The following is a 56,064-nucleotide window of genomic DNA, read 5'->3' as shown; positions in this document are numbered from 1 at the left end:
CCAGCACGCGGCGTTCGAGGAGCTCGCCCGCACCGCCCGTGACTCGTCGCGCTACTACGCGCTGCGGGACCGGCTTGTGCGCGAGTACCTGCCGCTCGCCCGGCACATCGCTCGCCGCTTCAGCGAACGCGGCGAGCCGATGGAGGACCTCGCCCAGGTGGCGGCGGTCGGGCTGATCAACGCCATCGACCGGTTCGACGTGGGCCGGCAGACGGACTTCCTGTCCTACGCCGTGCCCACGATCACCGGCGAGGTCCGCCGCCACTTCCGCGACCAGTGCTGGGCCGTCCGCGTGCCCCGGCGCCTGAAGGAGCTGTGCGACTCGATCGACGGGGCCACCGCCGAGCTGTCGCACCGTTCCGGGCGGTCTCCCACCCCCTCGGAGATCGCCCGGCACCTCGGCGTCGGGCTCGCGGACGTCTACGAGGGGTTGCGCGTCGAGAAGAACGTCGCGGTCGCCCCGCTGGAGGCGCTGCAGGACAACTCGGCGGACGACCCGGCACTGGAAGGCGTGGAGATCCACGAGGCCCTGCAGCCCATGCTGCGGGGCCTTCCCCGTCGGGAACGCACGATCGTGGTGCTGCGGTTCTTCGGCCGGCTCACCCAGACGGAGATCGCCCGCAGGGTCGGCATCTCCCAGATGCACGTCTCGCGGCTGCTGACGAAGTCGCTGGAACAGCTGCGCAACGACCTGCTGGCAGACGAGTGACGTGGGCGAGCGGGAACGCCCGTCCCTGGTGATACTGACGGGATGACCCGGTTGCGGTGGCCCCAGAAGCTGGCGATCGGCACCGGCGCCCTGCTCGCGCTGTGGGCCGTCGCCGGCTTCTTCGTGACCGGTTTCTCGCCGTTCGCCACCGAGACCGGCACGTGGGTGCTCGGCCTGCGGGTCAACCCGCTGCAGAACGCGCTGCACCTCGTGTTCGGCGTCGCGCTGCTGCTGTCGTTCCGCAACCTCAGGGCGCTGAGCGGCACGGCGTTGCTGGTGGCAGCGGCACTCCTGGTCACGTTCGGCCTGGGCACGGCCCGCTACGACGAGCAGGTCGTGAACGTGCTGAACGTCAACCCCGGCAGCAACGTGCTGCACCTCCTCGCCGGGTTCGCCGCACTGGCGGTGGCGCAGGGCGCGGTCTGGTGCCGCCGGTGCGACCGCGCCCCGCGGCTCAGGAGGTCCTGAGCCGGGGCCCGCGGTTCAGGGCGTCCTGAGCAACCGCAGCACCGCCCGTTCCGGGTCGCCGCCACCGATCACCGTGCCGCTCTCGAACGCCTCGACCAGGCGCGGGTCCACGTAGGACTTCCGCGCGACGGCCGGGGTGTTGCCCAGGTGCTCGGCCACGTCCTTCATCACCGCGCTGATGGCCCGCTTGGTGGGCTTGCCGCGCTCGCGCAGCGCCTCGGCGAACGCCTTGGCCGCGGCCACCGTGGCGTGCCAGGTCCGCAGGTCCTTGACCGTGAACTCGTCGCCGACCAGCTCGCGGAACCGCTCGTTCACGTCGTAGGCGGTCATGTCGAACACACGGCAGTCCGGGGTCCGGTCCCTGAGCAGCGTCCGGACGGCGCGGGCCAGCTGCGGGTCGGTGATCTCCTCGTCGACCTGCACGCCGTGCTTGGCCGGGAAGCGGAACCTGACCCGGTCGCCGCGCACCTGGAGGTGCTCGCAGAGCAGCGTGGCCACGCCGTGGCTGCCGTTCTCCTCCGCGTACTCCTCGTGGCCGACGCGGAAGACGCCGAGGTCGAGCATGCGCAGCGCGATGGCGAGCAGGCGGGTGCGGCCGCGCTTCCTCATGTCGGCGACGATCTGCGCGCGGAACTTCGGCAGCTTCGGGGCCAGCTTCAGGACGCGGTCGAACTTCTCCGCGTCCCGGTTCGTGCGCCACTGCTCGTGGTAGAGGTACTGGCGCCGGCCGGCGTCGTCCACACCGATCGCCTGGATGTGCCCGTTCGGGTGCGGGCTGATCCACACGTCCCGCCACGCCGGCGGGATGACCAGGGCCTTCACCCGCGCGACCTCGTCGGGGCCGAGGGGCTCGCCCGCGGTGGTCGCATAGCGGAAACCCTTGCCGTGACGACGGCGGGTCCAGCCAGGACCTGCGGTGTTGCTGCGGCGGAGTCTCACCTGGACACCTCGTGGTTGATCAGCATGGGTGCCGGGTACCCGCTCGCCGATGAAAGATGACTGCGCCGTCGGTGTGGAACGGGGGTTCCTCCTCGTCGACCCCTGGTCACGGCGGCCGGTGGCACTCGCACCGCGGGCTGCACGCGCACGTGGGGGTGCCTTCGACGGCGGCGGCGCCGGAGGCGTCGAACGCGCTGCGGCCCTGGTCGCCGGCGCTGCTGGTGCACTCGTCGCACCCGCGCTGCGCGAACGCGGCGCGCTGTCTACTGTGGAGCGCCAGATCGACTGGCTGCGGCACAACGGCTGCGGAGCCGCATGCCGTCGCTCCGACCCCGAGTCCCCCGTGGACATGCTGATCGCCCGAACGCGTGAGGAAACCTGATGCGCCTCCCTGCTCCCCGCGGCCACATGAGCGCCGCGCTGGTCGCCGCACTCCGCTCGGCACCGGGGCCGCGACCGGCCCTGCTCGTCAGCGGCGGCACCAGGGAGCCCGCGGCGGACGACGACCTGCAGCTGTCGCTGTGGATCTGCTACGAGCTGCGCACCCGGAACTTCGACGACGTGCACCCGGCCTGGGACGACCACCCGGCGGCGGCCCAGTTCCTCGCCGTCCTGGAGGCCCGCTGGGAACAGGGCCTGCGCGCGCTGGAGGAGACGACCCCGGCGGTGCCGCTCGACCCCGCCGCACGGGCCGAGCTGCGCAAGCACCACGCGTTCTGGCACCCGCGCCGCGAGATGCGCTCGGCCCTGCGCGACCTCCACGGCGACGCCTACGGCTCCCGCGACGAACGCACGCACTCGGTGCTGTTCACCGTGACGCTGCGGGACCTCGACTGCGGCACCGGCGTCGACGACATGCCCGTCGCCACCCTGGCGCTGGCCAACGCGCTGAGCCTGTTCGGCCTCCACCGGCGCCTCGTCGGCGCACTCGTGGGCTTCCTGACGGCGGTCGACACGATCGGCGGCGACCCGTTCGCCCAGCTGCTGCCCGTCCAGTGCCCGCCGGACGACGTCCGGCTCGGCTTCACGGCGTGCCACGAGCTGCACGCCCGGCTCGTCCAGCACGTCCACACCGCCTGTGAGGCAGGCCGCTCTTCCCTGCGGGGCCGCTGGCTGCTCACCAGGGGCCGCGTTAACGTGGGATGCTGAACGCCGCGAAAGGAGCAAGCGTGCCCGACCCCACCACACTGGCCACCGTGGTAGTCGACCGGATCGCATCCGACGTCGTAGTGCTGCACGTGGCCGGGGAGCTCGACACCACCAGCTCGAGCGAGCTCATCGCTCCGCTCGACACGCACGTGGTGGACGCGAACCGGGCGGTGGTCGTCGACCTCGGCGGCGTCCGCTTCCTCGGCTCCGCCGGCCTCGAGGCCCTCGTGCTCGGCCAGCAGCGCGCCGGCCGCACCGGCGTCGAGTTCGTGCTGGTCGCGTCCACCCGTGCAGCACTGCGGCCGATCGAGGCGACCGGGCTGGACACGGTCTTCACGATCCTGCGGTCCGTGGACGAGGCGGTGGAGCGCTACTCGGCCTGAACCTCGCACCCGGCCACCGCGTCCGGGAAACGCCTTCGCGCGCTGGACCGCCGGCACGTGCCCCCGGGTGGTCGTGCTGCTGTGTTCCCGGGGGTGGTGAGCGTGCTCACCGGACCGTTCCACCAGGTCAGTCCTGGCCGATGTCCTCGAACCACAGCTCCGGCTGCTCGGCGATGAACCTCGTCATCATCTCGACGCACGCCGGGTCCTCGACCACCGTGATCCCGACCCCGTGCTCCGCCAGCCAGTCGTGCCCGCCGGAGAACGTCGTGGCCTCCCCGATCAGCACGTTCGAGATGCCGAACTGCCGCACCAGCCCGCTGCAGTACCAGCACGGCGACAGCGTCGTGACCATGGTCGTCCCGCGGTAGCCGCGCTGGCGGCCGGCGTTGCGGAAGGCGGAGGTCTCGGCGTGCATCGAGGCGTCGCCGTCCTGGACGCGGCGGTTGCGGCCCCGGCCGAGCAGGCGGCCGTCGCCGTCGAAGAGCGCGGCGCCGATGGGTATCCCGCCCTCGGCGAGTCCCGTGCGCGCCTCTTCGACGGCGACGGCCAGCATGTCGGAAGCAGCGGTCATGCCGTTCAAGCTACTTCGTCTTGAACAGTTTCACCGTCATCGACGTGCCCGACTGCTTGGTCACCCGCAGGCCGACGCCGACGGCGGGCAGCTTCACGCCCGCGTTGGGCTGCTCGGCGAACCAGTACTGCCTGGTGTCGTCGAACACCGGCTGGGCTGCGGCACCGCGGACGTAGGACGCCTTGCCGTTGACGTGCAGCGTGAAGGAGTCCGACTTCTGCAGCGAGAACGGCGCGTCGTAGCCGCCGATGGTGGGCGACCAGCGCTGGCCTTCGAGGTTGTAGAGCGGCGCCGGGTTGGCGTCGATCGGCAGGACCAGGCCCTCACCGGGGTGCTCGCTCACGTTGTTGTCGAGGTAGTACGTGTTCCACAGCGAGACGAGCAGGCCGTCCTGGTACGGGAAGTGCTCCACGAGGTCGGGCCTGTCCGGGAAGCTGTACCGGTACGGGCCGGTGCGGTTGTACTGGCCGTAGGACTCGTAGGTGCGGTTCGACGCGATGTAGAACTGGTCGAACGCCTTCGTCTCCTTGCCCTCGGTGGTGCGGAAACCGCGCGTGGTCCACACCCCGGCCGTCTCGCCGCCGTCGGTCAGCACCGGGGTGCCGTCCGCGACGACCGTGATCTGGTCGGCGAAGAAGCCCTGCGGTGCCAGCGCTCCGTCGGTGCGGTAGGCCAGGCGCAGCTTGGTGTTCTTGCCGGCGTAGGCGTCGAGGGGGACGGTGATGTCCACCCACTGGCCGCCGGACGAGCCGCTGACCGCGGGGGCGTTGCCGGAGTCGCGCGCGAACGGCTGACCGCCGGCGGTGCCGTCGAGCTGGGTCCAGCTGCCGTCCGCGTTGGACGCTTCGACGTAGAGGTAGTCGTAGTCCGCCTCGATGTCGTAGCGGGCCTTCAGCGACAGCGACGCCGTGGTCTTGCCGCGCAGGTCCACGGGCGCGGTCATCGAGTGGTCGAGGTCGTTGCCCTTCTCGCTCCACCACATCTTCGTGCCCGCGAACGGGGCGCCGTAGTCGAACGACCTGGAGATGTCCGGCAGCACGACCACCAGCCCCTGGGCCTTGGCGGTGTTGTACTCGTGCGGGCCGAGCTGGAACGTGCGCTCCTGGCCCGCGACGGCGATCTCGTAGTCGAGCCAGCCCAGCTGCAGCTTGTCCCACGCGGAGAACTCGTTGGCGCGCTCACCGGTCGCCTCGCCGGGAGCGTTGACCCGGTTCTGGCCCATGATCGACCACCAGTTGACGCCGTTCGTGCCGCCGTTGGTGTCGTAGTGGTCGGGCAGACCGAGGTCGTGGCCGTACTCGTGCGCGAACACGCCGACGCCGCCGTTCTCGGGCTGCACGGTGTAGTCGCCGACCCACAGGCCGGTGTCACCGATGGGCGCGCCGCCGAGCTTGTTGGTGCCGGGGCCGGAGTTGTAGTTCTTGAACGCGTAGCCGCGGTGGCTCCACAGCGCGTCCTCGCCCTGCCACGGGTCACCGTCGGCCTGGTCACCACCGGCGTGCACGATCTGGAAGTGGTCGATGTAGCCGTCGGGCTCGTTGAAGTCGCCGTCGGAGTCGTAGTCGTAGCGGTCCCACACGTCGTACTCGCGCAGCGCCGCCGTGATCTGCTCGGTGGTCTCCCCTGCGGCCTTGCGGTCGGCGACCCACTGGGTGACGGCGTCCTTGATCAGCTCGCGGGAGTTGTTGCAGATGTTGTCGCCGCACGGGTAGCCGTTGCTGCGGCCGTAGCGCGCCTCGTTGTAGCGGACCTTCACCCAGTCCGTGACGAGCCCGTCGACCGTGTAGCGGCCGGAGGACTGCCGGTCGTAGAAGTTCGCGACCGAGTTGGCGTCCTTCGCCCGCGAGAAGTACAGGTCCTGGAAGTACTGCCGGCTGAAGTCGGGCCGCCAGATCGTGGTGTTGTCCACGGCCCTGTCCGGCTCGGGGATCTGGTTGCGCAGCGGCCCGTCGAACCGCACCGGGCCCGGGGTGTTCGGGTTCGTGTCGCGGTCGGGGTAGTCGGGGTGCCGCTCGTCGCCGAACTCCGCCAGAACGACGAAGACCTTGTCGGTCTTCTCCCGCTTGAGCTCGACGTACTGGTCCTTCGCCTGCTTCTTGCCGACCTTCGCCACGGTGCTGGCACCGCGCTTCTCCGCGGTCACCTCCCCGGTCAGCACCTCGGCCAGCGCCTGCTGCTTCAGCGCACGCCGCTTGAGCTCCAGCTCGTGCGGCTGCTCGTCGCTCTGCTGCCGCACCTGCGCCTCGGGCCGCTCGACCGGCGTCGCGACGGCCGGGACGGCCAGGCCGGTCGTCAGCACCGCGAGCGCCGCTGCTCCCGCCAGTGTTCTTCGCACGTAGGTCCCCTCCTCGGAATCCGGAGGGCGACGCTACGTAGTTGGCCTGCCGCCCGGCACGTCCGAAAGTCGGTTGTCGGACCCGGGACCACATGCTGAACGTCGTCTCAGCGAGTTGCCAGGCGCCTCTCAGCTTCCTGTGGCTTGATGGACGTACCGGAAGTGGAGGGGCCCATCGTGATCGGCTTCGTGCTCGGCTGGCTGCTGACGCTGTTCATCCTCGTGATGATCGCCAGGATGGTCGTCGACTGGGCGGTGGCGCTGCGGGCGCGCGGCGCCTGGGTGCCCAAGGTGCAGCGGGTGGCGTACGCGGTGACCGAACCGGTGCTGTCGCCGGTGCGCAAGGTGCTGCCCCCGGTGCGGTTCGGCGGCTTCGGGTTGGACCTGGCGTTCACGGTGGTGTTCATCGCGGCGCTGGTCCTGCGCTCGATCGTGTGGTGAGGACGCCGGGGTTGAGCACCCCGGCGGGGTCGAGGGCGGCCTTGGCGGCGGCCAGCGCCGTCCCGAACACGTCCGGCCGCTGACGGGTGTACCAGGGCATGTGGTCGCGCCCGACGGCGTGGTGGTGGGTGATGGTGCCCCCGGCGCCGCTGAGCGCCTCGGACACGGCGGCCTTGATCTCGTCCCACTGCTGCCGCAGGCTGCCCCACCGCCCTGGCGCGTAGATGCCGTAGTAGGGCGCGGGCCCGTCCGGGTGGACGTGGGTGAAGCGGCACGTCACGATCCCGGCCCCGCACACCTGCCTGAGCACGGCCGTCGCCGCTTCCGTGACGGCCGCGTGCAGGTCGGCGAACCGGTCCCACGTGCAGGCCGTCTCGAACGTCTCGGTGATCATCGCGTGCTGCGCCATCGCATCGCGCTGGTAGGGCATGCGCAGGAACGACGCCCGCCACCTCCGCGCCGTCCCCTCGACCACCTCCCCGCCCGCGCAGAGCTCCAGCGCCCTGGCGAGCTGCGCGTCCACGGGGTGGTCGGCCGACTCGAACGCCAGCACGAGCACAGACCTGCTCGACCCGGCGTTGAGGAACGCCTCCGCCGGGTCGAGCAGCCGGCAGTTCGCCGGCCGCAGCCCGGACTGCACGACCGCCCGCACCGCCTCGACCGCCTGCCCCCAGTCCGCGAACCGCACCGACGCGCCGGCCCGGTGGACCGGCGGGGCCTGCAACCGCAGCCACGCCTCGGTGATCACGCCGAGGGTTCCTTCCGAGCCGAGGAACATCCGGTCCGGCGACGGCCCGGCCCCACTGGCCGGCACCCTGAGCGACTCGCTCGTTCCCACCGGGGTCACGACCCGCAGCGACTCGGTGAAGTCGTCGATGTGCGTGGTCGCCGTCGCGTAGTGCCCACCCGCGCGCGTCGCGAGCCACCCGCCCAGCGTCGAGAACTCGAAGGACTGCGGGAAGTGCCGCAGCGTGAGCCCGTGCGGCTTGAGCTGCGCCTCCAGCTCCGGCCCGAGCACCCCGGCCTGGACCCGCGCGGCCCGGCTCGTCGGGTCGACCTCCAAGACGCGGTCCAGGTTCCGCAGGTCGAGCGTCACCACGGGCGCGTCGATGTCCCGCGGTTCCACGCCACCGACGACCGACGTGCCGCCGCCGAACGGGATCACGGCGATGCCGTTGCTGCCGCAGTGGTCCAGCACGTCCACGACGTCCTGCTCGGTGCGCGGCCTTGCGACGGCGTCGGGAATCGGGCCGATGTCGCCGGCCAGGTTGCGGACGACGTCGCGGTAGGCCTGGCCGCGGGCGTGGGTGAGGCGGTCGACCGGGTCGGTGGAGCACAGGTCCGACGGCGGGACGCGGGACGGCGGGAGGTCGAGGTCCGCGGGGTCCGGTGGTTCGTGGAACGTCAGGTCCGCGTCCGGGAGCACGGCGCGGACCCGGTCGACCAGCTGCTGCCGTTCGGCTGGGGTGACGGAGTCTTCGACATTGCCCCAGCCCCACCACGACCTCGTTGCCATGGCGAGCAACGGTAAGCAAGACGCAGAAGTTTCGTAAGAGCTATCCGGCGCCGAAGCACACGAAACCTACCGCCGCCGCGTACGAACCGTCGTCGGAAGCCGCCCGCTGCACCTCCGCCAGCGCCTCCGCCGGCGACAGCCCGTCGGCCAGCTTCCGGTGCAGCTCCACCATCACCGGTGCGGTCCCGTCGGTCGGCACCGGCACCACGGGCGCGATCAGCGTCCGCGTCCCCAGCCCCAGCAGCGCCGCCGTGAACCCCATCAGCTCATCGCCGGGACGCACGGCGGACTGCCCGGTGTCACACGCGGACAGCACCACGCGCGTAGGCGGTGTGCGCAGCCGTTCGATGTCGTAGACCGTCAGAGGTCCATCGGCCAGTTCCAACGCGCTGAACAACGGGTTGTCGACGCGGAACGAGCCGTGTGCCGCGATGTGCGCGAGAGCGGCACCGTCCATTGCGGACGCCACGGCCGAAACGGTTGCGTCGTCATCAATGAGCACACGGCCGGGCACGTGCGCGGAGACGGCCTTGATCTCGTCGGGTGCGGCGGCCATCCGCGGGCCGGCGGCCAGGACGGCTTCTCCGGACGCGTCAGGCGCAGCGGCAGCACGCAGCCACACGGACGCTGACGGCGCCACGGTCACCTGACGGCCGAGCACGCCCCACGGCAGGCTGTTCAGCGCACCGGTCGGTACCACCACCAGTGGACGGCCGTCGATGCGTGGCGCCAAAGGTGACAACAGCCGCGCAGACAGCAGAGAAGCGGCATGGGCGGCGGAGGAGCGGACCACCGCCAGGTTCGGCAGCCCCGGCGGCAGGGTCACGAGGCGGTGCAACGCGAAGCGCAGCAGGCGGATCTCGCGGACCACGCCCTCAAGGGCACCCAGCACGTGCAGGGACGTCCGGCCGTCGGCCAGGACCACGGCCAGCAGGGAGCCGTCGTACTCGACGAACTCGACCAAGGCGGACGAGCCCAGGGCCGCCGCCAGCGAGGACACCGGCGGCGGCTTGAACACCGCTCCCCCGCCCGACATCTGCCGGGTCAGGTCGCGGACGCGTTGTTCGGCGCGGACCAGCTGCGCGCGCAGCGCCCCGGCGGGTTTGCCGGCCAGCACGGCCGACTCGACGTCGGAGGTGACGGCGCGCAGGGTGGCCAGCGCGTCCTCCAGGCGGGGGTCGTCGGGGGGTGACACCGACTTCATCCGCAGGGCGCCGGCGCGCCAGCTCTCGGTCCACGACAGCACGCGGGCCGCGTTGCCGGAGGCCACGGCCAGGCGCAGGCCCTCCTCGGCCAGGGCCTGGCCCTGCGCGCCGGTCAACGCGCGCAGCTCGGCGGCGCCCAGGGACACGCGGTACTCGTCGAGCAGGGCGATGCCGCGGCGCAGCGCGGAGGAGGTGCCGCGGACGTCACCGGAGAGCTTGCGCCGCAACGCCTCCGCGTACCAGCCGCGGACCCGCAGACCGGCCGGGCCGCGGGAACGCGACGCGGCGGCCCTGGAGAGCTCGGCCACCGCCCGCACGCGATGACCGAGGTCGGCGGCCACCAGACCGGCGTCGATGCGGGCCTCCAACGCCGGCAGCCGCCAGTCCATCGCGTCGAGCTCGTCGGCCACCCGCGACAACGCCACCCGCAGCGAACGGGTGCGGTCGCCGCGCAGGACCGCCGCGTGCAGTTCGAGGTAACGCGCTCCGGCCGCCCACAGCAGGCGCTGCTCGCGGCGGAACCGGCGCCGGGCCTCCGCGGCGAAGGCGTTGGCGGCGTCCAGGTCGTCGTCAAGCAGGGCGATGCGGGCGCGGAAGAACAACGCCTCGGAGGTCGCGAAGGGGTTGCGAAGGGCCTTCAGCTCGGTGATGGCGCGGTCCGCGGCCACTCGCGCCTCGTCCACCAGGGGCACCGACACCAGCAGCTCCAGCCGGTTCACCAGCAGGGCGGGACGGGGCACGTCCAGGCTGCGGTAGACCTCGTCGGCCTTGTCGAACAACGTCAGGGCCGCGGGCACGTCGCCCGAGCGGGTGGCCATGATGCCGGCGTTCCAGTGCACGTCCGCGACACCGAGCTCCTGGCCCAGCGAGCCGAGCAGCGCGGCGGCCACGTCGAAGTCGGCGGAGGCCTCACGCATGTTGCCGACGTACGCGCGCACGAGACCGCGGTTGTTGTGAGCGCGCGCCTCGACCAGTTTGTCGTCCACGCGCCGTGCGCCGGCGATGGCGGCCGTGTAGTCGCGCTGCGCTTCGTCGTATCGGGTCAGGTAGTGGAAGACGACACCGCGTTGCATGAGAGCAGCGACCGCGTCCGCACCCGACAACGACGGCATGGCCACGTCCAGCGCGCGCAGTGCGGCGCGGTGGCGGCCGGTGTAGGCGAGCACCCACGCCAGCGACATCTGCGCCAAAGCCGACAAACGGGGCAGTCCCGCGTCCGTCGCGATGCGGATCGAGCGGCGCAGGTGGCGGATCGAGCCGCTGTAGTCGTGCAGCTCGCGCAACGCGAGACCGATCGCGCGTTCGGCGATCGCCCATTCGGAACGGTCTTCCGTCGCGCGGAGGACGGCGCGGGCCATCTCGACGGCCGCACGCGGGTTGCGCTGCCTGGCTGCCAGCGCGTCCTCCGCACAAAAGTCGGTCACGGCGTCACTTTATCCGCTGTGGTAGCTTGATCAAGCTCGGTCGGGGCCCCCGTCAAACGCTGCTTTGTGAGGCCGTGGTGTCGAAATCGCCGGAACGTGCTGAGCTGTACGAAAGAGCTTTTCAGCAGCTCATCGCCGAGGACAAGAACATCAGCTTCCACGCCGAACGCGGGCGTGAATTCCTTTATCGCCCAGGTCAGCTGCTCGTCGCGCCGGCCGACCTCGACCGGGTGATCGCGAAACTGCGGCAAAACAATGTCGACGCGCGTCCCGCGGCCGGATTCGGTGGAATGGCCCGGTTGATCCTGCCGAACAACCCCGAAGACATTCCGCAGATCGTCCGGTTGTTGAGGGATCAACGGAACTGGCCGAACGAACGCGTACCGCTCGTCCAGCCGCACCACGTCGTCGTGGGACACGGCGGAAACGTCATGGGCAACCCCGGCGACCGGCCGCGGCCGACCGACCCGCTCACCCCGCCGAAGGCCGACGACCGGCTCTCCGGCATCCGCGTCGGCATCCTCGACACCGGCATCTCCTCCGGCGCGCAGCTGGAGCACGCGGACTGGTTCAAGAACCGGTTCGTCAAGGAGCCCGACGACGTCGACCCCGCCTACACCAGCGGCGCGCTCTTCGGGCTGCAGGGCGGCCACGGCACGTTCGTCGCGGGCGTCGTGCAGAGCGCGGCGTGCGGTGTCGCGCTCGACCCCGAGATCGCCCTCGACCTGAACGGCTTCGGCGACGAGGAGCGGCTGGTCGCCAAGATCGCCGAGATGGGCCGCAAGAAGGTCGACCTGCTCAACCTGTCCCTCGGCTGCTACACCGCCGACGACGTCGCGTCCGAGCCGCTGCGCGTCGCGATCACCGCGCTGCCGCAGGAGACGGTCGTGGTCGCCTCCGCGGGCAACCGCGGCGACCAGCGCCCGAGCTGGCCCGCCGCGTTCTCCCGGGTCACCGCCGTCGCCGCGCTCGCGCTGAACGGGGACGGCTCGATCGTGCCCGCCTGCTACTCGAGCTTCGGGCACTGGGTCGACGCGTGCGCGATCGGCAACCGCTCCTCGACCTACCTCAAGGGCGAGTGGAAACTGCCCGGCGAGGGCGACGCGACGCCGTTCGCGCTGTGGGCGAACTGGGCCGGCACGTCGTTCGCCGCGCCCTGGGTCACCGGGCGGATCGCGGCCACGATGGTGAAAGACGGCCTCACCGCAGCTCAGGCCCGTGACAAACTGCTGGTGGACCCGGAGTTCCACGCCGGTTACGGGACCTTCGTCAAATAACCGGCGAGGAGGTTGTATCTGGGGAGCAACCCCGGCCTCCGCAGGTCGTGACCGCAAGGAGTCGACGTGACCTCAGCATCCCCGATCGCCGCGCTCGTCAGCGCGGCGGCCGAGGGCGACCAGGGTGCGTGGAACGAGATCGTGGACCGCTACACGCCGCTGGTCGTGTCGGTGATCTACAAGCACCGGCTGCGCCCCGCGGACGCGGCCGACGTGAACCAGACGCTGTGGCTTCGGCTCGTGGAGCAGATCGGCCGGCTCCGCGAGCCCGAGGCGCTGCCCGGCTGGATCATGACGACCACCCGCAACGAGTGCCTGCGCGTGTTGCGCGTGCAGCAGCGGACGCACCTGTACGACCCGCTGTCGGAGTCCGACGCGCTGGAGTCGGAGCAGGACGCGGACGTGGAGGCGGACCTGCTGGCGGTGGAACGGCGGCAGGCGCTGCGCGACGGGTTCGCCGAGCTCACCGAGCAGTGCAAGCGGTTGCTGACCAAGCTGATGACCGACCCGCCGCCGAGCTACCAGGTCGTGAGCGAAGAGCTGGCGATGCCGGTCGGCAGCATCGGGCCGACCCGCATCCGCTGCCTGGAGAAGCTGCGCAAGACGACGGCGATCTCGACGTTCCTGGGATCGCCAGCCAAGAAGGCCACGCAGGTGAGAGGAGGTGTGTTGGGTGCGGCACGACTGGGACAGTGACGAGGTGTTGCTCGACGCCTTGCGCGACGCGGTGAGCACACCGCCCGCCGATGCGGTTCCACCGGAGTTCCTCGAAGCCGCCAAGGCGGCCTTCACCTGGCGCACCGTCGACGCGGAGCTGCTGCTGATCACCTCGTACGACTCGGTGCTGGACGACACGCTCTTCGCCCGCGCCCGCTCGACGTCCACGGCGCGGCAGCTGGTGTTCGACGCGGACGGCGTCACGCTGCAGGTCGAGGTGTCGGCGGCCGGCGTGACCGGGCAGCTGGTGCCCGCGGACGGCGACGTGACGCTGGTGTCGCCCGCCGGCGACGTGGAGACGGCGCCGGCCGACGAGCTGGGCATGTTCGTGATGGGACCCGGCCCGCGCGGCCCGGTGCGGTTCCGGTTCGCCGGAGGCTGCACCGACTGGTTCATCCTCTGACCAGACCTCGCGAGAGGCGCGCTGTCGTGGTGCACGTACCGCTGCACGAGTCCGGCGTGCACGTCACCGGCGCCCCGACCGAGCCGCGGACGCCGGCAGCACACCCGATCGGGTGCTTCTTGCTGTCACGCGGGGGCCCCGCGTTCCCCTCAGGGTCACGCAGGGCCCCCGCGTGCACTTCACATCAGGCGGCGTCCACGAACGTGGACGGGCCGACGGTCACCGCGGCGGAACGGAAGTTCGCCTCCACCTCGGCCTTCTCCTTGGCGTTCGGGTTGGGGTTCTTGCACGACGTGCCGGCGCTCGCACCGGACATCAGGTCGGTGCACAGCCCCGTCCTGCGGTCGGGCATGCCCAGCAGGTGCCCGAACTCGTGGGACGAGATGCGCACCGTGTCGTGGCCCTCGTTGACCGCCTGACGACCCATGACCCACCGGCCGCGGCCGAGGCTCGTGACGTAGGCGCGGGGCCACTGGTTGTCCACGGTGACGGTGATGTTCGCGGCGCCGGTCACCTTGACCAGCCGCACGTTCACCACGCTGTTGTTCCACACCTGGGCGCCCTGGTCGACGGCCGCCTGGAACTCACCGGCACCGCTCGAGTTGTACGTGAGGGTGCGGGGCGCAGCTTCCGCGGTTCCGACGAGGCCGACTGACAGGGCGGCAGCGCTGGCAACCACGGCAATTGTTTTGCGCAGGAACACAGGAATCTCCTCGCAATGCAGGGTAATTGCTCCCCGACTGTATCGAAGCAGCGTTGCCGCACAAGAAGAGTCAAGTGTCAATCAGCGCCGGAACGGTCCAGACACTTCGTAGGTGATCCCGCCGCTGCTGCTGCCGGACGTGCCGCGCTGCGAGGAGAAGTACAGCCTGCTGCCGTCGGGCGAGAACGCGGGACCGGTGATCTCGCTGCTGCTCTGGCCGGGAACCCGCAGGAAGGGGGCCACGACACCGGCCGGCGTGATGATGCAGATCTCCATGTTCCCGCCGTCCTCGGCGACGAACAGGTCGCCGCCCGACGACCGGGTCACGTTGTCGACACCGGTGAGCGGAGCCGTTCCGCTCGTCACGAGCGAGTCGTCATAAGTGAGGCTGATGGTGCTTTGTGATGCGTTGTAAGCCCACACCCGGCCGTCACCTTTGGTGGTGAACCAACAGGTGTCGTCGGCGTAATAGCAGCCTTCGCCGCCGTTGAACCGCTTGGCGCCGCTCACCTGGTTGCGCGTGGCCGTCGGGCTGCCGTCCGGGTCGGGCACCCGCGCCCAGCCGACGCTGCCGGACGTGCCGCTGCCGCCGGTCATGACCTCCAGCGTGCCGGAGCTCAGGTCGCCCCACGTGGTGGGCGTGAAGCGGTACAGGCACCCGTCCGGCACGTCCTCGGTCAGGTAGACGACCTTGCGCACCGGGTCGGCCGCGCACGCCTCGTGCTTGAACCGGCCCATCGCCGGGCGCTGGACGGCCGCCTTGACGCCCCACGGGTCGGTCTCGTAGACGTAGCCGCGGTCGACCTCCTCGCATGACAGCCACGTGTTCCACGGCGTGGCACCGCCGGCGCAGTTCACGTTGGTGCCGCTGAGGGTCCGGTAGGCACCGGTGATGGTGCCCGACTGGTCGAACCTCACGGCGCCCACGCCACCGGTGGAGGACACCTCGCTGTTGGACACGTAGATCCAGCCGGTGCCGTCGGCGAAGCACGCGCCGCCGTCCGGTGCGGGGTGCCAGGTGTAGCCCGTGCCCGCGACGCGCTGGCCGGAGCGCGCGATCACGCGGCTGGAGAAGCCCTGGGGCAGCATGAGCCCGCTGCTGTTGACCGGTTGCAGGGAACCGTAGGGGCTGGGACCGGGCTGGGCCCCGGCGGCGAAGGCCTCACGCCAGTTGGCGCCACCGAACGCCGCCGCTGCGGTCCCGACGACTGCGACACGAAGAAAGTTCCGACGCTCCATGCCTTGGAGCGTGCCGCAGATGGGGGCCGCCCGGGATGAAGGTCAGGCGAATGACCGTTGACGCGCCGGGGTGAACCCGCGGCGGACGCGGGACGGGGGCGGCGGGTCCGCCGCCCCCGTTCGCGTTCAGGCGAACGACGGTTGCCGCAGCGCGTGCTCCACCAGGGTGATGAGGATCTGCTTGGTGGACTGCCGGTTGCGGGCGTCGCACGGGATTATCGGCACCGACGAGGCGATCGTCAGCGCGTCCCGCACCTCCTCCGCGCGGTGGTGCATCAACCCGTCGAAGCAGTTCACCGCGACCACGTACGGCAGGTCGCGGTCCTCGAAGAAGTCGATGGGCGCGAACGCGTCGTCGATGCGGCGGGTGTCGACCATGACCACGGCGCCGATGGCGCCGCGGACCAGGTCGTCCCACATGAACCAGAACCGGTGCTGTCCCGGCGTGCCGAACAGGTACAGGATCAGGTCCTTGTCCAGCGACACCCGGCCGAAGTCCATGGCCACCGTGGTGGTGACCTTGCCCGGTACCGCGGACAGGTCGTCGACCCCTACCGAGGCCTGGGTCATGACGGCCTCGGTGGTCAGCGGGGTGATCTCCGAGACCGAGCCGACGAACGTCGTCTTGCCGACGCCGAACCCGCCCGCGACGACGATCTTCGCCGATGTCGTGGTCAGGTCGGCCCCAGGTGACCCCGGACGACCCGGAGCACCGTTGCTCATGGGAACTTCTCTCTACTCAGGACAGAACTGCTCAGGCTCGCATCGAGACGTGCAGCTGGGCGCGGATCTCCGGCGTGAGCTGGAGACCGACCCGCTCCACCAGGCGGGTCATCGCGTAGCCGATGAGCCCGATGTCGCAGTTGGGTGCGGCGAGCACGGCGAGGCAGGACCCGTCGCTGATGGACATCAGGAAGAGGTAGCCGCGTTCCATCTCGACGACGGTCTGCTTGACGTCGCCGGCCTCGAAGCAGCGCGCCGCGCCGAGGTTGAGCGAGACGAGACCGGACGAGACGGCGGCGAGCTGCTCCGCCCGGTCGTGCGGCAGTCGCTCCGACGTGGCGAGCAGCAGCCCGTCCGCCGAGACGACGATCGCGTGAGCGACACCGGCGACCCTGCTGACGAAGTCCTCGACCAGCCAGCTGAAGTTGTCCAGTTCCTCAGTCGCGGTGGTCACTGGTGTTCCCTTTCTGCGATCACGGGGATGTCCCCGACGGCCGAGTCGAAGAGCGAGTCGCGGCCCATCTGGACACCCTTCTGGTACGTGGCGAACCGCTGGCGCAACCGTTCAGCGGAACGACCGCTCGCGGCGACGGTCGCCAGCTGCGGCACCGGTGAGGACGGCTTCGGGGTCGAGCCGGGCACCAGGCGCGCCTTGGGGACGCGCTTGGGCAGCCCGTTCTCCGTCGTCTGCGCGGGGGTGCCGGACTCCAGCGCACCGGCGGCACGCCAGCCCTCGTCGGCCGAGCCCCAGTCGGACGCGAAGTCGGCGACGGCACGCGGCACGGCCGTCGGGGCCTCGGTCTTCACGGACTCCGGCGAACGCTGCCGCTTGGGCAGGCCGTTCACCGTGCTCGGTTCTTCCTCTTCCTCGTCGGACGTGTGCTCCACCGCCGGGACCCCTGCCGGTGCGGGCACCGACGGGGACGCGGACTCGGGAGCGGCCGGCGTCTGGAACCACCGCGACAACGCGTCCGCGGAGATCTCCTCGTCGTCGTCGCTCACCGCGGGGAAGATCTCGGTGGCGGCCTCGACGGGTCGTTCGACCGGCGGCTCGTAGGAGTACCGGTCCTCGACGGCGGTCTCCTCCGCCTCGATCCGCGCGGTGAACAGGCCGTCCGCGGACGTCTGCTCGATGCGGTGGCGCCCGCTGGGCTCCTCCTCCGCCGTCTCCGCCGACGACACCACGACCGGGTACTCCGGCGTCCACTTCGGAACACCGGAGAGGCCCTCGCCGGTGCTCTCGACGGCGGGTGCCGGCGAGGGCGCGACGGCCGGGAGCGGCAGCGCGGGCGGCGGGCCCTTGTGCAGCAACGAGGCCGGCAGCACGACCTGGGCGGTGACACCACCCTCTATGTCGTCGTTGTTCGCCAGCGTCACGCGGATGTCGTGCCGCTTGGCGAGCTGGCCGACCACGTACAGGCCCATCTCGCGGGCCACGGAGACGTCGACCTCCGGCGGCTCGGCGAGCTTCGCGTTGAACTCGACGACGTCCTGCTCCTGCATGCCGACACCGCGGTCGTGGATGCGGATCGCGACCTCGCCCTTGCGGGTCTCTATCGTCCGCACCGTCACCTTGCTGGTGGGCTTGGAGAAGGCCGTGGCGTTGTCGAGCAGCTCGGCCACGAGGTGCGCGAGGTCGTTGACCACGCGGCCCTGCACCATGAGCTCCGGCGTCGGCGCGATCTGCACGCGCGCGTACTTCTCGACCTCGGAGACCGCGGCGCCGAGGACCTCGGCGATCGCGACGGGCCGGGTGACGCGGCGGTTGACCGTCGTGCCGGAGAGCACGAGCAGGTTCTCGCTGTTGCGGCGCATCTGCGTCGCGAGGTGGTCGAGCTCGAACAGCGACGCCAGGTGGTCGGGGTCCTGCTCGTCCTGCTCGAGCCGGTCGATCACGCTGATCTGCCGCTCCACCAACGCCTGCGAGCGCCGCGACAGGTTGATGAACATGTCGTTGACGTTCGCGCGCAGGGCCACCTGCTCGACGGCGAGGCGGACTGCTTCGCGCTGCACCAGGTCGAACGCCCGCGCGACCTGGCCGACCTCCTCGGTCGTGTTGAGCGGCACCGGGACGATCGCCTCCTCGGCGGCGCGTTCCGGGTCGCGGTGCGACCGGATTCGCTTGATCGCCTCCGGCAGCTGGTTGCGCGCCACGTCGAGCGCGCTGCGGCGCAGGATGCGCAGCGGCCGCAGCATGGACTGCGCGACCATCGCCATGAGACCGAACGCGAGCAGCAGCGAGATCGCGACCAGTGCCGCGTCCCGCCAGGCGTCCGAACGCGCCGTGTCGGCGAGACGCGTGGTCGTCGCGTCGGCCTGGCCCTCCAGGTCGCCCGCGACCTGGGCGACCAGGTTCGCGGTGTCCTGGCCGATCTTCAGCACCTCGGCGTCGGTGATGGTGATCGTCTCGCGCTCGAAGTCCTGCGCGAGCGCGAGCCGCACCAGCCGGTTGCGACCGTCCACGGCGGAACCGGACACGACGTCCTGGAACCGCTGCCGGTTCTCCGCCGACGCCAGGTCGTTGAACTCCGTGAACGCGGCGTCCAGACGGGACTGCGCGGCACGCAGCTCGTCGGCGGCACCGGGCGCGAAGCCCCTGCGCAGCGCGGTGGACGTCAGGATCGCGTTCTGCTGGCCGAGCTGCTCCTGGGCGCTGTAGAGCGCCTGCGCGGCCGTGACCAGCGGCACGATCTCCGGCTCGCTCAGGCTCGACACCACGGCACGGTGCACCTGGCTGAGCGAGGCGCTGATCTGGTTGTACGCGCTGATGACAGCGACGTCCGGGTACTTCGTGCTCAGGATGGTCACCCGCAGGCTCGCCAGTCCGTCGAGGGACTGCAGCGACTTGGTGAACGACTCCTGGAGGGGCGCGCTCAGGCCGGAGGCCGTCGCGCCCGAGTTCCGGTACTTGTCCAACTCCGTGTCGGTAAGACCGGTCTTCGCCGCGTGCTCGGGGCACGCGTTCTGCCTGCCGGCGGCCACACACTGGACCGCCCAGTCGCGCTCGACCTGCAGAGCGCTCTCCACCTTCGCCGCCTGGTGGCTGACAGCGAGCTCGCGCTGGACTTTGCCGAAGAGTTCGACGTCGTCGAGCTGGGTGTTCAGCCGCAGGCCCGCGAGAGTCGCGGTGCTCAGGGCCGGAACCAACAACACCACTGCGAGCTTGCTCCGCAACCGCCAGTTGCGTAGGCGGAACCGGTCGATGCCTCGCTGGTCCTCACGACCGCGCACCGTCAACACTCCCCGCCCCGTTTAATAGCTGCAAACCTGGTGGATCTTGGAGTAAAACGCACCGTTCTCATACCGCCGTTCGGACGACAAAACAGCTGGTTCGAGAATCAACAACTGTGCAGGGGCGGCTAAACGGCCCCTTGCCGATAATTCTTGCGGCGCAGACGACCGCCGCGGGGGGCTTTCGATCACGGCGCGATCACAGCCCCCCGCGCTGTTCGTCAACTACCGGAGGGCTGGATGAGCATCGGCTTCACGTCGAGCTCCTTGTCCAGCATCCCGTAGCGCACCATCAGCTGGACCACGCGCTGCAGCCGGGTCGCGTCGAGCGTCGTCGGGAACGCGCCGAAGTGGACAAGACCTGCGGTTTCCTTGTCGACCTTGGCGTACTCGACCAGCAGCGGCTCCACCGTGGGGCGGTCGGTGGCGTCGGCCTGGCCCTTGGCCATCGCGCGCTGGAACGCGGCGACGGTCTTCGGGTTCTCCTTGGCGAACGCGCCGGTGGTGGCGTAGCCCGCGATCGGGATGTTGTCCGTCGGGCCGGTCGCGGCGTCCAGGACCTTGATCTGGCCGGCGGCGCGCTGGGCGCGGGTGATGAACGGCTCGACCATGAAGGCCGCGTCGACGGTCTTGTTCTGGACCGCCGCCTGCATGTCCGGGAACGGCATCTCCTTGAACTTCACCGAGTTCACGTCGACGTTCGCGGCTTCGAGGGTGGCCTTCGCGGTGAGCTCCGCGATGTTCCTGAAGGTGTTGATCCCGATGGTCTTGCCGGCGAGGTCGGCAGGACTCTTGATGGCCGAGTCACCGTTGGCCAGGATCAGGAACATGTCCGGCTTGGCCTGGTAGCCGTCGGAGATCAGCTTGAGGCCGTCGACCGCCTTCGCGGTGTCCTTCGCCTCCGCGGCGAAGAACGAGACCCAGTTGCCGAACGTGAAGTCCAGGTCCTTGCTGATCAGGCCGGGGATCGCCTTCGCGCCACCGTCGATGACCTTGAGGTTGACCTCAAGGCCCTCCTGGGCGAAGTAGCCCTTCTTCATCGCGACGTGGACCGAGGCCACGTCGAGGATCGGCAGCACCCCCAGGGTGATCTTGGCCTTCTCGACCTTGCCGCCGCTGTTCTGGTCGGCCGGGGGTGACTGCTCTTCGCCGCCGAGCAGTCCACAGCTCGCCACGGTGGCGAGCAGCGTGGCGAGGGCGATGCCACGGACGGCGGTGCGGCGGACTCTTCGAGTCATCGGGAGCACTCTCCTGTCGGAGCGGTGTCGTCGTTGCGGGGATTTTGTCGCGACGGTCAACCACTCAGAGTAATGACGCTGCTCCAAAAGACCCCAGTTGACCGACACGAGCAGGTTCCAGTCCACTACCTGCGGTGAGCATCTAAGCACAGCAGGTCTAGGGCTAGGAGAACCCCAGTTGAAGCGCGCTGTAGCCGTCGTCGGCGCCGGGCCGGCCGGTCTGACCTTGGCAAACTTGATCCAGCAGTCAGGCATCGACTGCGTGGTGCTGGAAAGGGCCAGTCGTACCCACGTGGAAACCCGGCCACGGGCGGGAGTCCTCGAACACCGCTCCGTGACGATGCTGGAGTCGCTCGGACTCGCCGATCGTTTGCTGATGGAAGCAGACCGTCACGGAACGTGCGAATTCCGGGTGAGTGGACAGGTGTTCCAGGTCGCGTACTCCGACTTGTACGGCGGCCGGGAGCACTACGTCTACCCCCAGCAGGAAGTGGTCAAAGACCTGATCGGAGCATTCCTGGCCGCCGGTGGTGACATCCGGTTCGAGGTCAGTGACGTCGAGTTGCGGGATCTGACCAGCTCTCACCCGTCCGTGGCCTGGACCAGCGCAGACGGGGTACGCGAAGAAGTTTCATGTGACTTCGTGGCGGGCTGCGACGGATTCCACGGGGTGTCCCGCCCGAGCATTCCTGAGGGAGTGCTGAGGGAGTTCACCCACCAGCACGGGATCGAGTGGCTCACCATTCTCGCGGAGGCCCCTCCGTCGACTAAAGCCGTGATTTACGCGCTGCACGCCGACGGTTTCGCCGGACACATGCTGCGCAGCCCCTCGGTATCGCGTTTCTACCTCCAGGTGCCGGTCGGGACAAAAGCTGAAGATTGGTCGGACGAACAGGTCTGGGAGGCGTTGCACAAACGCTTCGCGCTGCGCGACTCGTCGTGGGAGCTGAACGAGGGCAAGATCATCGAAAAGCGCGTCCTCGACATGCGCAGCCATGTGGTCGAGCCGATGTCCTACGGGCGGCTGTACCTGCTGGGTGACGCAGCCCACATCATCACCCCGGTCGGCGCCAAGGGCATGAACCTCGCCATGAACGACGCCGCAACCTTCGGACGTGCACTGATCGCCTACTACGACACCGGTTCCGAGGACGGGCTGAAGACCTACTCAGACGACTGTCTCAAAAGGGTCTGGCGGGCCCAGGAGTTCTCGCAGTGGATGGTCAACATGATCCACACCGATGTGAGCTCCCCCTTCTTCGGACGGTTGGCGCAGGCCAGGTTGGAACACCTGGCCGAGTCCCCTGCCTACCGGGCGACCTTCGCCGAGAACTATGTGGGGCCCTAACGGGTGAAATCCCGGGTCCCCTAACGAGTGATCTCGATCCCCTAGGGACCTCGTTTCGTCACGATCTGGGGCCAACTCCCGATGCCGGGGGATGTCGGTCATCCATACGGTTCAACCCGACATCCCCCGATCACCACATCAGGAGCCTGGTTCCATGAGCACCCTGCACGACTTCACCCTCTCCCTGCTGAGCGACCTCGACGCCCGCGAGGCGTTCCAGCTGGACCCGCAGGGCGTGCTCGAGTCCGCCGGGCTGGGCGACATCACCCCCGGTGAGATCCAGGAGATCCTGCCGCTGGTGCTCGACACCGCCTCCGTGGCCAAGGTCGACGCCCTCGACGACGTGCTCGCGAACGCCGGCGACATCGCCGCCGCGGACCAGCTGAAGCTCGTCACCGGCAACCTCGACGGCCTCACCTCGATCGCCGACGTCGCAAACCTGGGCGCTCCGTCCGCCGTGACCGCGCTGGTCACCGACTTCGGCAACGTCGGCGACGTCGCCGGCACCCTCGACGTCGTCTCGGACGTCACGACCGTCGTGCAGGACAACTCGGTCGTCAGCACGGTCACCCACGTCGCGGACGTGCAGGACGTCGTGAACACCGACGTGCTGGTCAAGGACCTCGACACCGACGTGCTCGTCAAGGACGTCGCGAACACCGACGTGCTGCTCAAGGACACCGACGTGCTGGTGAAGGACGTCGCGAACCTCGACCTGGACGTCGAGAACGTCGTGGACGTGAGCGACAACGTCGTGCAGGACGTGGCGCAGGTCGGCGACGTCCACAACTCCGTCGGCCAGGTCGTGGGCGACCTCAACGTCGGCGACCTCGACCTGCTCGACGGCGGCCTGGGCAACGGCAACGACCTGAACATCCACTTCTGAGCCACCGGCAGCGCACGGGCGCTTGCCGCCACCTGTGAGCGCCCGGACCACCCTCCCGCACACCTCGCACGGTGACGGCCTCCTCGTCGGCTGACAGGCGTTCTGACAGCCCCGTCCGTGCGACGCGGAACGGCTCCGGACCACCGCGGTCCGGAGCCGTTCTGCGCGTGGATTTCCCGTCGTCCGCACCGGGTATGCGGCAGCTTGGTCTTTTTCCCAGGTTTTCCCAGTAGGGCTCTGCACTCACGCCCGGTGGTACAAAGTGTCCACTCCGCGCTCCAGCACCCGGCGGACACCGCGGAGGTCCACCCGCGACCCCCGCTCGCCGCCCGTGTCCGCCAGACGCCACACGTCGGCGGGCTCCACACCGGCCGGCAGGTCCAGGTACCACGAGAACCCGGCCGGTCGCGGCGGAGCGCCCGCCTCGACGAGGTAGGAGTTGACGAACGCGTTGACGACGTCCTGGTCGGGGAGCAGCGGAGCCGGGGTGCGCACGACCCGGCGCGGGCCGGCGACCCACGCCAGCAGCAGCGAGAACCCGTTGTCGGACAACGGGAGCAGCCTTCTGCCCTGCAACGCCACCACGCGGCCGGGTGGCGCGGCCGAGATCTCCTCCGGCTCCGCGTCGACGATGAGGAACAGGTTCCAGTCGCTCACGCGGCAGAGTGTGTCAGGAGCTGACGGTCTCGCTGAGCGACTCCCGCTCGGCCTCCGCCCACTTCTCCACGTCGAGCGAGGGCTTGCCGACGTTGAGCAGCCGGGCGACGCGCGAACGCAGTGCCACGAAGGCCTCGTCCGTGCGCGTGGTCACCTGGTCGCGCTCGGCGGGCAGCGGCACCTCCAGGTCGGCCACGAGACGCGCGGGAGAGCCGGACAGGACCAGGATGCGGTCACCCAGGTACACCGACTCGTCGATGTCGTGCGTGACGACCAGGACGGTCGTGTCGTGCTCGCGGCGGACCCGCAGCAGCAGGTCCTCCAGCTCGAAGCGGGTCTGCGCGTCGACGGAGGCGAACGGTTCGTCCATCAGCAACAGGGCCGGCCGGTACGCCAGCGCCCGCGCGATGGCCACGCGCTGCTGCATGCCGCCGGAGAGCTGCCACGGCCGCTTCTTCGCCGCCTTGCCGAGCCCGACCCACTCCAGCGCCTCGGCCGCGCGGGCCTTGCGCTCGGCGCGCGGCAGGCCGCGCAGCGGGAACTCCACGTTGCCCTGCACGGTGAGCCACGGGAACAGCGACCGCTGGTAGTCCTGGAAGACGACGGCGAGGTGCGAGCCCTTGAGGGACACGTCCCCGCGCGACGGCTCGATGAGCCCGGAGATGGTGCGCAGCAAGGTGGACTTGCCGCAGCCAGAGGGGCCGACCACGCAGACGAGCTCGCCGGCTCGCACGGTGAACGACAGCCCCCCAATGGCTTCGTAGTCGCCGTAGGTGTGGCCCAGGTCGGCCACCTCAAGCATGTTGCTCATCACGACTCCTCGGTTGCCAAGCCAAAGCCCTGCGTTCCACCGCGAGCAACGCGGTGTTGAGTCCGTAGCCGAGGACGCCCAGCAGGACGATCCCGGCCCACATGCGCGTGTAGTCGAACTCGCGCTGCGCCTGCATCAGCTGCGAGCCGATGCCGTTGTCGGTGGCCACCAGCTCGGAGATCACCATCAGCACGAGCGACAGGGAGAGCGAGACCCGCAGTCCCGCGAAGATCTTCGGGGAGGCCGCGGGCAGCACGACGCCGAGCACCCACTGCCAGCGCGGGATGCCGAACACCGCGGAGGTGTCCACTTTGGTCACGTCGACCGAGCGGGCGCCGTCGACGCTGTTGAGCAGCACCGGCCACACGACGCCGAACACGATCGTCGCGAGCTGCATCGACGTGCCGCCTTTGAACAGCAACAGGAACACCGGCACCAGCGCGGGCGGCGGGATCGAGCGCAGGAACACCAGCAGCGGCCCCGCGTACTCCATCGCCCGGTCGGACCGGCCGAGCAGCAGACCCAGCGACACGCCGATCACGCAGGCGATCGCCCAGCCCGACAGCAGCCGGCCCACCGACGGCAGGATGTGCTCGGTGACGTTCTGCGGCTCCAGCACCCACCACTCGTAGGCGGCGGTGACGATCTGCGACGGCGGCGGGAAGAACGGGTCGTCCGCGAGCCAGCCGAGGACCTGCCACACCACGATCAGCACGGCGAACACGGTCCACCGTTGAACGAATCGGTTCACCAGGCCACCCACCGGCGCCGCACGCGCTCGAGACCGTTGTTGAGCAGGACACCGATCACGCCCGCGACCACCGTGCCGGCCAGGACCTGGTCCATCCGCCCGGCGCCGCTGCGGGCCTCCATGATGAAGTAGCCGAGCCCGATGTCGGCGCCGGCCATCAGCTCCACGCTGACCATCACGATGAGCGCGGTGGTGGCCGCGAGCCGGATTCCGGTGAGGACGAACGGCAGCGCGCTGGGCAGTGCCACCCGGAACAGCACGCCGACGCGGCCGGTGCCGAAGACCCTGGCCGTCTCGACCTGCAACGGGTCCAGTTCGTCCAGTGCGTAGATGGTGTTGAACAGGATCGGCCACACCGCCGCGTACACCGCGAGCGTGATCTTCGTTTCCGGTCCGAAACCGAGGATCACCAGCGCGAGCGGAATCAGTGCGACGGAAGGGATCGGGCGCAGGAACTCGACGACCGCGCGGGTCGCGTGGCGCACGGCGGGAACGCTGCCGAGCACGAGTCCACTCGGTACCGCGACGGCGATGGCGACCACGATGGCGATCAGCAGTGCCAGCACGGTGGCCACGACGTGGCGGAGGAAGACCGGGTCGACCAGCTGCGCGGCCAGCTCTCCGAACACGACGGACGGTGGGACGAGGGCTTCCGCGGGGACGAGGGTGGAGCGTCCTAAGAGCTCCCAGAGCGCGAGGAACCCGGCGATGCCGAGGAGTCCCCTTGTGAACGCACGCACTCGGTCACCCTAGAGAGTTGATCACTCAACCACAATGCGTGTCGAGGCAACTCCGGGGTGTTTCCTGCACATCAGCGGCAGTCAGCAGACCTCGACGCGCTCCGCTTCGCCGAAGCTCTTAACCCATTCGGAGTCCGTGAGCCGCGCACGCCCCTCCGCGCACATCTCGCGGCGGATGCGCCCGGCGTCGAGCTCGTAGGTCAGCAACTGCGGGTCGGTGCCGCCGCTGCGGACGAGGAAGTCGTCGTGCGCGGGCCGGTAGGTCGCGTACACCGAGCCGCCGTGGCCGGTGACCGAGGCGAGCCGGTCGGGCTGCCTGCCGCCGGGGTAGAGCCGGTACACCTCGAACGTCTGCGCGCGCACCACGGCGATGCGGTCGTCGGTGCCGAACGTGACCCAGGCGCCGCTGGGCACCGTGGTCGACAGGGTGGCGGTGGGCACCGGGGTGCCGCCCGGCACCAGCTGCCACACCTCGACGGTCGACTCGGGGGTGTGCTCGCCCGCGAGCCAGCGGCCGTCCGGGCTGTAGGTGAGCCGGTTGACCAGGCCGGGGCGGACCAGCGACTGGGCGGCCGGTTCCAGGGTCGCGCCGATCCGCCACTGGCTGATCGTGGTGGTGCCGCCGGCCCGGTCGTGCAGCGCGGTGGCGAGCTCGCGGCCGTCGCGGCTCAGCCCGACGCCGTCCGGGCTGCGCACCGGCATCTGGATCTCCTCCGGCGCCCGGCCGTCGGCGAGGTCGAGCAGGATGGCGCGGCCGCGGGTGTTCGGGTTGAGCAGGCCGGGGTCGGAGTCGTCGTGGTAGCCGACGACCCGTGAGCCGTCCGCGCTGAGGTCCTGTGCGCGGAACCCGGCGGGCAGCCGGTAGAGCAGCGACATCCGGGTGTGGTCGGTGACCGACCACAGGTACTGCCGGCCGCCGGGGTCCTGGGTGATGGCGCGGCGCTCGGCGAGGTGGGTGACCTGGTGGCCGGCCGGGAACCGCTCACCGGGCACGGGGTCGGTCTCGTCGATGCGCCACATCCGGTCGGTGCCGTCGCCGTCGCGCACCGCGGCGAGCTCGCCGCGCGGCCCGGTGAGCACCTTGGCGTTCTCCGCCGGGGTGCCGGTGAACCCGATCCGCCGGGTCCAGGCGTTGGCCAGGCGCAGGATGCGTTCCGCGTCCTGCGAGGGCGCCACCCGGTAGCCGACGAGGGCGAACTTGTCCGCGAACGGCTTGCCCTGCTCCATCAGCGACGTCGACTCGGCCATCGCCTGCCGCCCGAACGCCTCGTCGGTGAGCTGGGTGATGCGCTGCTCGTTGGTGAGCGCGTAGATCACGCTGCCCGGCACGAGCGCTGCGAGCACCGCCGCGACGGAGATCAGCGCCACCGAGCGGCGGGTCTCGCGCCGGGCGCTCAGCTCGACGAACCGGCGTTCTGGCGCGGTGAGGAAGTCGCCCAGGCCGCGGGCCTTGCGCAGCCGGGCACCGCGGTAGAGCGCGCCGGGGTCGCGGTCGCTCGACTCCCACAGCTCGATCGCGGTGACGAGCTGCTGGTGCGTGCGGAGGTTCTCGTGCTCCTCGTCGATCCACCCGCGCAGCCGCGGCCAGCGCAGCACCGCGTCGTGGGCGAGTCCTGCGCCGTCCTCGCCGAGGACGACGAGCCGGGTGCGGACGAGCAGGTCGAGCAGCCGCGGCTCGACGTCGGGCTTGCTGGTCTTGCGCTGCAGGACCCCGTTGCGCTGCATCGAGACCAACCGGAGGAACACGGTGCGGACGGCGCGCTGGTCGGCCTCGTCGAGGGCGGAGAAGAACGTCTCGGCCGCCTGCGCCATGACGTGCTCGATGCCGCCGGACTCCTCGTACCCGGCGAGCGACAGCGTCATGCCGCGCTTGCGCCGCCACGTCTCGATCAACGCCTGCGACACGAACGGCAACGCCGGCTGGGCCGCCACGTCCGCCACCAGCCGCGCCACGAGCGCGGTCTCGACCGACACGCCGAGCTGGCCGGCGGGCTCGGTGACCGCGCGGCGCAGCTCCTCCGCGGTCATCGGCTCGATCAGGACCTCGTTGCCGGGCAGGACCCGCGCGAGCCCGGGGTGCGCGTGGCAGCGCCGCCGGAAGTCGGAGCGGACCGCGACCACGACCCGCGGGCAGCGCAGCAGCGCGGTGACGAAGCCGGTGGCCTCGAAGGCCTTCTCGAAGTCGTCGACCAGCAGGACGAGACCGGGGCAGTGCTGCCGGACGCGCAGCCGCAGGTGGTCGGGGTCGGCCGCGAGCTCGGCGGCCAGCTGCTCCGCGGTGGTGCCGAAGAGGCCGGCGAGGGCGGCGGCCAGCGCGTCGAGCGGGCGGTCGGAGGGGGTGACGACGACGGCGTGGTCGAACGCGGGCAGCAGACCGGCTTCGAGCAGGGAGGTGCGCCCTGACCCGGACGGCCCGACCACGGCGGTGAACGACCCGCTGCGCGCGAGCACCCGCTCGACCAGCGCCTCACGGCCGAAGTACCTCTTGGCGTCCTTCTCGTGGAACGGTGCCGCGCCGACGTAGGGGGCGCTCGGCTGCAACGGCGAGACCTGCTCGGCGGCGAGCTCCCGCCACCGCGCCGTCCACTCCTTCGGATCGCCCTCGCAGGCGCGCACGAAGGCCAGTGTCAGCGCGAGCGACGGCAGCTTGCGCCCACCGGCCGCGTCCGACAGCGCCGTGGGCGAGTAGTTCGCCCTGCCCGCGAGCTCGCGGTAGCTCGGTTTGCCCGCCTGGTCGCGCAGTCTGCGCAGGTCACCGGCGAACCGGAGCAGCGCGGTGTCCTCCGGCCCCAGCGGTCGTTCCCCTCGTGGCATGCCGCCTCCCGGCCGGATTGTCCACCAGAGGTTCGCCTGGCGTCTAACACCACGCTAACCGCTTGCGACCGGGATGTTCGCCGCCACGCGAACGTCACACGAACGAGACCCTCGCACCGTCACCCTCGGCCACTCTCCCTCGTGTCACGCGGGGCCCCCGCGTTCCCCTGAGGTGCACGCGGGGACCCCGCGTACCCCCGAAAGGCACGCGGGGACCCCGCGTACCCTCCGGGAGCGGTCAGTCGTGGCACGGTGGTGTGAAGGCGAGGCCGGCGAAGTAGCGGTCCCACTCGGCCCCGGTCATCCGCGGGACCGCCTGCTCGCAGATCCGCACCGCCGGGTCGCGCAGGTCGACGTTCCACAGCCGCACCGCCCGGTCCGCCCCTCCGGTCACCACCTCGTCGCCCCTCGGCGTGAGCCCGACGGCGGTGACCGCTCCGGCGTGCCCGCGCAGCAGCGCCAGCTCGACCGGCTCCCCCGCGCCGAGCCGCCACAACCGCACCAGGCCGTCGTCGGTCGCGACCGCGAGGCTGTCCGCGCTCAGCCACGTGCCGGTCACCTCCCCACCGCCGGAGGGGAGCTCCGCCCGCAGGGCCGGCGCGCGCGGGTCGCGGGCGTCCCAGAGGTGCACGGCGGTGCGGCCGGCGGTCAGCAGCAGGTCGCCGGCGAACTGGGCGTGGCCCGCGAACTCCGTGGTGAGCGACAACGGCGTGAGCCGGCGCGGGTCCGCGGCGTCGAGCAGGTGGACGGCACGGCCGGTGGTGACAGCGGCGAGCACGCGGCCGTCGGCGCGGAAGGCGAGGCCGGCGAGCGGGCCCAGGCCGGGCTGGGCGGTGGCGAGCAGCCGGGGGCGGCCGCCGCGCAGGTCGGTCCAGGAGCCGACCGCGCCGTCGGGGCCGGTCGTGACGAGGGTGCTGCCGCGCCAGGCGACCGCGGTGGCGCGGGCGGGCAGCACGCCGAGGTCGCGCGGCTTGCCCAGGGAGATGTCGACGAGGTGGACGGTGCCGTCCTCCCCCACCGACGCGAGCAGGCCGCCCGCCGGGTCCACCGCCAGCGCGACGACGGGGCCGGTGTGCCGGGTGGCCTCGTAGGACGTGCGCGGCGCGGGCAGGTCGTCGAGGGTCGTCAGCACGACCAGCCCGTCGCGGTGACCGGTGACGACCTGCTGCTGCGTCGGGCCGACGACGAGCGCGGTGACCTCGGCGTCCGCCGCGCGCAGCGTCTGCACCGGCACCTCCTCCTGGCGCAGCGCGTTGCGGGCCTGCGGGAGCGGCACGAGCCGGTAGGCGGCGAGCGCGACCTGCTGGGCCAGCGCGGGGTTGCCCGACCGCAGCGCACCGGCCTCGGCGACGGCCTTCAGCACGGCGGTCGTGGTGCGCTGCTCCTCGGCGGTCTTGGTGGCCCGCAACGCGAACACCGTCGAGCTGGCGGCGACCACCAGCAGCGCGACCAGTGCGGCGAGCAGCTGGCGCTGGCGGCGGGTGCGGCGCCGCGCGCTCGTCGTGACTTCCTCCTCCGCGGCGCGGCTCGCGGCCAGGAACGCGCGTTCGCGGGAGGTGAGCGCGAGCCCCGCGGGCACGTTGGCGAGCCGCCGGCCGCGGAACAGCGCCCCGGCGTCGCGGTCGAGCGCCTCCCACGTCCGGGTGGCGTCGGTGAGCTCCCGCTGCGCCCTGACGTTCTCCCGGTTCTCCTCGACCCAGCGGTGCAGCGCCGGCCAGCTGCGGATCAACGCCTCGTGCGCGAGCTCGACGCCGTCGCGGTCGACGACCACCAGCCGGGCGGCGGCCAGCGCGGCGAGCACGGTCTCGCCGGCCTCCAGCTCGTCGCGGTGCGCGCGGCGCTTGGTGCCCTCGGCGGTGACGAGCCGCAGCAGCACCCGTTTCACCTGCTCGGCGGGCAGCCCGGCGAGCAGGTCTTGCGCTGTGCGGGCCACGGCGTGCTCGACGCCGCCGACCTCCTCGTAGGCCGCGAGCGTCAGCGTCATCCCCCGCCGGTGCTGCCAGGTCTCCGCGAGCGCGTGCGACAGCAGCGGGAGCACGGCTGCCTGCCCGACCGCGTCGGCCATCAGCCTGGCCAGCAGCGCGGTCTCCACCTTGGCGCCGGCGTGGGCGGCGGGTTCGGTGATCGCGAGCCGCAGCTCGTCCGGTGTCATCGCGCCGACCATGACCTGGCTGCCGCGCAACGCCTCCACCAGCTCCGGGTACTGCGCGCAGTGCCCGTAGTAGTCGGCCCGCGTGCCGATGACGACCTTGGCGCACCCGGTGAGCGCCTCGATGAGCCACGTCCGGCGCGCCTCGCTGCGGCACACCGTGAACAGCTCCTCGAACTGGTCGACGACGACGAGCCCGGTGTGCCTGCGGCCGAGCTGTTCGGGCCGCGCGAGCTCGCCGGCCAGCTCCACCGCGTCCTGCCCGGTGAGCCGGGCGAGGGCGAGCGCGCACTCCTCCACCGGGTCGGCGCCGGGCGTGAACAGCAGCACCGGGCCGTCCGTGCGCGCCACCAGACCGGCCTTCAGCAACGACGACTTGCCCACCCCCGACGGCCCGAACACGCCGGTGAAGCGGTGCCGCGTCGTCAGCAGCTCGACCGTGAGCCGCTCCCGGCCGAAGAACTTCGGTGCGTCATCGGGTTCGAACGCCTTGAGGCCGACGTACGGGCTGTCGGCGCCGGCCCGCGGCTGCGTCTCGGCGACCGCGCGCCACCGCAGCTCCCACTCGTCCGGGTCCGCCGCGCACGCCTTCGCGTACGCCCTCGTCACCGCGAGGCTCGGCAGCTTGCGCCCGCCCGCCGCCTCCGACAGCGCCGCCGCCGAGTAGTGCGCCCGTCGGCCGAGCTCGCGGTAGGTGGGGCTGCCCGCCCGTTCCCGCAGCCGGCGGAGGTCCGCGGCGAACTGCAGGAGACCGCTCTCGCCCTCGTCGAGAGGGCGTTCCCGTCTCGGCACCCCGTCATTGTTCAGAGAACTCCGTTCAGCGGCCAACGCCTGACCGTGAACAACCCGTTCGCCCTAACGTCGCCGAACCGGCACCGCGGTGTGCCGTGGGCAACACCGAAATGCCGCCCACGGCTACACCCTTGTTAACAGCGCGTTGTCCACTCGCGTGGAACGAAGCTGGACAACGGGATCGTCCGTAGGTTCGACGGTGCCGGTCACGGGGCGCCGGCGCTGACGAGGGAGATCCTGACGTGACCATTGAGGCGACGACGACGGCACCGCAGGCACCGGTGAGGATGGTCTGCGAGATCGCGCGGGGCGTGCACGTGACCTGGCCGGGTGAGCCGCTGCGCTTCATCCCGGAGGGCACCCGGTTCTTCGTCGAGGCGTGGGTCGGCGACGGCTGGTACCGCGGCCGGCTGCGCGACGACCCGCGGCCGATGCACGTCAACGCGAGCTGCCTCGGCCTGCCCTGCGGCGACTGACCCCCGCCGGGTTCACAGGCCCACGAGCTTGTACAGCCCGCCGACCTCCTGCCGGTTCAGCACGCGCATCGAGCCGGGCCGCTGGTTGCCGAGCAGCACGTCGCCGACCGCGGTGCGCACCAGCGACTCCACCGGGTAGCCGACGTGCTCCATCAGCCGGCGCACGATGTGCTTGCGGCCCTCGTGCACGACGATCTCGACGAGTGCCTTGCCCGGCACCGCCGTGACCAGCTTGAACGAGTCGACCTTGACCGGGCCGTCCTCCAGTTCGACGCCCGCCTTGAGCTTCTTGCCCAGGCCGCGCTCGACCGGGCCGGGCACCTCGGCGAGGTAGGTCTTCTTGACGTTGTAGCTCGGGTGCATCAACCGGTGCGCCAGCTCACCGTCGTTCGTGAGCAGCAGCAACCCCTCGGTCTCCGCGTCGAGCCTGCCGACGTGGAAGAGCCGCTCCTTGCGGTTGCGCACCAGGTCGCCGACGCACGGCCGGCCCAGGTCGTCCTCCATGGTGGACAGGATCCCGAACGGCTTGTTCAGCGCGATCGTGACGACGTCCTCGCGGATCTGCACCCGCACGCCGTCGACGTGCACGACCGCGGTCTCGGGGTCGATCCGGCGGCCCTGCTCGCGCACCACCTTGCCGTCGACCTGCACCCGCCCCTGGTCGATCAGCTCCTCCGAAGCACGGCGTGAGGCGACACCGGCCTGCGCGAGCACCTTCTGCAGGCGCACGCCCTCGTTCTCAGACATCGTCGATCGCATCCACTTCGGGCAGCAGCGGAGCGATCGGCGGCAGGTCGTTCAACGACGACAGCCCCAACCGCTCCAGGAACAGTTCGGTCGTGCGGTACAGGATCCCACCCGTGTCGCTGTCGGTGCCCGTCTCCTCGATGAGCCCCCGTGCGACCAGGGTCCGGATCACACCGTCGACGTTGACGCCGCGAACCGCCGCGATCCGCGCCCTCGTGACGGGCTGCCGGTAGGCGATCACCGCGAGCGTCTCCAGGGCAGCGCGGGTGAGTTTCGCGCGCTGGCCGTCGAGCAGCAGCTTCTCCACGAACGGGGCGAACCGGTCTCGCGTGTAGAACCGCCAGCCGTCCCCCGCCCTGCGCAGGTCGATGCCGCTGCCGGACTCGGTGTACCGGGTGGAGAGTCTACGGAGTGCCTGCTTGATTCGCTTAACCGGCTGCTCAAGGGCACTGCTCAGCTGGTCTTCCGCGATGGGGCTGTCCACGACGAGCAGCACCGACTCCAGCGCGCCGTCGAGCTCGGCGTCGTCGGTGAGGTCGGGCAGGCCGGAGTCCTCGATCTGCTCCTCGGGTGCGGCGGCGAGGAGCTGCGCTTCGAGCTGGGCGGCGTCCTCGGCCCCGGTCCCGGCCCCGGTCTCCGTCCCGGCGGGCTCGGTGACCGGGAGCTCCAGCTGGGGCTCGGCGGGCCGGGACTTGGGCCGGCGCTTCGCGGGCTTCGTCTCCGCGGCACCCGCCCCGAACTTCGCGGCCAGCGCCGCGGCCGCCGCGTCGTACTCCGCCGCGCCCGTGCCACCGTCGAACGCCGGCCCCGGCCGCTCCACCTGTGCCGCGTCCGGCCCGACGACCGGCTCCGGCCCGACCTCTGGGTCGCTCATTCGTAGTCCTCGTCCTCGTCGCCGGCCGGTGCCGCGGCCTGCGCCTGTTCCAACGTCCCGCCGACCCACGTCACCTGCAGCGGCCCGAGCGGGTCCTCCTGCTCGAAGGCGAGCGACTTCTCCCGGTACAGCTCCAGCAGCGCCAGGAAGCGTGCGACGACCTGCATCGTCTCGGTGCAGTCGGCGACGATCTCCGTGAACGACGCCGTGCCGCGCTCCACCAGGAACGTCCGCAGCTCGTCGGCGGTCGCGCGGATCGACACGCGGTGCTGGTGGACGTGGGCGGTGGACAGGGTGCGCTTGGGCTTCGGCCGGAACGCGGCGGCGGCGATCAACGCGAACTTGTCGGGGGTGACGCCGAGCATCACCTCGGGCAGCAGGCCCTCGAAGCGCGGTTCCAGCGCCACCGAGCGCGGGTAGCGGCGGTAGGCGCCCTGTTCGAGCTCGGCGAACAGGGCCGCGACCTGCTTGTAGGCGCGGTACTGCAGCAGGCGGGCGAACAGCAGGTCGCGCGCCTCCAGCAGGGCCAGGTCGTCCTCGTCCTCGACGTCGCCCGCGGGCAGCAGCCGGGCCGCCTTCAGGTCCAGCAGGGTCGCGGCGATCACCAGGAACTCGGTGGTCTCGTCGAGGTCCCAGGCGGAGCCGAGCGCGCGGATGTGGGCGATGAAGTCGTCGGTGACCCGGTGCAGGGCCACCTCGGTCACGTCGAGGGTGTGCTGGGAGATGAGCTGCAGCAGCAGGTCGAACGGGCCCTCGAAGTTCGTGAGCCGGACCTTGAACCTGCCGTCGTCGACCACCTCGGGAGCAGCAGCGGGTGTTTCCTCGGTCACTGCTCGCGCAACCTGCGCACCAGCAACGACGCGTCCCCGTGCGCCTCCAGGTCGTCCAGCACGATCGCGATCGCCTCGCGCACCACCCGGCCGCGGTCGACCCCGAGGCCGTGCGACGCGCGCAACGCGAGCCGCGCGGTCTCCAGCGCCAGCAGCTCCTCGTCGGACACGTAGACGGTGATCTTCGTGGTGTGCCCGGTCCGCCCGGACCCGCGGCGCTGCTGCGCGGCCGTGCCGCCGGACGGCACCTCTGCCGGGGTGGCGGCGGGTGCCGAGGTCAGGCGGAACAGCTCGGCCGCGCCCGGCAGTGAGGGGCGACGGGTCACCGGGCGATCACCTCGCGGGCCAGCGCGCGGTAGGCGTTGGCACCGGAGGAGCGCGGGGCCCACCGGGTGATCGGCTCACCGGCCACGGTGGTCTCCGGGAAGCGCACCGTGCGGTTGATGACCGAGTCGAACACGATCTCGCCGAACGCCTCCACGACCCGCGCCATGACCTCGCGCGAGTGCAGCGTGCGGGGGTCGTACATCGTGGCGAGGATGCCGGTGATGGTGAGCTTGGGGTTCAACCGTTCCTTGACCTTCTCGATGGTGTCGATGAGCAGTGCCACCCCGCGCAGCGAGAAGAACTCGCACTCCAGCGGGATCAGCACGCCGTCCGCGGCCGCGAGGGCGTTCACCGTGAGCAGGCCGAGCGAGGGCTGGCAGTCGACCAGCACGTAGTCGTAGTGGTCGATGACGGGGCGGAGGGTGCGCACGAGGGTGTGCTCGCGGCCCACCTCGGACACCAGCTGGATCTCCGCGGCCGAGAGGTCGATGTTGCTCGGCAGCAGGTCCATGTCGTCGACCATGGTCTTGCGGATGACGTCGGGAACGGCGGTGTCGTTCTCCATGATGACGTTGTAGATCGTGGTTTCCAGCTGGTGCGGGTGCACGCCGAGGCCCACGGACAGCGCGCCCTGCGGGTCGAAGTCGACGAGCAGCACCCGTCTGCCGTACTCGGCCAGCGCGGCGCCCAGGTTGATGGTCGTCGTCGTCTTGCCGACGCCGCCCTTCTGGTTGCACACCGCGAGGATCTTCGCCGGGCCGTGGTGCAGCAACGGCGGCGGGGCCGGGAGCGCGCGGCGGGCGCGACCGGTCGGGCCGATGCCGTCGACCTGCTCGTGGGCGACGTCGTCCACCGGCGCGGCGTGCGGGGCCAGGCTCAGGTCGGCACGGGGCGCGAAAGCGTGCTCCGGTGTCGACATGGCTGGCGTTCCCTCACTGGTCGTAGTCGTCTCTCGGGGCGCAGCCTAGGCCGCACCCGTGCGAGCGGCAACGCGCCTCGCCGTGTCCTGGAGGGGGCGGGAGAATGTTTCGGGGGTCGGCATGTCACTGTCAAGACTCAGTCAGGCCGGAACATCCGAACGTGTGCGCCGGTCCGCGGCCGTCAGCACCACGTCGAGCAGGCCGGGGAACAGGAGGTCCAGGTCATCGCGGCGCAGTGACACCCAGCGCTGGTTGCCGCGGCACCGGGTCCGGGTGAGGCCCGCTTCCCGCAGCACGCGCAGGTGCTGGGACAGCGTCGACTTCGCCACGTCGACCTCGAAGGCCCCGCACAGCCTCTCTCCGCTGGACTGGATCTGGCGAACGACCGCGAGCCTCGTCGGGTCGCTCAGCGCGTGCAGCACGGAGGCAAGATCGATGGCCTGGGGGGACGGCTCGTCCAAGTTCGGCACCTGTCCACCGTACCCGTGGAAGCCTCATGTTCCAGTGGCCCGAGGGTGTGCAGTTGCGTAGACCTCCCTCAAAGTCGTAACGGTTACCAGTGTGTACACCTGAGTGGTCGTAACCGATGCGTGCCCGAGAAGTTCCTGCACCACCCGAACGTCGGCACCCCCTTCGAGCAGATGGGTGGCGAACGAATGCCGCAACGTGTGGGGGGAGACCGCGGCGGTGATGCCGGCTTCCTCCGCCGCGGTCTTCAGCACGGTCCACGCGCTCTGCCGGGAAAGCCGTCCGCCGCGCGCGTTCAGGAACAACGCGGGCGTGCCACGGCCCTTGGCTGCCAGTGCGGGGCGCGCTCTCACGAGGTAGGCGTCCACCGCCGCCAGCGCCGGGCGCCCCACCGGGACGAGCCGTTGCTTGCCGCCCTTGCCGTCGAGCAGCACGGTGCGTTCGGCGGCGTCGACGTCGTCCACGTCGAGCCCGACGACCTCGGAGATTCGCGCTCCCGTGGAGTACAGCAACTCCAGCAGCGCCTTGTCCCTGAGGTTCCCCACGGTGTCGAGCAGGGTCAGCACATCGTTGACGGGCAAGGCTTTCGGCAGTCTCTTGGGCGGTGATGGCGGGTGCACTGCGCGTGCGGCGTCATGGGGCACCACGCCTTCACGGTGCGCGAAGCGGTGAAGTCCCCGCACAGCAACCAATGTGCGCGCTGCGGACGAAGCGGCCAAACCGCTTTCGCGCAACGCCGCCAGGAACTCGCTCACGTGGGACTCGGTCACCGCCGCCAGGTCGGTGATGCCGAGCGACTCCAGGTGCTCGGTGTACCGGCGCAGGTCGCGGGTGTAGGAGTCGAGGGTGTTGCGCGCGGTGCCGCGTTCGACGGCGAGGTGGTCGAGGTAGCTCGCCACCAGGTCTGCTACCACGCCAGTCCTTCCAGCACGATCTCTCCCTCACGCGCGTTGACGCCCTTGGCCAGCGCCGGGTCCTCTGCGACAGCGCGGTCGAAACCCTTGTCCGCCAACGCGAGGACGTACGGCAGTGTCACGTTCGTCAACGCGTAGGTCGACGTGTTCGGCACGGCACCGGGCATGTTCGCGACGCAGTAGAACACCGAGTCGTGCACACGGTAGGTGGGATCGTCGTGCGTCGTCGGCCGCGAGTCCTCGAAACAGCCGCCCTGGTCGATCGCGATGTCCACGAGCACGCTCCCGGGCCGCATCCGCGACACCAGGTCGTTGCCGACGAGCTTCGGCGCGCGGGCACCGGGCACGAGCACCGCGCCGATCACGAGGTCCGCCCAGCGGCACGCCTTCTCGACCTCGTAGGCGTTGGACGCGATGGTCTGCAGGTGCCCGCGGTAGGTGAAGTCGATCTGCCGCAACCGGTTGACGTTGGTGTCGAGCACGACGACCTCGGCCTGCATGCCGACCGCCATCGTCGCCGCGTTCATGCCGGCCACGCCCGCGCCGATCACCGCGACCTTGCCCGCCGCGACACCGGGTGCGCCGCCGAGCAGCACACCGCGGCCGCCCTGCGCGCGTTCCAGGCAGTGTGCGCCGACCTGGGCGGCCATCCGCCCGGCGATCTCGCTCATCGGCGCCAGCAACGGCAGCGACCCGTCGGGCAGCTGCACGGTCTCGTAGGCGATGGCCGTGACGCCGGCCTCCGCGATGGCCCGCGTGCACCCCGGCGCGGCCGCGAGGTGCAGGTAGGTGAAGAGCACCTGGTCGCGGCGCATCCGGTGGAACTCGGGCTCGATCGGTTCCTTGACCTTCAGCACCAGCTCGGCCGCCGCCCACACCTCGTCCGCGGTCGCGGCGATCCGCGCTCCCGCGGCCGTGTACTCGTCGTCGGGGAAGGACGACCCGGCACCGGCCTCGTGCTCGACCACGACCTCGTGCCCGCGGCGGACCAGCTCGACCACACCGGCGGGCGTGATGGCGACGCGGTACTCGTGGTTCTTGATCTCCTTTGGGACACCGACCAACATCGTCGCAGCGTATTCCGCAACTCGGCCTCCTGCATCGGATAACGTGCGCAGGCGTGTCAGAACCTTTCGGGCCAGAGCAGCAGCGCATCGGCAACCAACAGCGCGAAGAGGCGATCACCGCGCTCAACGACCACTTCGCGCAAGCGCGGCTCGACATCTCCGAGTACCAGGACCGGGTCAACCGCGCGTCGAACGCGCAGTCCTACGCCGAGCTCGCGGAGCTGTTCCGCGACCTCCCGCAGCCGCACCCGCCGTTCCTCGCGCCGCCGTCGGTGCCGTTCGCCGCCGTTCCGCCGCCCATGCCCACGCAGCCGTACGCCCCGCCGCAGCAGCAGTACACCGGGCCCCACCCGCAGCAGTACACGGGCCCGCAGCCGCAGCAGTACGCGCAGCCGCAGTACGCCACGCCGCCGCCTCCCGGCATGGGCTACCCCGGCGCGCCCTACGGCTACGACCCGGTCAGCGGCATCCCGTACTCGGACAAGTCGAAGGTCGCCGCGGGGGTGCTGCAGCTGTTCCTCGGCCAGTTCGGCGTCGGCCGCTTCTACATGGGTGACACGGGCATCGCGGTCGCGCAGCTGCTGACCTGCGGTGGCTGCGGCATCTGGGCGCTGGTCGACGGCATCATCATCCTGGTCAACGGCGGCACGGACTCCGAAGGCCGCCCTCTCCGCGGCTGACCTCTGGCTTTCATGGCGTCTGCAAGTACCACCAACTGCCAGTCGGTAGTACTTGCAGACGCCTGAACAGCAGGGGTCAGATGCCGGCCAGGTTGCGGCCGATGCCCCACACGAGCGCGAACGCGATCACCAGGCCCGGCACCCGTTTCGGGATCTGCCGGGGCTGGCCCGTCCACGACGCCCGGATCCACCGCGCGAACAGCCACACGGCGAACGGCACGCCGACGACGAGCATGGCCGCGTTGAAGTGCCACGCCGCCACGACGTCGCCGTGCAGCAGTGCGTGTGCCATGCGCGTGATGCCGCAACCGGGGCAGTTGAGGCCCGTGAGCCAGTTGAACGGGCACTTGGGCAGCAGGTTGCCGGGCTGGTTCGGGTCGACGAACAGCAGCACCACGGCACCCGCACCCCCCACCGCGAGCACGCTGAGGGGCGCCCGCAACCTCCGCAGGGCGCCCCTCAGCGTCTTCACGGGAGAACCCTACTTCCCGCGCGCCGCGAACCGGGTGGGCTTGTCCTGGAACGGGGCGTCGGCGGGACGCGGCTCCGCGCGGCCCTCCAGCACCTCGCGGGCGGCGAGCAGACCGGCGACCGACGAGGCGTTCACGATCTCACCGGAGAGCACCATCCGCACCGCCTCGGCGAGCGGGAAGCGGTGGACCTCCAGGTCCGCCTCCTCCTCGCCCTGCACGTCGCGGTCCACCGAGGTCAGGCCGCGGGCGAGGAACACCCGCACGACCTCGTCGGTGAAACCGGGCGAGGCGGCCACGTCGACCAGGACGTGCCACTCGGTGGCGTCCAGGCCGACCTCCTCGACCAGCTCGCGGCGCGCACCGGTCACGGGCGGTTCGCCGTCGTGGTCGAGCAGGCCCGCCGGCAGCTCCCACAGGTGCCGGCCGAGCGCGTGCCGGTACTGGTGGACCAGCGTGACCTCGCCGGAGTCGGAGACCGCGACGACCGCGACGGCACCGGTGTGCTCGACGATCTCGCGCTTGGCCGTGCCGCCGCCGGGCATCTCGACCTCGTCGACGCGCAGCGCCAGGATCTTCCCGACGTGCAGGTCCTCGCTGGCGACGGTGCGGAAGTCGTGCCGAGTGGTCACTTCGCGGCTCCCGCGGTCAGGGGGAGGCGGTCAGCCACCCGGTAGTCGATCGCGGCCTTCACGAACGCCGCGAACAGCGGGTGCGGCTTCGTGGGACGGGACTTGAGCTCGGGGTGCGCCTGCGTGGCCGCGTAGAACGGGTGCACGTCGGCGGGCAGCTCGACGAACTCGACGAGGCGGCCGTCCGGCGAGGTGCCGGAGAAGACCAGGCCGGCGTCGGCGAGCTTGTCGCGGTAGGCGTTGTTCACCTCGTAGCGGTGCCGGTGCCGTTCGGACACCTCGGTCGTGCCGTAGGCGTTCGCGACCACCGAGCCCGGCGTCAGCTTCGCGACGTACGCGCCGAGCCGCATCGTGCCACCCATGTCCCGCTGGCCGGAGACGACGTCCTCCTGGTCGGCCATCGTGGAGATGACCGGCGAGCCGCCCTCGTCGAACTCCGACGAGATCGCGTCCTCGATGCCCGCGAGGTTCCGCGCGGCCTCGATGACCATGCACTGCAGGCCCAGGCACAGGCCCAGCGTCGGCACACCGCGGGTGCGGGTGTGCTTCAGGGCGCCGATCTTGCCCTCGATGCCGCGCACGCCGAACCCGCCGGGGATCAGCACCGCGTCCATGCCGGACAACGCGCGCGCCGCGCCCTCGGGCGTCTGGCACTCGTCCGACGGCACCCACTTGATCTCGACCTTGGCGTGGTGGGCGAACCCGCCGGCGCGCAGCGCCTCGGTGACCGACAGGTAGGCGTCGGGCAGGTCGACGTACTTGCCGACGAGCGCGATCTTCACCGTCTCCGCCGGGTTGTGCACGCGCTCCAGCAGGTCGCCCCACACCGTCCAGTCGACGTCGCGGAACGGCAGGTCGAGGCGGCGCACGACATAGGCGTCGAGGCCCTCGGCGTGCAGCACCTTCGGGATGTCGTAGATCGACGGCGCGTCCACGGCGGCCACGACGGCGTCGGTGTCGACGTCGCACATCAGGCCGATCTTGCGCTTGAGCGAGTCCGGGATCTCCCGGTCCGCGCGGCACACGATCGCGTCGGGCTGGATGCCGATGTTGCGCAGCGCCGCGACGGAGTGCTGGGTCGGCTTGGTCTTCAGCTCGCCGGACGGCGCCAGGTACGGCACCAGGCTGACGTGCAGGAAGAAGACGTTGTCGCGGCCGACGTCGTGGCGGACCTGGCGGCACGCCTCCAGGAACGGCAGCGACTCGATGTCGCCGACCGTGCCGCCGACCTCGGTGATGACCACGTCGGGCGTGACGCCGTCGGCGTCCGGCTCGGCCATCGCGCGGATGCGGCGCTTGATCTCGTCGGTGATGTGCGGGATCACCTGGACCGTGTCGCCCAGGTACTCGCCGCGCCGCTCCTTGGCGATCACCTCGGAGTAGACCTGGCCGGTCGTGACGTTCGCGTCACCGCTCAGGTCGCGCGCGAGGAACCGCTCGTAGTGGCCGATGTCGAGGTCCGTCTCGGCACCGTCGTCGGTCACGAAGACCTCGCCGTGCTGGAACGGGTTCATCGTGCCGGGGTCCACGTTGAGGTACGGGTCGAGCTTCTGCATCGTTACCCGCAGGCCGCGCGAGGTGAGCAACTGGCCGAGGCTGGAGGCTGTGAGCCCCTTGCCCAGCGAGGAGGCGACGCCTCCTGTGACGAAGACGTGCTTGGTCGTACGTGCCTGCTGCACCAACGGGGCTCCCGTGAAAATCGTGGGGGTGAATCCCCCTATCCACGGGCCATAACGCTAACACGCCGCCGGTCACTCAGCGCACCACGACCCGGCAGATCACATCACCCGATCGGCGCAGCGCGTGGACCGGCTTCATCCCTGCCTGCGTGCGAGCAGGAAACCGGACCGGAACCGCTCGCCGTCGTGCGGTGCCCGCTCCAGCCGTCCGACCTCGGCGAACCCGGTCTGCCCCAGCAGCTCCGCCATCGCGGCAGGGGCCCACTCCCACGCCGGGGCGACCCTGTGGTCGACCTCCCGCGGCAGCGGATCGTCACCGGCGAGGTACCCGAGCAGCAGCACACCACCCGGTGAAAGCACCCGATGGAGGTCCGCGATGGCAACCGGGAGTTGCGGTGGCGGCAGGTGGATCGTCGAGAACAGCGCCAGCACCCCGCCGAGCGCGCCGTCGGCGACCTCCAGCGCCGGCATCGCCCCCTGCTCGAACCGCAGGTGCGGCCGGTCCGCGCGGGCCAGGGCGACCATCTCCGCCGACGGGTCGATGCCGAACACCTCCGGCCCGAGCGCCCGCAGGTGCGCCGTCACGTGACCGGGCCCGCAGCCGACGTCGGCGACCGGACCGCCGTCGTGGGCGAGCACGAGCTCGGCGAACGCGGCCAGCAGCGCGCGTTCCAGCGGGAGGGTGTCGAGCACGTCGCGGAACAGCTCGGCGTAGAGCGGCGCGACGGCGTCGTAGGCGGCACCGGCTGCGGTCACGGCGGAAACCGTAGCCCTTCGCGGTGCGGGATTTCCCGAACCACCGGCGACGGGCCGCGCGATCGGGAATCGTGGTGCCGTGACCTTCGACGTGGTGGGAGCGGCGGCCAGGGCGGTGCGGAACCGCGCGGCCGCCTGGCGGTTCATCGAAGGGTTCGCGGCCTGGTGGGCCGAGCCGATCGAGGCGCAGGACGGCTGGAGCAACGCGGACCTCGACGCCGCGGAGGCCCGGCTGGGCGTGCGGATACCGGCGGCGTTGCGCGAGGCCTACGCGTTGTTCGGCAAGCGCCCCGACCTGACCAGCAACCAGGACCGGCTGCTGCTGCCCGCGGAGCTGCGCATGGAGGGCGACGTGCTGGTGTTCCGCGACGAGAACCAGTGGGTGGCGGCCTGGGGCACGACCGCGCGGGACGAGGACCCGGCGGTGCTGATCAAGCTGGACCTGGTCGACAAGTCCGAGGAGACCTGGGACCCCTGGCTGCCTCGGCTGTCGCACGCGTGCGTGGAGCTGGTGCTGTCGGAGGCGTTGTTCCGCGACGGCGCCCAGACGGCCGACAGGGAGATGTCCGAGGCGGACACCTCCCTGCTGGAGCGCGAGTTCGAGCTGTTGCCGTTGCACAGCCCGAACACCCGGTGGTTCGGCACCGACGACGTGCTCATCCGCGAGGACGACCGGCAGTGGCTGTGGGCCCGTGCCCGCACGCCCCGCGCGCTGGACGAGCTGCTCGCGGTGCTGCCGGGCGACTGGACGACCGAGTACTAGCTCGCGTTCCCCGGCGAGGACGCCTCGGCGTTGCCCGCCACCCCGTAGCGGCCCGCGCGGCCTTCGAGCTGTTCGTGCAGCGCCAGCACCACGACGACCCGACCGGCCGAGGTGTCCGAGTTGTCGACGGTGGACAGGACGGACGTGGCGTTGGTGTCCGCGCGCACCACGCCGAGGGCGCCGGTGCCGTTGGCGGACCCGTTCGCACCGGCCAGGACGACGCCCGCTCCGGAGCGGTCGAGCTGGGTGGCGAACCGCGCGATCGTGGAGGCCCGGTCCGCCGCCGAGTCGCCGAGCGCCGCACCGCCGGTCAGCACGACGGCGAGCTGCGCGGGCTTCACGCTGGAGGTGGCCTTCACGAAGCCCGCGTTGGAGAGCCCGGCGAGCGCCGCCGCGGCCTCGTCCGGGGTCGCCTGCGGCTGGTTGCCGGTGGGGTTGAGCAGCAGCAACGCCCCGAACAGGCCGCCGGCGCGGGTGCCGGGGTCGCCGGCGGTCGGCAGCTGCGAGCCGGCGGGTTGCAGGCGGGCGACGAGCTCGCGGAGCTGGTCGGCGCGGGACGGGTCGGCGAACGCGTCGGTCAGCTGGACCTCACCGGTGACGGTGGCACCGGCGGACTTCAGCAGTCCGCTCAGCGCGTCGCGGTCAGAGGGGCGGGCGTCCGAGGTGGTCACCAGCACGACCGTGCGGTCGGTCAGCCGGTCCTTCACCGCGAGCGGCCCGACCGACGCGGCGAACTCGTCGGCGTCGGTCAGCTTGGCGTTCACCGCGTTGCGGTCGTTCTGCAGGTCGTTCACCTGCTGTGCCAACGAGTTCTTCTCGTCGCTCAGCCCGGACAGCAGTCTGCCGCTGATCGCGGTGGACCCCAGCACGACGCCCACCGCCAGCGCGAGGAACACCGCGGTGATCGAAACTATGTGGTAGCGCAGCGTGATCACGAGAAGAACCCCTTGAACCAGTTGACGACGGAGTGCCAGCCGTCGACCACGATGTCGACGTAGACGTGACCGACGCCGGAGACCGCCAGCGCCGCGGCCATGGCGGCGATCGCGGCGGCCACCAGCAGGGTGATCACGCCCAACGACACCCGGCTGCGGTGCAGGGTCGCGACGGCCTCCCCGTCGACGAGCTTGCTGCCGAGCTTCAGCCGGGTGAGGAACGTGGAGGGGTTGGACCCGGAGTGCCCGCGGTCGAGGAACTCGCGCAGCGTCGCGCGCAGCCCGACCGTCACGACGAGGGACGCGCCGTGCGCCTCGGCCAGCAGCAGGGCGAGGTCCTCGGCGTTGCCGGACGCGGGGAAGGTCACCGCGCCGATGCCGAGGTCCTGGATGCGTTGCAGGCCGGGCGCGTGGCCGTCGGTCTGCGCCGGCACGACCACCTCGGTGGCCGCGCGCAGCGACGCGGTGCCGATGCCGTCGGGGTCGCCGACGACGATGTCCGGTGCGAGGCCCGCGTCGTGCAGCGTGTCCGCGCCGGTGTCGACCCCGATCAGCACCGGCCGGTACTCGCGGATGTACTTCTTGAGCTTGCGCAGCTCCTCGGCGTGCGAGGGGCCGCCGGCGACGACGAGCACCTGCCGGTCGCGCATCGGGACGTACACCTCGGGCACGCCGACGCCGTCGAGGACGAGCGCGCGTTCCCGGCGCAGGAACTCGATGGTGTTGGCGGAGAACGCCTCCAGCTGTGCCGACATGCCGGCCTTCGCCTCGATCATGGCGTCGGCGATGCTTTCCGCGTTCTGCTCGATCCCCGTCGCGAGCTCGCGTTCACCCGCGTACACGACCCCTTCGTGCAGGCGGATCTTCGTGCCTTCCCTGATCTCGCGCAGGGCGGTCGCGCCGACGTTGTCGATGAGCGGAATGCCCGCCTCGATCAGCAGTTCCGGGCCCAGGTTGGGAAAGCGCCCGGAAATGGACGGCGACGCGTTCACGACGCCCACCACCTCCGCGGCGACGAGGGCCTCCGCGGTGCGCCGGTCGAGGTCGACCAGGTCGAACACGGCCACGTCCCCGGGGCTGACCCGCCGCACCAGGTCGCTCACGCGCCGATCCACCCGCGCGACGCCGGTGACACCGGGAAGTTGGTGGTTGGTGCGGTTCAGCAACCCGGAAAGCTTCATGAGCCGATAGTGACTCACGTTGCGCACGGGACAGGTGAGGCACGCCGGGCCTTTTCCCGCCGCTCAGTCGTCGGGGTGAACCACTACGGCCCCAAACGCGACGACAACGGCGGCCAGCAGCACCCAGGTGCCCGTTCCGAAGCCCGCTTCCAGACCGGGGTCGATGGTGATGTTGCCCGTTTTGTGAAAGCTGATGGCGTTCACCAAATACACGAACAACATTCCTGTGGTTCCGGCGAGTGCGGCCGCCCCTGCGAACGCGAACCTCCGCAGGAAGACACCGGCGAGGAGCACCAGCGCCGCGGCGGCGACGGGGATGCCGAACAGCGGCCCGTGCGGGTCGGTCACCTCACCGAACTGCGTGCGCCAGCCGGTCGTGACGAACTCGGTCTGCGGCTGGTCGGGTGCGAGCCGAATCCGCAGCTCCGACAGCGGCAGGAACGTCGCGACGACCGCCATCGCCGCCGCGAGCACGACGAGCCCGATCTTGAGAATCTTCCTCACGCCACCGCCTCCCGTTGTGCCGCAACGGCACCGACGAGCGCCACGACCGTGCCGACGGCCAGGAACAGCAGCCCGTAGCCGAGCGCGAAGTCGCCCTGCTGGTCCCCGGCGTGCCCGCGTTCCGAGACGACCAGCGCCACCACGACCCCGACCGCTCCGGCTTGGCCGAGCGCGCCCGCGAGCGCCGCCCAGCGCACCTTCACCCCGGCGACGAGCAGCGCCACCGTGGCGGCGACCGGGATGCCGTACCAGGGCGAGAGGTCACCGGCCGGCCAGTCGCCCGGCTTGTTCACGACCTCCGTGCCCCAGGCCCGCACCACCACCTCGACGCCACCGGCGTAGGTGGTCGAGTACCACGGCAGCACCAGCGCTCCCGCCGTCAGCACCACCCCCACCGCGATCAACGCGATCGCCGTCGGTCGTCCGATCACCGAGCCTCCTGTTGTCCGACCGCGATCCCGAACGGCGGTGTGTCGTCGTCCGCCCCCAGCTGTTCCGGTTCCGGTTCCGGCGCCGGGCGCTGGGCCAGCACCGCACCGGCCAAGCCGACCAGCGCCGCCGCCACCAGCAGCGGGAAACCGGGCAGGAGGTGCTGTTCGTAGTGCCAGGGCGACGAGGCGATGAGGGCGTTCGCCAGTTCCGCGCGGTGCAGCACGCCGACCGCGAACGTCAGCACGAGCCCGGCGAACACCCCGGCCGCGACCAGCACCGCCGGCCGTGCCACGGCGGCGGTCCTGCCCTCCCGCAGCGTGCACACCACCGCCACCACCATGAGCACCGCGGCGACCACGATCGGCAGGCCCTCGGAGAACACGCCGCCGTCCGGGAGCGGCGAGGGCGCACTCGACCGCGTGCCCCACAACGAGGTGGTGGACGTGATGACGATCTGCTGCGAGACCTCCGTCTCGACGAACACGTCCCTGGTGGCACCGGCTCCGGCCAGTGCCCCGCCCAGCACCACGAGCAGCGCGGCGGTCCTCCGGCGGTCAGTCACCCCGGCGCTCCACTGGCAGGGCGATGCCGAACGGCGGTGTCGCGTCGTCCGCGACCGGCTCTGCCGCGTGCGGCCGTTGCGCGAGCACCGCGCCGGCCAGCCCGGCGAGCGTTCCCGCGACCAGCAGGTAGAAGCCGGGCAGGGCGGTCTGCGCGTACCGGTAGTCGGAGCTCGCCTCGAACGCGTTCGCGACCTGCAGCTGGTGCAGCGTCTCGACGACGAACAGCAGCAGCACGCCGGCGAGCGCTCCGGCACCGGCCAGGGTCGCGAGGCGCGCCGCCCCGGCGACCTTCGCACCGGCGAGCGTGCCCAGCGCGGCCACCACCATCACCGCGGCGGCGGCCACGACGGGCCATCCGGGGTCCGCCGCGATGTCGAACACCGGGTAGCCCGGCGCGTCGGTCCTCCGCTCCCACAGCGAGACGACCTGGGTGAAGGTGCGCCCCTCGCCCACGAACCGGTGGCCGAGCACGTCGAGGAAGCAGGCGGCGCCGGTGAGCACCCCGCCCAGCACCACGACCCCGGCGGCGATCCGGCGGTCAGTCACCGCGCGCCTCCCCGGTGGTGGGGAAGGCGATCCCGAACGGCGGCGTGTCGTCGTCGGTGAACTGGTGCACCACCACCGCGTCGTCCGCCGGCGGCTCCGTGCGCGGCCGCGGCCTCTGGGCGAGCACCGCGCCCACCAGACCGGCCACCGCCGCCAGCACCAGCAGGTGGAAGCCGGAGTCGAAGTGGTAGGCGAACCCGGTGGCGGCCTCGAAGGCGTTGTTCATCTCCTCCTCGCGCAGCACCCCGACCCCGTAGGCCACCACGACCCCGAGGAACGCGGCCGCCGCGGCGAGCGCGACGACGCGGGCGGGCTGGACGCCCCGGCCCCGGCGGAGGGCGAGCAGCCCGGCCACCACCGTGAGCGCGGCGGTGAACAACACCGGTGCGCCGACGTTCAGCAGCGAGCTGATCTCGTGGCCGTCCGGCAGCGGTACCGAGCCCTCCCACAGCGAGCCGCTGAACGCGAACGAGTCGACCGGCGACGTGTGCATCGCCGTGTACATGGGCAGCTGGTTGCCGACCCCCACCAGCACCCCGCACAGGACCAGCAGCAGAGCGGCCGGCCTCCCCCGGTCAGTCACGTCGCTGCTCCTGCTCGCTCTTCGTCTCCACCACCACCGGGAACCCGTAGGGCGGTGTGTCCTCGTCGTCGCCCTCGACCTGGTGGATCACCACACCGTCCGCGGGCCGCTCCGCCCGGTGCCACGGCAGCTCCTGGTGCAGCAAAGCCGCCACGACCCCCACTCCCGCGGCGACGAGCAGCACCGTGATCCCGTTGCCCCGCACCACGTCCAGCGGCACGGGCACGGTCAGCTCCGCCAGCCGCCGCACGACCTGCTGCACCTGGTTGAGCGCCAGCCAGGCCAGCCCCACCAGCGCCCCGGCCCCGAGCAACGACCCGAGCCGCGCCACCGGCTGCCGGAACGACAGCACCGCAGACAACGCCATCACCACGGCCGCCGCGAGCGCCGGCCACCCGTAGTCGATCGGCGCCAGCATCAGCGACCCGCGGAAGTCGTCGTGCTCGATCCCCCACGTCGTCGCCTCGAACCGCAACGTGCGGTTCGCGAACTCCGTCTCCACCGAATACCCGACCAGGAACGTGGCGGCCACCGCCAGCCCCGCGGCCACGAGCACCAGCACCGCCCCGAACACCCGGCGCGTGGTCACATCCGGTCCACCTTCCACCGCACCACCGTGTGCGTCCGCTGACCGGGCATCGGTCACGTTCTCACCATCATGCCCAACCAGCGGGGGTTCAGCGCGGTTCGGCACCCGCGCGGCCCACCCGCCGGACCCGCGCGACCGCGTCCCCACCGAGCCCGCGGTGCCCCGGCCCGCGCCGGCTCAGGACTTCTTCTTCCGCCTCCGCACCACCGGAGCCGCCGACTTGTCGGCGTTCGCCGCCGCCAGCAGCTCTTCCGCGTGGGCGCGGCCGGTGTCGGTCGAGTCCATGCCCGCGAGCATGCGCGCCAGCTCCACCACCCGCTGCGTCTCGTCGAGCCTGCGGACCGCGGAGCGGGTGAAGCGGCCGTCGGCCGACTTGTCCACGACGAGGTGGCGGTCGGCGAACGCGGCCACCTGCGGGAGGTGAGTGACGACGATGACCTGGTGCGAACGGGCCAGGCGGGCGAGGCGGCGGCCCACCTCGACGGCCGCACGGCCGCCGACGCCCGCGTCGACCTCGTCGAAGACGAGGGTCGGGACCGGGTCGGAGTGCGACAGCACGACCTCAAGGGCCAGCATCACGCGGGACAGCTCACCGCCGGAGGCGCCCTTGTGCACGGGCAGTGCGGGGGCACCGGGGTGCGAGATCAGGCGCAGCTCGACCTCGTCGACGCCCGAGGAGCCGGCGTGCAGGATCGAGCGGCCCACGGGCAGTGCCTGCGAGTCGCCGGACTCGGCGTGGCGGGGGCGGACCGCGAGCTCGACCGAGGCGTGCGGCATGGCGAGGCCGTCGAGCTCCTCGGTGACGGCCTTGCCCAGCTCCAGCGCGGCCTCGGTGCGGGCGGCGGTGACCTGGGCGGCGAGCACGCCGAGCTCCGCCGCCAGCTCGTCGCGGCGCTTGGCCAGCCCGGCCAGCGCGTCCTCGGAGGTGTCGAGGCCGTTCAGGCGTGAGCGGGCATCGGCGGCCCAGGCGATCACGCCGTCGACGTCGGCGGCGTACTTGCGGGTCAGCGCCTTCAGCTCGGCCTGGCGCTGCAGCACCTGCTCCAGGCGGCCTGGGTCGGCGTCGAGGTGGTCGAGGTAGCCGGAGATCTCCGCGCCGACGTCGGCGAGCAGCGTCGCCGCCTCCACCAGCCGCGGTTCCATCTCACGCAGCCGCGGGTCGTCCGACGTGGACAGGCGGCGGGCGGCCTCGGAGATCAGGCCGAGCGCACCGGGGTTGTCCGGGTCGCCCTCCAGCGATCCGGACACCGCGAACTGGGCACCGGACGCGGCCTCGCGCAGCTGGTCGGCGTCGGCCAGGCGGCGGGCCTCGTCGTGCAGCTCCTGCTCCTCGCCCGGCTTGGGGTCGACCGCGTCGATCTCGGTCAGGCCGTGCCGCAGCAGGTCGGCCTCGCGGGCCAGCTCACGGGAGCGTTCGGTGCGTTCGCGCAGCTCGGAGGCGACCTTCAGCCACTCGTCGCGGATGCGCCGGTACTCGCGCAACGGCTCGGCCACGTCGTCGCCCGCGAAGCGGTCCAGCACACCGCGCTGCTCGGTCGGGCGCATGAGCCGCAGCTGGTCGTTCTGGCCGTGCACGGCGATCAGCTGCTCCGCCAGCTCGGACAGCACGCCGACGGGCACGGACCGGCCACCGACGTGTGCGCGCGAACGACCGTCCGCACCCACGGTGCGGATGGCGATCAGCGAGCCGTCCTCGTCCGCCTCGCCGCCGACCTCCTCGGCGACCTTGGCCGCCGGGCTGCCCGCCGGGGCCTGGAAACGGCCCTCCACCACGGCTTTGTCGGACCCGGTGCGAACCCGGGACGCCTCCGCACGGCCTCCGCCGAGCAGGTGCAACCCGGTCACGACCATGGTCTTGCCAGCACCCGTCTCACCGGTGACGACGGTGAATCCGGGGTCGAGCTCGAGGGTGGCCTCTTCAATCACGCCAAGGCCATTGATGCGCATCTCGGCCAGCACAGGGCGAACCTTACTTGTCGGGTCCGACAGTTCGGGGTGGGGCGTACCTCTGGGGGCACCATGACGAGCCGGTGCCGGCGCACCGAGCGGCGCGGTCAACCTGCCGATGGTCCCCGCCACCCCTTGACCGGCAGGTTGAACTTCTCCACCAGCCGGTCGGTGAACGGGGCGTGGCGCAGCCGCACGACCTTGAGCGGCACCTCGCCCTCCACGACCTCGATCCGGGCGCCGGCGGGCAGCTCGAACGTGCGCCGCCCGTCGGCGGACAACGCCGCCGGGTGCCCGGTGGCCTCGATCTCGAACGCCACGTGCGACTTCGGCGAGACGACCAGCGGCCGTGCGAACAGCGCGTGCGCGTTGCTCGGCACCACCAGGATCGCCTGCACGTCCGGCCACACGACCGGCCCGCCCGCGGAGAACGCGTAGGCGGTCGACCCGGTCGGCGTCGCGCAGAGCACGCCGTCGCAGCCGAACGCCGACACCGGCCGGCCGTCGACCTCGACGACGACCTCCAGGATGCGTTCGCGGATGAGCTTCTCGACGCTGATCTCGTTGAGCGCCCACGTCTTCACGACGACCTCGCCGCCGACGGTGGCGACCAGGTCGAGCGTCATGCGCTCTTCCACGAAGTAGTCGCGTTCCAGGACGTGGCCGATGGCCTCGTGCAGCGCGTCCGAGTCGGCTTCGGCGAGGAACCCGACGCGGCCCAGGTTGACGCCCAGCACCGGCACCCCGGCAGGCCGGGCGAGCTCGGCGCCGCGCAGCAGCGTGCCGTCACCGCCCAGCACCAGCACGAGCTCGGTGCCCTCGGCGGCGTGGTCGTCCGCGGGCACGACCTTGGTGCAGCACGACGGCCCGAGGTCGCGGGCCTCGTCGTCGAGCACCCTGGTCGTGACGCCGCCGACGGCGAGCCGGCCCGCGACCTGACGGGCGAGATCGATGTTGCTCTGGTGACCGGTGTGGACGACCAGCAGGACTTCCCTCATCAGGGCCCTTCTTCGACGGCGGTGCGCACCATCTCCGCGGGGTCGACCGGGTCGCCCCTGCGCAGCCAGAGGAAGTACTCGACGTTGCCGGACGGGCCGGGCAGCGGGCTCGCGACGACCCCGTGCACGGCCAGTCCGAGCCCGGCCGCCGCACTGGTCACGTCGAGCACGGCCGCGGCACGCAGCGCGGGGTCGCGCACGACGCCACCGGAGCCGAGGCGTTCCTTGCCGACCTCGAACTGCGGTTTGACCATCGGCAGCAGGTCGCCTTCCTCGTCGAGGCACGCGGCCAGTGCGGGGAGCACAAGCCTCAACGAGATGAACGAGAGATCGGCCACCACGAGTTCAACCCGGCCGCCGATGTCCTCGGGCGTGAGGGTGCGGACGTTGGTCTTGTCCTTGACCACGACCCGGTCGTCGGTCTGCAGCTTCCAGTCGAGCAGACCCCTGCCGACGTCGGCCGCGACGACCTGCCGCGCACCGCCGCGCAGCAGCACGTCGGTGAAACCGCCAGTGGATGCGCCCGCGTCCAGGCACCGCTTGCCCGTCGGGTCGATCTTGAAGCCCTCGAGCGCGCCGATCAGCTTGTGCGCGCCCCGGGACGCCCAGTTCGGGTCGTTGCCGAGGTCTCTGACGACCACCGCGTCGGAGGTCTCCACCGCGGTCGCCGGTTTGGTGGCGACGGTGCCGCGCACCGTCACACGCCCGTCGGCGACGAGCTGGCTGGCGTGCTCACGGGACCGGGCGAGCCCCCTGCGCACGAGTTCGGCGTCGAGCCGCACCCTGCGTGGCACTGTGCATCACACCTTGTCGATGCTCGACAGTGCTTCGGTGAGCGTGGCGTGCACGGCGTCGAACCTCGCCACGTGCTCGGCCAGCGGCACCGTCTCGAGCCCGTCGAGCCGCTCCAGCGCGCCGTTGATGGCGTCGGCCGGGTTGGGCGGCGGTCCGGGCAGGGGGTAGCTCACGCCCCTACGGTAGCCGATGCAAGACCGACAGGTCCGCGCCGACATACGTGGGGCGCTGGTCTTCCGGAAGCGCTTGCGCCTCCTGCTCCGTCGACACGCCCGTGAGCACGAGCAGCGAGTCCATGCCCGCGTTCACCGCGCCCAGGATGTCGGTGTCGAGCCGGTCGCCGATGACCAGCGGCCGGTGGGCACCCAGGTCCTTCGCCGCCTGCTGCAGCAGCGGGGTGGCGGGCTTGCCGGCCACGAGCGGCTCGGCGTCGGTGGCGGCCTTGAGCGCCGCGACGAGGCTGCCGTTGCCGGGCAGCAGGCCGCGTTCGGTGGGCAGCGTCACGTCGACGTTGCAGGCCACCCACAGCGCGCCGCCGCGGATGGCCACGGCGGCCTCGGCCAGCTCACGCCAGCCGAGGTCCGTGCTGAGGCCCTGCAGCACCGCGGTGGCGTGCTCCGCGGTGTCCACGGGGGTGAGCCCGCGCTTCAGCACCTCGGCCTGGAGGGCCTCGGTGCCGAGCACGAGCACGTTCGTCCGCGCGGGCAGGCGTTCGGCCAGCATGGCCGCGCCCGCCTGGGCCGACGTGCTCACCTCGTCGATGCTCGTGTCGAACCCGAGCTCGACGAGGTGGTCGGCCACCGCCTGCGGCGAGCGGGAGGCGTTGTTGGTGACGTACCGGATCCCGACGCCCTTGGCCCTCGCCTGCGCGACGGCTTCCGCTGCGCCCGGCACTGCCTCGGACCCGCGGTAGACGGTGCCGTCGAGGTCGATCAGCAACGCGTCGTACCGGTCCACCAACGTTTCGCTCACTGCTGTCCGATCTCCTCGGGGGAGGGGTCCTGCGTCAGCTCGAACGCGCGCTCGGCGGCGTCGGTCTCCCCTTCGTCGTCGGCCTCGGCGGCGTTGAGGAACCACTTGACGGCTTCCTCGATGCGGCCGGCCGCGGCCAGGTTGTCGGCGTAAGCGTAGAAGAGCCGCGCCGAGTACGGGGTGCGCTGGCCGGGGTCGAGGTCCGGCCCCTGCAACGCCACCACGGCCGCCTCGAACTGACCCATGTCGCGACGGGCACCGGCCGCGACGATGCGCAGCTCGATCTCGTCCTCCTGGCTCAGCTCCTTGGCCGACGGGTCCTTCGCGAGGTCGATGGCCCGCTCCGGCCGCCCGAGGGCGCGCTCGCAGTCGGCCATGATCGCGAGGTGGCCGGGACCGGCCATCATCCGGCGCGCGGCGCGCAGCTCGCTGAGCGCCTCCGCCCACTCGTCGGCGAAGTACGCGGTGAGACCGGCGGCCTCGCGCACCACACCGACCCGCGCCGCCTTGCTGCGCGCGTACCGGGCGTGCTCCAGCGCCAGCTCGGGCTCCTCGTCGATCAGCAGCCCGGCCGCGGCCAGGTGCCGTCCGACGATCTCCGCGAGCCCCTTGGGGAGGCTGCGGAGCTCGGCCTTGATCTCCGGGTCGAGCAGGGAGAGGTCGGCCTCCTCCGGCAGCTCGGGACGCCCGCCGCGGGGACCGCTCGGCGCCTCGTCCCGGTCGTCGCGCTCGGCGGCGGTGCTGCCGGTGTCGCTGTTGCCGGTCGTGACGTCGGCGGTGCTGCCGGTCGTGCTCTCGGGCGTGCCGGTCGTGCTGTCGTCGCGAGGCTCGGCGTCGGCCGGCTCGGCGGCCGCGATGGCCTCGGCGGCGGTGTCGTCGCTGTCGGCCTTCTCGGCGTCGACGGCGGGCGCCGTGGTGTCAGCGGTGTCGGCGTCGTCGGCGACCGAGTCGTCGGCGTCGGACTGGCCGCGGGCAGCGGCGCGCGAGGCGGCCGCACCGTCACCGAGCCGGTAGCCGGCGCGGGCGGGGGTGGCCTCGGCATCGGAGGTCACGTCCTCGGCGGAGTTCGCCTCGGCCGTCGGCTCCTGGTCGGCGATCCGCTCCTGGAAGCGGGCCGCACGCTCACGGCTGCGCTCGTCGCGGCGGTCGTCGCGCTGGGGCGCCTCGGACCGGTCGTCCGAGTGGTACCCGCCACGGCCGCCACGGTCAGCGCGGTCGTCGGACCGGTTCCCGCGGTAGCCACCCCGGTCGCCGTCCTTGCGGAAGCCCGGACGGTCGTCCGACCGGTTGCCCCGGTACCCACCCCGGTCACCGGAGTCGTTGCCCCGGTAGCCGCCGCGGTCGTCACGGCGGTCGCTGCCGCGGTCGTCGGAGCGGTTGCCCCGGTACCCGCCGCGGTCGCCGGAGTCGTTGCCGCGGTAACCCGGACGGTCGCCGTCCTTGCGGAAACCACCGCGGTCGGAGGACCGGTCGTCACGGCGGTACCCGCCGCGGTCGCCCGAGTCGTTGCCTCGGTAGCCGCCCCGGTCGCCATCCTTGCGGAAGCTCGGACGGTCGTCGGAACGGTTGCCGCGATATCCGCCGCGGTCACCGGAGTCGCTGCTGCGGTAGCTGCTGCGCTCGCCGTCCTTGCGGAAGCCGGGACGGTCGTCGGAGCGGTTGCCGCGGTACCCGCCGCGGTCGCCGGAGTCGTTGCCCCGGTAACCCGGACGGTCGCCGCCGCGGTCGCTGGAACGGTCATCACGACGGAACCCGCCGCGGTCGCCACCGGAGCGGTCGTCACGACGGAACCCGCCGCGCTCGCCGGAGCCTTCCTTGCGGTAGCCGCCGCGGTCGCCGGAGCTCTCGCCGCGGTAGCCGGGACGGTCGCCCGAGGAGCGGTGGCCACCGCGCTCGTTCGAGTCGCCGCGGTACCCGGGACGCGAGCCGCGGTCGCTGGAACGGTCGTCGCGGCGGAAACCACCGCGGTCGCCAGAGTCGTTGCCGCGGTAGCCGCCGCGCTCGCCGTCCTTGCGGAAGCCGGGGCGGTCGTCGGAACGGTTGCCGCGGTACCCACCCCGGTCACCGGAGTCGCTGCCCCGGTAACCCGGACGGTCGCCGGTGCGGGACCCGCGGTCGCTGGACGAGCGGTAGCCGCCGCGGTCGTTCGAGTCGCCGCCGCGGTAGCCGGGGCGGTCGCCAGAGGAACGGGAGCCGCCGCGGTCACCGGAGTCGCTGCTGCGGTAGCTCGGACGGTCGCCGTCCTTGCGGAAGCCGCCGCGGTCGGAAGAGCGGTCGTTGGACCGGTAACCACCGCGGTCGCCGGCACCTTCCTTGCGGTACCCGCCGCGGTCGGACGAGTCCTTGCCGCGGTAGCCGGGGCGGTCGCCGCCGCTGCGGTCCGAGCGGTAGCCGCCGCGGTCGGACGAGCTGCCGGCGCGGTTGTCTCGACGGTCGCCGCTCTGGTTGCGGTCGCCGGAGCCCTCACCACGCTGGTACCCACCGCGGTCGTCGCGGCGGTCGTTGCTGCTGAACTTGCGGTCGCCTGCTGAGTGGCCACCATCGGCGGAACGGCGCGGTCGGTCTCCCTGGCCACGCTGACGGTCGCCGGGACGATCCCCGAACCTTGACACCAAATCCTCCTACTAGAGACACGCTGAAAGGGGCTTGTGAGCGAGCACTTTAGTTGTGCCCCGCATCACAAGCCCCTTTCAGGGAAGTAAGTTCGGCGGCGACCTACTCTCCCACACCGTAACCAGTGCAGTACCATCGGCGCAGAAGGGCTTAACTACCGGGTTCGGAATGGGACCGGGTG

Annotated in this window: 58 protein-coding genes and 1 rRNA gene (1 of these 59 only partly in view); 14 read left to right on the top strand and 45 right to left on the bottom strand. The window is 71.4% G+C overall.

Annotation, left to right across the window (positions count from 1 at the left end):
- Both ACZ7CF_RS27010 and ACZ7CF_RS27005 read left to right on the top strand, forming a co-directional pair.
- On the top strand, positions 1-709 hold the 3' portion of the coding sequence (locus tag ACZ7CF_RS27010; RefSeq protein ID WP_360392512.1) for a SigB/SigF/SigG family RNA polymerase sigma factor. It extends 11 nt beyond the left edge of the window; 709 of the gene's 720 nt are visible here — the last part of the coding sequence; its start codon lies off the left edge, out of view; its stop codon occupies positions 707-709.
- A 42-nt stretch (positions 710-751) separates the two neighbouring features.
- Positions 752-1,177 (top strand): DUF4383 domain-containing protein, encoded by a 426-nt coding sequence (locus ACZ7CF_RS27005; protein ID WP_360392515.1) that lies wholly within the window; start codon positions 752-754, stop codon positions 1,175-1,177.
- A 15-nt stretch (positions 1,178-1,192) separates the two neighbouring features.
- On the opposite strand, the gene ACZ7CF_RS27000 is transcribed toward ACZ7CF_RS27005, so the two are convergent.
- Complete coding sequence (locus tag ACZ7CF_RS27000) at positions 1,193-2,116, bottom strand: DNA topoisomerase IB (RefSeq protein WP_360392518.1); 924 nt, start codon at positions 2,114-2,116, stop codon at positions 1,193-1,195.
- Between the two features lie 49 nt (positions 2,117-2,165).
- Between ACZ7CF_RS27000 and ACZ7CF_RS26995 the strand changes: the two genes are divergently transcribed.
- The 3 genes from ACZ7CF_RS26995 to ACZ7CF_RS26985 are packed head-to-tail and all read left to right on the top strand — an operon-like array spanning position 2,166 to position 3,648.
- Complete coding sequence (locus ACZ7CF_RS26995; RefSeq protein WP_470370871.1) at positions 2,166-2,498, top strand: hypothetical protein; 333 nt, start codon at positions 2,166-2,168, stop codon at positions 2,496-2,498.
- On the top strand, positions 2,498-3,265 hold the full coding sequence (locus ACZ7CF_RS26990) for an iron-containing redox enzyme family protein (protein ID WP_360392523.1): 768 nt from the start codon (positions 2,498-2,500) through the stop codon (positions 3,263-3,265). Before ACZ7CF_RS26995 ends, ACZ7CF_RS26990 begins: the two co-directional genes overlap by 1 nt.
- 20 nt (positions 3,266-3,285) lie before the next feature.
- A complete protein-coding gene (locus tag ACZ7CF_RS26985; RefSeq protein ID WP_360392526.1) occupies positions 3,286-3,648 on the top strand; it encodes an STAS domain-containing protein in 363 nt (120 codons plus the stop codon).
- Between the two features lie 127 nt (positions 3,649-3,775).
- On the opposite strand, the gene ACZ7CF_RS26980 is transcribed toward ACZ7CF_RS26985, so the two are convergent.
- Together ACZ7CF_RS26980 and ACZ7CF_RS26975 are read right to left on the bottom strand one after the other, a co-directional pair.
- The gene (locus ACZ7CF_RS26980) at positions 3,776-4,222 is read right to left on the bottom strand and encodes a nucleoside deaminase (protein WP_360392528.1); all 447 of its coding nucleotides are present in this window, start codon (positions 4,220-4,222) and stop codon (positions 3,776-3,778) included.
- Positions 4,223-4,232: 10 nt separating this feature from the next.
- Positions 4,233-6,557 (bottom strand): immune inhibitor A domain-containing protein, encoded by a 2,325-nt coding sequence (locus ACZ7CF_RS26975; protein WP_360392531.1) that lies wholly within the window; start codon positions 6,555-6,557, stop codon positions 4,233-4,235.
- A gap of 147 nt (positions 6,558-6,704) precedes the next feature.
- Between ACZ7CF_RS26975 and ACZ7CF_RS26970 the strand changes: the two genes are divergently transcribed.
- Positions 6,705-6,998 (top strand): YggT family protein, encoded by a 294-nt coding sequence (locus ACZ7CF_RS26970; RefSeq protein WP_360392534.1) that lies wholly within the window; start codon positions 6,705-6,707, stop codon positions 6,996-6,998.
- On the opposite strand, the gene ACZ7CF_RS26965 is transcribed toward ACZ7CF_RS26970, so the two are convergent.
- From ACZ7CF_RS26965 to ACZ7CF_RS26955, 3 genes are read right to left on the bottom strand one after another with little or no spacing between them, the layout of a single operon-like run.
- Positions 6,961-8,514 carry an FAD-binding oxidoreductase gene (locus ACZ7CF_RS26965; protein WP_470370870.1) on the bottom strand — a complete coding sequence of 518 codons (1,554 nt, stop codon included), beginning with the start codon at positions 8,512-8,514 and terminating at the stop codon, positions 6,961-6,963. The two genes, ACZ7CF_RS26970 and ACZ7CF_RS26965, sit on opposite strands and share 38 nt — an antisense overlap.
- Positions 8,515-8,554: 40 nt before the next feature.
- Entirely contained in the window at positions 8,555-11,143 is a 2,589-nt protein-coding gene (locus ACZ7CF_RS26960; RefSeq protein WP_470370869.1) for a CHAT domain-containing protein, read from the bottom strand.
- On the bottom strand, positions 11,140-11,562 hold the full coding sequence (locus tag ACZ7CF_RS26955; protein WP_360392543.1) for a hypothetical protein: 423 nt from the start codon (positions 11,560-11,562) through the stop codon (positions 11,140-11,142). Before ACZ7CF_RS26955 ends, ACZ7CF_RS26960 begins: the two co-directional genes overlap by 4 nt.
- Between ACZ7CF_RS26955 and ACZ7CF_RS26950 the strand changes: the two genes are divergently transcribed.
- From ACZ7CF_RS26950 to ACZ7CF_RS26940, 3 genes are all read left to right on the top strand, one after another.
- Positions 11,554-12,420: a S8 family peptidase gene (locus tag ACZ7CF_RS26950; RefSeq protein ID WP_470370868.1), complete on the top strand. Its 867-nt coding sequence runs from the start codon at positions 11,554-11,556 to the stop codon at positions 12,418-12,420. The two genes, ACZ7CF_RS26955 and ACZ7CF_RS26950, sit on opposite strands and share 9 nt — an antisense overlap.
- A 66-nt stretch (positions 12,421-12,486) precedes the next feature.
- A complete protein-coding gene (locus ACZ7CF_RS26945; RefSeq protein WP_470370867.1) occupies positions 12,487-13,116 on the top strand; it encodes an RNA polymerase sigma factor in 630 nt (209 codons plus the stop codon).
- Positions 13,094-13,540: a hypothetical protein gene (locus ACZ7CF_RS26940; RefSeq protein WP_360392551.1), complete on the top strand. Its 447-nt coding sequence runs from the start codon at positions 13,094-13,096 to the stop codon at positions 13,538-13,540. The genes ACZ7CF_RS26945 and ACZ7CF_RS26940 overlap by 23 nt, the downstream gene beginning before the upstream one ends.
- Positions 13,541-13,724: 184 nt before the next feature.
- Here the strand turns inward: ACZ7CF_RS26940 and ACZ7CF_RS26935 are convergent, their stop codons facing one another.
- From ACZ7CF_RS26935 to ACZ7CF_RS26910, 6 genes are all read right to left on the bottom strand, one after another.
- Entirely contained in the window at positions 13,725-14,219 is a 495-nt protein-coding gene (locus ACZ7CF_RS26935; protein ID WP_360392554.1) for a snapalysin family zinc-dependent metalloprotease, read from the bottom strand.
- Between the two features lie 105 nt (positions 14,220-14,324).
- Entirely contained in the window at positions 14,325-15,482 is a 1,158-nt protein-coding gene (locus tag ACZ7CF_RS26930; protein WP_470370866.1) for an alkaline phosphatase PhoX, read from the bottom strand.
- A 126-nt stretch (positions 15,483-15,608) separates the two neighbouring features.
- Positions 15,609-16,205 carry a GTP-binding protein gene (locus ACZ7CF_RS26925; protein ID WP_360392559.1) on the bottom strand — a complete coding sequence of 199 codons (597 nt, stop codon included), beginning with the start codon at positions 16,203-16,205 and terminating at the stop codon, positions 15,609-15,611.
- A gap of 31 nt (positions 16,206-16,236) precedes the next feature.
- The gene (locus ACZ7CF_RS26920) at positions 16,237-16,659 is read right to left on the bottom strand and encodes a roadblock/LC7 domain-containing protein (protein ID WP_360392562.1); all 423 of its coding nucleotides are present in this window, start codon (positions 16,657-16,659) and stop codon (positions 16,237-16,239) included.
- Positions 16,656-19,358: a nitrate- and nitrite sensing domain-containing protein gene (locus ACZ7CF_RS26915; protein WP_360392564.1), complete on the bottom strand. Its 2,703-nt coding sequence runs from the start codon at positions 19,356-19,358 to the stop codon at positions 16,656-16,658. The genes ACZ7CF_RS26920 and ACZ7CF_RS26915 overlap by 4 nt, the downstream gene beginning before the upstream one ends.
- A 299-nt stretch (positions 19,359-19,657) precedes the next feature.
- Complete coding sequence (locus ACZ7CF_RS26910) at positions 19,658-20,674, bottom strand: ABC transporter substrate-binding protein (protein ID WP_360392566.1); 1,017 nt, start codon at positions 20,672-20,674, stop codon at positions 19,658-19,660.
- A gap of 178 nt (positions 20,675-20,852) precedes the next feature.
- Here ACZ7CF_RS26910 and ACZ7CF_RS26905 point away from each other — a divergent pair, with 178 nt between their 5' ends.
- Together ACZ7CF_RS26905 and ACZ7CF_RS26900 are read left to right on the top strand one after the other, a co-directional pair.
- The gene (locus ACZ7CF_RS26905) at positions 20,853-22,022 is read left to right on the top strand and encodes a 4-hydroxybenzoate 3-monooxygenase (RefSeq protein ID WP_470370865.1); all 1,170 of its coding nucleotides are present in this window, start codon (positions 20,853-20,855) and stop codon (positions 22,020-22,022) included.
- A 154-nt stretch (positions 22,023-22,176) separates the two neighbouring features.
- Positions 22,177-22,908 (top strand): IniB N-terminal domain-containing protein, encoded by a 732-nt coding sequence (locus ACZ7CF_RS26900; protein ID WP_458430926.1) that lies wholly within the window; start codon positions 22,177-22,179, stop codon positions 22,906-22,908.
- Positions 22,909-23,151: 243 nt separating this feature from the next.
- On the opposite strand, the gene ACZ7CF_RS26895 is transcribed toward ACZ7CF_RS26900, so the two are convergent.
- The 6 genes from ACZ7CF_RS26895 to ACZ7CF_RS26870 form a co-directional block, all read right to left on the bottom strand.
- On the bottom strand, positions 23,152-23,565 hold the full coding sequence (locus ACZ7CF_RS26895) for a DUF5956 family protein (protein WP_360392575.1): 414 nt from the start codon (positions 23,563-23,565) through the stop codon (positions 23,152-23,154).
- Between the two features lie 13 nt (positions 23,566-23,578).
- Complete coding sequence (locus ACZ7CF_RS26890; protein ID WP_360392578.1) at positions 23,579-24,376, bottom strand: ABC transporter ATP-binding protein; 798 nt, start codon at positions 24,374-24,376, stop codon at positions 23,579-23,581.
- Positions 24,360-25,127, bottom strand: a complete 768-nt coding sequence (locus ACZ7CF_RS26885; RefSeq protein WP_360392580.1) for an ABC transporter permease — start codon at positions 25,125-25,127, stop codon at positions 24,360-24,362. The genes ACZ7CF_RS26890 and ACZ7CF_RS26885 overlap by 17 nt, the downstream gene beginning before the upstream one ends.
- Positions 25,124-25,867, bottom strand: coding sequence for an ABC transporter permease (locus ACZ7CF_RS26880; protein ID WP_360392582.1), 744 nt, complete (start codon positions 25,865-25,867; stop codon positions 25,124-25,126). The genes ACZ7CF_RS26885 and ACZ7CF_RS26880 overlap by 4 nt, the downstream gene beginning before the upstream one ends.
- An 81-nt stretch (positions 25,868-25,948) precedes the next feature.
- Positions 25,949-28,681, bottom strand: coding sequence for an nSTAND1 domain-containing NTPase (locus ACZ7CF_RS26875; protein ID WP_470370864.1), 2,733 nt, complete (start codon positions 28,679-28,681; stop codon positions 25,949-25,951).
- Between the two features lie 238 nt (positions 28,682-28,919).
- Positions 28,920-31,622: an nSTAND1 domain-containing NTPase gene (locus ACZ7CF_RS26870; protein ID WP_470370863.1), complete on the bottom strand. Its 2,703-nt coding sequence runs from the start codon at positions 31,620-31,622 to the stop codon at positions 28,920-28,922.
- Between the two features lie 242 nt (positions 31,623-31,864).
- Between ACZ7CF_RS26870 and ACZ7CF_RS26865 the strand changes: the two genes are divergently transcribed.
- Positions 31,865-32,098: a hypothetical protein gene (locus ACZ7CF_RS26865; RefSeq protein ID WP_360392590.1), complete on the top strand. Its 234-nt coding sequence runs from the start codon at positions 31,865-31,867 to the stop codon at positions 32,096-32,098.
- A 12-nt stretch (positions 32,099-32,110) separates the two neighbouring features.
- On the opposite strand, the gene ACZ7CF_RS26860 is transcribed toward ACZ7CF_RS26865, so the two are convergent.
- The 8 genes from ACZ7CF_RS26860 to ald form a co-directional block, all read right to left on the bottom strand.
- On the bottom strand, positions 32,111-32,845 hold the full coding sequence (locus ACZ7CF_RS26860; protein ID WP_360392593.1) for a pseudouridine synthase: 735 nt from the start codon (positions 32,843-32,845) through the stop codon (positions 32,111-32,113).
- Entirely contained in the window at positions 32,838-33,719 is an 882-nt protein-coding gene (gene scpB / locus ACZ7CF_RS26855; RefSeq protein WP_470370862.1) for an SMC-Scp complex subunit ScpB, read from the bottom strand. The genes ACZ7CF_RS26860 and scpB overlap by 8 nt, the downstream gene beginning before the upstream one ends.
- Positions 33,716-34,549: a segregation and condensation protein A gene (locus ACZ7CF_RS26850; RefSeq protein ID WP_360392598.1), complete on the bottom strand. Its 834-nt coding sequence runs from the start codon at positions 34,547-34,549 to the stop codon at positions 33,716-33,718. The genes scpB and ACZ7CF_RS26850 overlap by 4 nt, the downstream gene beginning before the upstream one ends.
- A complete protein-coding gene (locus ACZ7CF_RS26845) occupies positions 34,546-34,875 on the bottom strand; it encodes a hypothetical protein (protein ID WP_458430921.1) in 330 nt (109 codons plus the stop codon). Before ACZ7CF_RS26845 ends, ACZ7CF_RS26850 begins: the two co-directional genes overlap by 4 nt.
- Complete coding sequence (locus ACZ7CF_RS26840; RefSeq protein ID WP_360392604.1) at positions 34,872-35,795, bottom strand: ParA family protein; 924 nt, start codon at positions 35,793-35,795, stop codon at positions 34,872-34,874. Before ACZ7CF_RS26840 ends, ACZ7CF_RS26845 begins: the two co-directional genes overlap by 4 nt.
- 141 nt (positions 35,796-35,936) lie before the next feature.
- The gene (locus ACZ7CF_RS26835; protein WP_360392606.1) at positions 35,937-36,266 is read right to left on the bottom strand and encodes an ArsR/SmtB family transcription factor; all 330 of its coding nucleotides are present in this window, start codon (positions 36,264-36,266) and stop codon (positions 35,937-35,939) included.
- Between the two features lie 24 nt (positions 36,267-36,290).
- A complete protein-coding gene (gene xerD / locus ACZ7CF_RS26830; protein ID WP_360392705.1) occupies positions 36,291-37,166 on the bottom strand; it encodes a site-specific tyrosine recombinase XerD in 876 nt (291 codons plus the stop codon).
- Positions 37,167-37,171: 5 nt separating this feature from the next.
- The gene (ald, locus tag ACZ7CF_RS26825; RefSeq protein WP_470370861.1) at positions 37,172-38,245 is read right to left on the bottom strand and encodes an alanine dehydrogenase; all 1,074 of its coding nucleotides are present in this window, start codon (positions 38,243-38,245) and stop codon (positions 37,172-37,174) included.
- Positions 38,246-38,298: 53 nt separating this feature from the next.
- On the opposite strand from ald, the gene ACZ7CF_RS26820 reads away from it, so the two are divergent.
- Positions 38,299-38,925 (top strand): NINE protein, encoded by a 627-nt coding sequence (locus ACZ7CF_RS26820; protein WP_360392612.1) that lies wholly within the window; start codon positions 38,299-38,301, stop codon positions 38,923-38,925.
- A gap of 76 nt (positions 38,926-39,001) precedes the next feature.
- On the opposite strand, the gene ACZ7CF_RS26815 is transcribed toward ACZ7CF_RS26820, so the two are convergent.
- The 4 genes from ACZ7CF_RS26815 to ACZ7CF_RS26800 all read right to left on the bottom strand — a co-directional run bounded on the left by ACZ7CF_RS26815 (position 39,002) and on the right by ACZ7CF_RS26800 (position 42,462).
- Positions 39,002-39,397, bottom strand: a complete 396-nt coding sequence (locus tag ACZ7CF_RS26815) for a DUF2752 domain-containing protein (RefSeq protein WP_360392615.1) — start codon at positions 39,395-39,397, stop codon at positions 39,002-39,004.
- A gap of 9 nt (positions 39,398-39,406) precedes the next feature.
- Positions 39,407-40,027, bottom strand: a complete 621-nt coding sequence (locus ACZ7CF_RS26810; protein WP_360392617.1) for an NUDIX hydrolase — start codon at positions 40,025-40,027, stop codon at positions 39,407-39,409.
- A complete protein-coding gene (locus tag ACZ7CF_RS26805) occupies positions 40,024-41,706 on the bottom strand; it encodes a CTP synthase (protein WP_458430917.1) in 1,683 nt (560 codons plus the stop codon). Before ACZ7CF_RS26805 ends, ACZ7CF_RS26810 begins: the two co-directional genes overlap by 4 nt.
- A 135-nt stretch (positions 41,707-41,841) precedes the next feature.
- Complete coding sequence (locus ACZ7CF_RS26800) at positions 41,842-42,462, bottom strand: class I SAM-dependent methyltransferase (protein ID WP_470370860.1); 621 nt, start codon at positions 42,460-42,462, stop codon at positions 41,842-41,844.
- A 79-nt stretch (positions 42,463-42,541) separates the two neighbouring features.
- Here ACZ7CF_RS26800 and ACZ7CF_RS26795 point away from each other — a divergent pair, with 79 nt between their 5' ends.
- Positions 42,542-43,225 carry a hypothetical protein gene (locus ACZ7CF_RS26795; protein ID WP_360392624.1) on the top strand — a complete coding sequence of 228 codons (684 nt, stop codon included), beginning with the start codon at positions 42,542-42,544 and terminating at the stop codon, positions 43,223-43,225.
- Here the strand turns inward: ACZ7CF_RS26795 and ACZ7CF_RS26790 are convergent.
- The 15 genes from ACZ7CF_RS26790 to rrf form a co-directional block, all read right to left on the bottom strand.
- A complete protein-coding gene (locus ACZ7CF_RS26790; RefSeq protein ID WP_458430915.1) occupies positions 43,222-44,160 on the bottom strand; it encodes a copper transporter in 939 nt (312 codons plus the stop codon). The genes ACZ7CF_RS26795 and ACZ7CF_RS26790 overlap by 4 nt on opposite strands.
- A complete protein-coding gene (steA, locus tag ACZ7CF_RS26785; protein ID WP_360392628.1) occupies positions 44,157-45,341 on the bottom strand; it encodes a putative cytokinetic ring protein SteA in 1,185 nt (394 codons plus the stop codon). Before steA ends, ACZ7CF_RS26790 begins: the two co-directional genes overlap by 4 nt.
- A gap of 63 nt (positions 45,342-45,404) precedes the next feature.
- Positions 45,405-45,845 carry a hypothetical protein gene (locus ACZ7CF_RS26780; protein WP_458430914.1) on the bottom strand — a complete coding sequence of 147 codons (441 nt, stop codon included), beginning with the start codon at positions 45,843-45,845 and terminating at the stop codon, positions 45,405-45,407.
- Positions 45,842-46,276 carry a hypothetical protein gene (locus ACZ7CF_RS26775; RefSeq protein WP_470370859.1) on the bottom strand — a complete coding sequence of 145 codons (435 nt, stop codon included), beginning with the start codon at positions 46,274-46,276 and terminating at the stop codon, positions 45,842-45,844. Before ACZ7CF_RS26775 ends, ACZ7CF_RS26780 begins: the two co-directional genes overlap by 4 nt.
- Positions 46,273-46,839 carry a hypothetical protein gene (locus ACZ7CF_RS26770; protein WP_470370858.1) on the bottom strand — a complete coding sequence of 189 codons (567 nt, stop codon included), beginning with the start codon at positions 46,837-46,839 and terminating at the stop codon, positions 46,273-46,275. Before ACZ7CF_RS26770 ends, ACZ7CF_RS26775 begins: the two co-directional genes overlap by 4 nt.
- The gene (locus ACZ7CF_RS26765) at positions 46,832-47,386 is read right to left on the bottom strand and encodes a hypothetical protein (RefSeq protein ID WP_360392639.1); all 555 of its coding nucleotides are present in this window, start codon (positions 47,384-47,386) and stop codon (positions 46,832-46,834) included. Before ACZ7CF_RS26765 ends, ACZ7CF_RS26770 begins: the two co-directional genes overlap by 8 nt.
- The gene (locus tag ACZ7CF_RS26760; RefSeq protein ID WP_470370857.1) at positions 47,379-47,969 is read right to left on the bottom strand and encodes a hypothetical protein; all 591 of its coding nucleotides are present in this window, start codon (positions 47,967-47,969) and stop codon (positions 47,379-47,381) included. Before ACZ7CF_RS26760 ends, ACZ7CF_RS26765 begins: the two co-directional genes overlap by 8 nt.
- Positions 47,962-48,558: a hypothetical protein gene (locus ACZ7CF_RS26755; protein WP_360392645.1), complete on the bottom strand. Its 597-nt coding sequence runs from the start codon at positions 48,556-48,558 to the stop codon at positions 47,962-47,964. The genes ACZ7CF_RS26760 and ACZ7CF_RS26755 overlap by 8 nt, the downstream gene beginning before the upstream one ends.
- Positions 48,559-48,735: 177 nt before the next feature.
- Positions 48,736-50,517, bottom strand: a complete 1,782-nt coding sequence (recN, locus tag ACZ7CF_RS26750; protein ID WP_458430910.1) for a DNA repair protein RecN — start codon at positions 50,515-50,517, stop codon at positions 48,736-48,738.
- Between the two features lie 95 nt (positions 50,518-50,612).
- A complete protein-coding gene (locus ACZ7CF_RS26745) occupies positions 50,613-51,503 on the bottom strand; it encodes an NAD kinase (RefSeq protein ID WP_360392651.1) in 891 nt (296 codons plus the stop codon).
- Positions 51,503-52,297, bottom strand: coding sequence for a TlyA family RNA methyltransferase (locus ACZ7CF_RS26740; RefSeq protein ID WP_360392654.1), 795 nt, complete (start codon positions 52,295-52,297; stop codon positions 51,503-51,505). Before ACZ7CF_RS26740 ends, ACZ7CF_RS26745 begins: the two co-directional genes overlap by 1 nt.
- Positions 52,298-52,303: 6 nt before the next feature.
- Complete coding sequence (locus tag ACZ7CF_RS26735) at positions 52,304-52,471, bottom strand: hypothetical protein (RefSeq protein WP_458430908.1); 168 nt, start codon at positions 52,469-52,471, stop codon at positions 52,304-52,306.
- Positions 52,472-52,475: 4 nt separating this feature from the next.
- Positions 52,476-53,270 carry an HAD-IIA family hydrolase gene (locus ACZ7CF_RS26730; RefSeq protein ID WP_360392660.1) on the bottom strand — a complete coding sequence of 265 codons (795 nt, stop codon included), beginning with the start codon at positions 53,268-53,270 and terminating at the stop codon, positions 52,476-52,478.
- Complete coding sequence (locus tag ACZ7CF_RS26725) at positions 53,267-55,882, bottom strand: hypothetical protein (protein ID WP_470370856.1); 2,616 nt, start codon at positions 55,880-55,882, stop codon at positions 53,267-53,269. Before ACZ7CF_RS26725 ends, ACZ7CF_RS26730 begins: the two co-directional genes overlap by 4 nt.
- 90 nt (positions 55,883-55,972) lie before the next feature.
- Positions 55,973-56,064: ribosomal RNA gene (gene rrf, locus ACZ7CF_RS26720) — 5S ribosomal RNA — on the bottom strand; the annotation flags it as partial.

The organism is Lentzea sp. NPDC036955, assembly GCF_055608005.1.
The sequence above is the reverse complement of the archived record's forward strand: the minus strand, read 5'-3'. Positions and strand labels throughout refer to the sequence as shown.

Excerpts from the sequence above, each read along its gene's own strand:
- ACZ7CF_RS26925 (WP_360392559.1), bottom strand. The coding sequence starts at position 16,205 with ATGAGCAACGGTGCTCCGGGTCGTCCGGGGTCACCTGGGGCCGACCTG.
- scpB (WP_470370862.1), bottom strand. The coding sequence starts at position 33,719 with ATGAGCGACCCAGAGGTCGGGCCGGAGCCGGTCGTCGGGCCGGACGCG.
- ACZ7CF_RS26980 (WP_360392528.1), bottom strand. The coding sequence starts at position 4,222 with ATGACCGCTGCTTCCGACATGCTGGCCGTCGCCGTCGAAGAGGCGCGC.
- ald (WP_470370861.1), bottom strand. The coding sequence starts at position 38,245 with ATGTTGGTCGGTGTCCCAAAGGAGATCAAGAACCACGAGTACCGCGTC.
- ACZ7CF_RS26860 (WP_360392593.1), bottom strand. The coding sequence starts at position 32,845 with ATGTCTGAGAACGAGGGCGTGCGCCTGCAGAAGGTGCTCGCGCAGGCC.
- ACZ7CF_RS26995 (WP_470370871.1), top strand. The coding sequence starts at position 2,166 with ATGAAAGATGACTGCGCCGTCGGTGTGGAACGGGGGTTCCTCCTCGTC.
- ACZ7CF_RS26990 (WP_360392523.1), top strand. The coding sequence starts at position 2,498 with ATGCGCCTCCCTGCTCCCCGCGGCCACATGAGCGCCGCGCTGGTCGCC.
- ACZ7CF_RS26965 (WP_470370870.1), bottom strand. The coding sequence starts at position 8,514 with ATGGCAACGAGGTCGTGGTGGGGCTGGGGCAATGTCGAAGACTCCGTC.
- ACZ7CF_RS26745 (WP_360392651.1), bottom strand. The coding sequence starts at position 51,503 with ATGAGGGAAGTCCTGCTGGTCGTCCACACCGGTCACCAGAGCAACATC.
- ACZ7CF_RS26890 (WP_360392578.1), bottom strand. The coding sequence starts at position 24,376 with ATGAGCAACATGCTTGAGGTGGCCGACCTGGGCCACACCTACGGCGAC.
- ACZ7CF_RS26910 (WP_360392566.1), bottom strand. The coding sequence starts at position 20,674 with ATGACTCGAAGAGTCCGCCGCACCGCCGTCCGTGGCATCGCCCTCGCC.
- ACZ7CF_RS26900 (WP_458430926.1), top strand. The coding sequence starts at position 22,177 with ATGAGCACCCTGCACGACTTCACCCTCTCCCTGCTGAGCGACCTCGAC.
- ACZ7CF_RS26970 (WP_360392534.1), top strand. The coding sequence starts at position 6,705 with ATGGACGTACCGGAAGTGGAGGGGCCCATCGTGATCGGCTTCGTGCTC.
- ACZ7CF_RS26875 (WP_470370864.1), bottom strand. The coding sequence starts at position 28,681 with ATGCCACGAGGGGAACGACCGCTGGGGCCGGAGGACACCGCGCTGCTC.
- steA (WP_360392628.1), bottom strand. The coding sequence starts at position 45,341 with ATGAAGCTTTCCGGGTTGCTGAACCGCACCAACCACCAACTTCCCGGT.
- ACZ7CF_RS26930 (WP_470370866.1), bottom strand. The coding sequence starts at position 15,482 with ATGGAGCGTCGGAACTTTCTTCGTGTCGCAGTCGTCGGGACCGCAGCG.
- ACZ7CF_RS27005 (WP_360392515.1), top strand. The coding sequence starts at position 752 with ATGACCCGGTTGCGGTGGCCCCAGAAGCTGGCGATCGGCACCGGCGCC.
- ACZ7CF_RS26840 (WP_360392604.1), bottom strand. The coding sequence starts at position 35,795 with ATGTCGACACCGGAGCACGCTTTCGCGCCCCGTGCCGACCTGAGCCTG.